Annotated in this window: 48 protein-coding genes (2 of these 48 only partly in view); 29 read left to right on the top strand and 19 right to left on the bottom strand. The window is 62.6% G+C overall.

Going from position 1 to position 57,671, the window contains the following annotated elements; genetic code table 11:
* The 3 genes from ACQ4W0_RS02625 to ACQ4W0_RS02615 form a co-directional block, all read right to left on the bottom strand.
* On the bottom strand, positions 1-535 hold the 5' portion of the coding sequence (locus ACQ4W0_RS02625) for an HDOD domain-containing protein (RefSeq protein ID WP_436575348.1). The gene continues 311 nt to the left of window position 1, outside the view; the window shows 535 of its 846 coding nt (coding positions 1-535); the start codon lies at positions 533-535; its stop codon lies off the left edge, out of view.
* Positions 536-695: 160 nt separating this feature from the next.
* Positions 696-980 carry a hypothetical protein gene (locus ACQ4W0_RS02620; RefSeq protein ID WP_219132418.1) on the bottom strand — a complete coding sequence of 95 codons (285 nt, stop codon included), beginning with the start codon at positions 978-980 and terminating at the stop codon, positions 696-698.
* 45 nt (positions 981-1,025) lie between these two features.
* Positions 1,026-1,460, bottom strand: a complete 435-nt coding sequence (locus ACQ4W0_RS02615; protein ID WP_436575347.1) for a MarR family winged helix-turn-helix transcriptional regulator — start codon at positions 1,458-1,460, stop codon at positions 1,026-1,028.
* A gap of 132 nt (positions 1,461-1,592) precedes the next feature.
* On the opposite strand from ACQ4W0_RS02615, the gene ACQ4W0_RS02610 reads away from it, so the two are divergent.
* The 10 genes from ACQ4W0_RS02610 (at position 1,593) to ACQ4W0_RS02565 (ending at position 16,705) form a co-directional block, all read left to right on the top strand.
* Positions 1,593-2,537, top strand: a complete 945-nt coding sequence (locus ACQ4W0_RS02610) for a GlxA family transcriptional regulator (RefSeq protein ID WP_436575346.1) — start codon at positions 1,593-1,595, stop codon at positions 2,535-2,537.
* Between the two features lie 275 nt (positions 2,538-2,812).
* On the top strand, positions 2,813-4,054 hold the full coding sequence (gene astC / locus ACQ4W0_RS02605; protein ID WP_436575345.1) for an acetylornithine/succinylornithine family transaminase: 1,242 nt from the start codon (positions 2,813-2,815) through the stop codon (positions 4,052-4,054).
* Between the two features lie 105 nt (positions 4,055-4,159).
* Positions 4,160-5,191, top strand: a complete 1,032-nt coding sequence (locus tag ACQ4W0_RS02600; protein WP_436511637.1) for an arginine N-succinyltransferase — start codon at positions 4,160-4,162, stop codon at positions 5,189-5,191.
* Between the two features lie 13 nt (positions 5,192-5,204).
* On the top strand, positions 5,205-6,257 hold the full coding sequence (gene astA, locus ACQ4W0_RS02595; protein WP_436575344.1) for an arginine N-succinyltransferase: 1,053 nt from the start codon (positions 5,205-5,207) through the stop codon (positions 6,255-6,257).
* Positions 6,250-7,731: a succinylglutamate-semialdehyde dehydrogenase gene (gene astD, locus ACQ4W0_RS02590; RefSeq protein WP_436575343.1), complete on the top strand. Its 1,482-nt coding sequence runs from the start codon at positions 6,250-6,252 to the stop codon at positions 7,729-7,731. Before astA ends, astD begins: the two co-directional genes overlap by 8 nt.
* A 9-nt stretch (positions 7,732-7,740) precedes the next feature.
* A complete protein-coding gene (gene astB / locus ACQ4W0_RS02585; RefSeq protein WP_436575342.1) occupies positions 7,741-9,081 on the top strand; it encodes an N-succinylarginine dihydrolase in 1,341 nt (446 codons plus the stop codon).
* A 151-nt stretch (positions 9,082-9,232) separates the two neighbouring features.
* The gene (locus tag ACQ4W0_RS02580; RefSeq protein WP_436575341.1) at positions 9,233-13,948 is read left to right on the top strand and encodes an NAD-glutamate dehydrogenase domain-containing protein; all 4,716 of its coding nucleotides are present in this window, start codon (positions 9,233-9,235) and stop codon (positions 13,946-13,948) included.
* Positions 13,948-14,961: a succinylglutamate desuccinylase gene (locus tag ACQ4W0_RS02575; protein ID WP_436575340.1), complete on the top strand. Its 1,014-nt coding sequence runs from the start codon at positions 13,948-13,950 to the stop codon at positions 14,959-14,961. The genes ACQ4W0_RS02580 and ACQ4W0_RS02575 overlap by 1 nt, the downstream gene beginning before the upstream one ends.
* 148 nt (positions 14,962-15,109) lie before the next feature.
* The gene (locus ACQ4W0_RS02570; protein ID WP_436575339.1) at positions 15,110-16,084 is read left to right on the top strand and encodes a DUF2167 domain-containing protein; all 975 of its coding nucleotides are present in this window, start codon (positions 15,110-15,112) and stop codon (positions 16,082-16,084) included.
* 111 nt (positions 16,085-16,195) lie between these two features.
* A complete protein-coding gene (locus tag ACQ4W0_RS02565) occupies positions 16,196-16,705 on the top strand; it encodes a DUF1993 domain-containing protein (RefSeq protein WP_086138669.1) in 510 nt (169 codons plus the stop codon).
* A gap of 6 nt (positions 16,706-16,711) precedes the next feature.
* Here the strand turns inward: ACQ4W0_RS02565 and ACQ4W0_RS02560 are convergent, their stop codons facing one another.
* Entirely contained in the window at positions 16,712-17,263 is a 552-nt protein-coding gene (locus ACQ4W0_RS02560) for a glycine zipper 2TM domain-containing protein (RefSeq protein ID WP_436575338.1), read from the bottom strand.
* A 163-nt stretch (positions 17,264-17,426) separates the two neighbouring features.
* Between ACQ4W0_RS02560 and ACQ4W0_RS02555 the strand changes: the two genes are divergently transcribed.
* The 7 genes from ACQ4W0_RS02555 to ACQ4W0_RS02525 all read left to right on the top strand — a co-directional run bounded on the left by ACQ4W0_RS02555 (position 17,427) and on the right by ACQ4W0_RS02525 (position 26,613).
* A complete protein-coding gene (locus ACQ4W0_RS02555; protein ID WP_436575337.1) occupies positions 17,427-18,539 on the top strand; it encodes an NADH:flavin oxidoreductase/NADH oxidase in 1,113 nt (370 codons plus the stop codon).
* 313 nt (positions 18,540-18,852) lie between these two features.
* On the top strand, positions 18,853-20,439 hold the full coding sequence (locus ACQ4W0_RS02550; protein WP_436575336.1) for an ABC-F family ATP-binding cassette domain-containing protein: 1,587 nt from the start codon (positions 18,853-18,855) through the stop codon (positions 20,437-20,439).
* 132 nt (positions 20,440-20,571) lie between these two features.
* Complete coding sequence (locus ACQ4W0_RS02545) at positions 20,572-20,700, top strand: hypothetical protein (RefSeq protein ID WP_257561118.1); 129 nt, start codon at positions 20,572-20,574, stop codon at positions 20,698-20,700.
* Position 20,701: 1 nt separating this feature from the next.
* Positions 20,702-21,160, top strand: a complete 459-nt coding sequence (locus ACQ4W0_RS02540; protein WP_096238138.1) for a RidA family protein — start codon at positions 20,702-20,704, stop codon at positions 21,158-21,160.
* Between the two features lie 115 nt (positions 21,161-21,275).
* Positions 21,276-22,706, top strand: a complete 1,431-nt coding sequence (locus ACQ4W0_RS02535; protein ID WP_436575335.1) for an amino acid permease — start codon at positions 21,276-21,278, stop codon at positions 22,704-22,706.
* A gap of 417 nt (positions 22,707-23,123) precedes the next feature.
* The gene (locus tag ACQ4W0_RS02530; protein ID WP_436575334.1) at positions 23,124-24,596 is read left to right on the top strand and encodes an amino acid permease; all 1,473 of its coding nucleotides are present in this window, start codon (positions 23,124-23,126) and stop codon (positions 24,594-24,596) included.
* Between the two features lie 67 nt (positions 24,597-24,663).
* Positions 24,664-26,613: a S9 family peptidase gene (locus ACQ4W0_RS02525; RefSeq protein ID WP_436575333.1), complete on the top strand. Its 1,950-nt coding sequence runs from the start codon at positions 24,664-24,666 to the stop codon at positions 26,611-26,613.
* Positions 26,614-26,704: 91 nt separating this feature from the next.
* On the opposite strand, the gene ACQ4W0_RS02520 is transcribed toward ACQ4W0_RS02525, so the two are convergent.
* The 3 genes from ACQ4W0_RS02520 to ACQ4W0_RS02510 form a co-directional block, all read right to left on the bottom strand.
* On the bottom strand, positions 26,705-28,657 hold the full coding sequence (locus ACQ4W0_RS02520) for an acid phosphatase (RefSeq protein WP_436575332.1): 1,953 nt from the start codon (positions 28,655-28,657) through the stop codon (positions 26,705-26,707).
* Positions 28,658-28,751: 94 nt separating this feature from the next.
* Entirely contained in the window at positions 28,752-30,902 is a 2,151-nt protein-coding gene (locus ACQ4W0_RS02515) for an FUSC family protein (RefSeq protein ID WP_436575331.1), read from the bottom strand.
* Positions 30,903-30,992: 90 nt separating this feature from the next.
* Complete coding sequence (locus ACQ4W0_RS02510; protein ID WP_436575330.1) at positions 30,993-32,681, bottom strand: M14 family zinc carboxypeptidase; 1,689 nt, start codon at positions 32,679-32,681, stop codon at positions 30,993-30,995.
* A 150-nt stretch (positions 32,682-32,831) separates the two neighbouring features.
* Here ACQ4W0_RS02510 and ACQ4W0_RS02505 point away from each other — a divergent pair, with 150 nt between their 5' ends.
* The gene (locus tag ACQ4W0_RS02505) at positions 32,832-33,407 is read left to right on the top strand and encodes a hypothetical protein (protein ID WP_436575329.1); all 576 of its coding nucleotides are present in this window, start codon (positions 32,832-32,834) and stop codon (positions 33,405-33,407) included.
* A gap of 69 nt (positions 33,408-33,476) precedes the next feature.
* On the opposite strand, the gene ACQ4W0_RS02500 is transcribed toward ACQ4W0_RS02505, so the two are convergent.
* The 6 genes from ACQ4W0_RS02500 to purB all read right to left on the bottom strand — a co-directional run bounded on the left by ACQ4W0_RS02500 (position 33,477) and on the right by purB (position 39,783).
* Complete coding sequence (locus tag ACQ4W0_RS02500; protein WP_436575328.1) at positions 33,477-35,630, bottom strand: S46 family peptidase; 2,154 nt, start codon at positions 35,628-35,630, stop codon at positions 33,477-33,479.
* 307 nt (positions 35,631-35,937) lie between these two features.
* Positions 35,938-36,207 carry a GlsB/YeaQ/YmgE family stress response membrane protein gene (locus ACQ4W0_RS02495; protein ID WP_096238131.1) on the bottom strand — a complete coding sequence of 90 codons (270 nt, stop codon included), beginning with the start codon at positions 36,205-36,207 and terminating at the stop codon, positions 35,938-35,940.
* Positions 36,208-36,372: 165 nt separating this feature from the next.
* On the bottom strand, positions 36,373-36,948 hold the full coding sequence (locus ACQ4W0_RS02490; protein WP_100874750.1) for a YceI family protein: 576 nt from the start codon (positions 36,946-36,948) through the stop codon (positions 36,373-36,375).
* A 148-nt stretch (positions 36,949-37,096) separates the two neighbouring features.
* Complete coding sequence (locus ACQ4W0_RS02485; protein WP_436550699.1) at positions 37,097-37,651, bottom strand: YceI family protein; 555 nt, start codon at positions 37,649-37,651, stop codon at positions 37,097-37,099.
* Positions 37,652-37,692: 41 nt separating this feature from the next.
* Positions 37,693-38,217 carry a cytochrome b gene (locus ACQ4W0_RS02480; RefSeq protein ID WP_436575327.1) on the bottom strand — a complete coding sequence of 175 codons (525 nt, stop codon included), beginning with the start codon at positions 38,215-38,217 and terminating at the stop codon, positions 37,693-37,695.
* Between the two features lie 186 nt (positions 38,218-38,403).
* The gene (purB, locus tag ACQ4W0_RS02475) at positions 38,404-39,783 is read right to left on the bottom strand and encodes an adenylosuccinate lyase (protein ID WP_436575326.1); all 1,380 of its coding nucleotides are present in this window, start codon (positions 39,781-39,783) and stop codon (positions 38,404-38,406) included.
* Positions 39,784-40,060: 277 nt separating this feature from the next.
* Between purB and ACQ4W0_RS02470 the strand changes: the two genes are divergently transcribed.
* The 5 genes from ACQ4W0_RS02470 to ACQ4W0_RS02450 all read left to right on the top strand — a co-directional run bounded on the left by ACQ4W0_RS02470 (position 40,061) and on the right by ACQ4W0_RS02450 (position 47,521).
* Positions 40,061-40,675 (top strand): glutathione S-transferase N-terminal domain-containing protein, encoded by a 615-nt coding sequence (locus ACQ4W0_RS02470; protein ID WP_101483050.1) that lies wholly within the window; start codon positions 40,061-40,063, stop codon positions 40,673-40,675.
* A 7-nt stretch (positions 40,676-40,682) separates the two neighbouring features.
* Positions 40,683-41,711, top strand: a complete 1,029-nt coding sequence (locus tag ACQ4W0_RS02465; RefSeq protein ID WP_436575325.1) for a LacI family DNA-binding transcriptional regulator — start codon at positions 40,683-40,685, stop codon at positions 41,709-41,711.
* 312 nt (positions 41,712-42,023) lie between these two features.
* The gene (locus tag ACQ4W0_RS02460) at positions 42,024-44,318 is read left to right on the top strand and encodes a TonB-dependent receptor (RefSeq protein WP_436575324.1); all 2,295 of its coding nucleotides are present in this window, start codon (positions 42,024-42,026) and stop codon (positions 44,316-44,318) included.
* Positions 44,319-44,333: 15 nt separating this feature from the next.
* Positions 44,334-46,196: an alpha-amylase family glycosyl hydrolase gene (locus ACQ4W0_RS02455; RefSeq protein WP_436575323.1), complete on the top strand. Its 1,863-nt coding sequence runs from the start codon at positions 44,334-44,336 to the stop codon at positions 46,194-46,196.
* Positions 46,193-47,521 (top strand): MFS transporter, encoded by a 1,329-nt coding sequence (locus ACQ4W0_RS02450; protein ID WP_436575322.1) that lies wholly within the window; start codon positions 46,193-46,195, stop codon positions 47,519-47,521. The genes ACQ4W0_RS02455 and ACQ4W0_RS02450 overlap by 4 nt, the downstream gene beginning before the upstream one ends.
* A 58-nt stretch (positions 47,522-47,579) precedes the next feature.
* On the opposite strand, the gene bfr is transcribed toward ACQ4W0_RS02450, so the two are convergent.
* A complete protein-coding gene (gene bfr, locus ACQ4W0_RS02445; RefSeq protein WP_034745609.1) occupies positions 47,580-48,056 on the bottom strand; it encodes a bacterioferritin in 477 nt (158 codons plus the stop codon).
* Positions 48,057-48,475: 419 nt separating this feature from the next.
* On the opposite strand from bfr, the gene ACQ4W0_RS02440 reads away from it, so the two are divergent.
* The gene (locus ACQ4W0_RS02440; RefSeq protein ID WP_436534288.1) at positions 48,476-49,156 is read left to right on the top strand and encodes a Fe2+-dependent dioxygenase; all 681 of its coding nucleotides are present in this window, start codon (positions 48,476-48,478) and stop codon (positions 49,154-49,156) included.
* Between the two features lie 154 nt (positions 49,157-49,310).
* Here ACQ4W0_RS02440 and ACQ4W0_RS02435 read toward each other — a convergent pair whose 3' ends face one another.
* Together ACQ4W0_RS02435 and ACQ4W0_RS02430 are read right to left on the bottom strand one after the other, a co-directional pair.
* Positions 49,311-50,012 carry an energy transducer TonB gene (locus ACQ4W0_RS02435; RefSeq protein WP_077409313.1) on the bottom strand — a complete coding sequence of 234 codons (702 nt, stop codon included), beginning with the start codon at positions 50,010-50,012 and terminating at the stop codon, positions 49,311-49,313.
* Positions 50,013-50,029: 17 nt separating this feature from the next.
* On the bottom strand, positions 50,030-50,245 hold the full coding sequence (locus ACQ4W0_RS02430; RefSeq protein ID WP_131387646.1) for a (2Fe-2S)-binding protein: 216 nt from the start codon (positions 50,243-50,245) through the stop codon (positions 50,030-50,032).
* Positions 50,246-50,650: 405 nt separating this feature from the next.
* Here ACQ4W0_RS02430 and ACQ4W0_RS02425 point away from each other — a divergent pair, with 405 nt between their 5' ends.
* The 4 genes from ACQ4W0_RS02425 to ACQ4W0_RS02410 all read left to right on the top strand — a co-directional run bounded on the left by ACQ4W0_RS02425 (position 50,651) and on the right by ACQ4W0_RS02410 (position 53,356).
* A complete protein-coding gene (locus tag ACQ4W0_RS02425; RefSeq protein WP_436575321.1) occupies positions 50,651-50,935 on the top strand; it encodes a FeoA family protein in 285 nt (94 codons plus the stop codon).
* Positions 50,936-50,937: 2 nt separating this feature from the next.
* On the top strand, positions 50,938-52,839 hold the full coding sequence (gene feoB / locus ACQ4W0_RS02420; protein WP_436575320.1) for a ferrous iron transporter B: 1,902 nt from the start codon (positions 50,938-50,940) through the stop codon (positions 52,837-52,839).
* Between the two features lie 9 nt (positions 52,840-52,848).
* On the top strand, positions 52,849-53,130 hold the full coding sequence (locus ACQ4W0_RS02415; RefSeq protein ID WP_436575319.1) for a DUF6587 family protein: 282 nt from the start codon (positions 52,849-52,851) through the stop codon (positions 53,128-53,130).
* 64 nt (positions 53,131-53,194) lie between these two features.
* A complete protein-coding gene (locus ACQ4W0_RS02410; RefSeq protein ID WP_436550706.1) occupies positions 53,195-53,356 on the top strand; it encodes a hypothetical protein in 162 nt (53 codons plus the stop codon).
* Between the two features lie 30 nt (positions 53,357-53,386).
* Here ACQ4W0_RS02410 and ACQ4W0_RS02405 read toward each other — a convergent pair whose 3' ends face one another.
* A complete protein-coding gene (locus tag ACQ4W0_RS02405) occupies positions 53,387-54,307 on the bottom strand; it encodes an AraC family transcriptional regulator (RefSeq protein ID WP_436575318.1) in 921 nt (306 codons plus the stop codon).
* 130 nt (positions 54,308-54,437) lie between these two features.
* Between ACQ4W0_RS02405 and ACQ4W0_RS02400 the strand changes: the two genes are divergently transcribed.
* Positions 54,438-55,427 carry an oxidoreductase gene (locus ACQ4W0_RS02400; RefSeq protein WP_436575317.1) on the top strand — a complete coding sequence of 330 codons (990 nt, stop codon included), beginning with the start codon at positions 54,438-54,440 and terminating at the stop codon, positions 55,425-55,427.
* 45 nt (positions 55,428-55,472) lie between these two features.
* Here ACQ4W0_RS02400 and nagZ read toward each other — a convergent pair whose 3' ends face one another.
* Both nagZ and ACQ4W0_RS02390 read right to left on the bottom strand, forming a co-directional pair.
* On the bottom strand, positions 55,473-57,014 hold the full coding sequence (gene nagZ, locus ACQ4W0_RS02395; protein ID WP_436575316.1) for a beta-N-acetylhexosaminidase: 1,542 nt from the start codon (positions 57,012-57,014) through the stop codon (positions 55,473-55,475).
* A 181-nt stretch (positions 57,015-57,195) separates the two neighbouring features.
* On the bottom strand, positions 57,196-57,671 hold the final stretch of the coding sequence (locus ACQ4W0_RS02390; protein WP_436575315.1) for an FMN-binding glutamate synthase family protein. It continues 1,135 nt past the right edge of the window; only the last 476 of its 1,611 coding nucleotides appear in the window; its start codon lies beyond the right edge, outside the window; its stop codon occupies positions 57,196-57,198.

The raw sequence follows: 57,671 nt of genomic DNA, 5'->3' as shown, positions 1-57,671 counted from the left end.
GTTCGACCCAGTCCTGCGGTTCGCCGTCGAGGATGCCAGGGAATTCGGCCGCGCGCGACAGCAGATAAAAGCCGCCCACTTCATGCATGATGCCGGCAAACAGGGCCGTATCGGGGTCCACCTTGGTGACGCGTCGGGCCAGTACCTGCGACAGGGCCGCCACATGGGCCGTATGTTCCCACAGCTGGTTGGCCTTCGCTTGCAGCACGGGGTCGGTGATGGTGCTGCCCAGCTGGCGCACGATCAGCGATGCTACCACCGACTGCAGGGTACGCACGCCGAGGCGTTGCACGGCATTGCGCACGCTGGTAATTTCGTTGCCGGAACGGTTGAACGCCACCGAATTGGCGATGGCCACCGTGCGCGCCGCCAGCAGCGGGTCGGCTTGCACCAGCTTGGCAGCGGCCTCGATATGGCAGTCGGGATCGGCCAGCGCCTCTTGCAGCTTGAGCGAAGCGTCCACATTGGCAGGAAAGGTCAGCTCGCCACGAGCGGCTTGTGCGGCGATGCTTTTAAAGGCGTCGAGTCTGTTCATTGAAAAAATTATACTCGCAATATTTCCGTACGGAACTTTTTAACCGTGATCTTTTCGCAAACAAGCGAGTAAAAGGCAAGCAAAGCCCCGTAAACGGAAAAAGGCATGCCGCTATATCTGCGGCATGCCTTTTTTTAACGACAGCGATCGTCAGGCGTTACTACAGCGATTCACTAAATATCGCGTCGCAGCCTTCAACCAACTCGTCGCTGTCTTCCAGCTCATCGGTCAGGCCCAGGTCGAACAATTCCTCGACGGCATTCATGAAGCTGTTGTGCTTGGTGGCGCCGATCAGGCGGTAGATTTCGCCGTCTTCGTTGCGCACGCCGATGATCAGTTTTTCCTGGCGTACCAGTTCTGGCGTGCTGGCGTTGAGCAGCAGGTTGCCGATGATGTGTTTATCGAAATGAGCGGGCTTTTTGCCGTCGAGCAGTGTGGTTTTCAACTTGGTTTCCTTTGTCTTGTTTGAATGTCTGTGCTTGGTGAATTGTCAGCTGTGACCATGGGCGATGGCGTGTTTCAAGCCTGCCAGGGTGGTTTCCAACCGCATGAAATCGTCGTCGGTATAGCCGTCAAACAAGCGCTGGCCCTGCTTTGTCAGCTTGGGGAACACGTCATGGAACACCTGTTCGCCCTCGCAGCTCAAGCGCACGAAGTAGGAGCGCTTGTCTTTCGTGCAACGTTCTCGGACCACCAGCCCCTTTTGCTCCAGCCGGTCCACCACGCCCGTCAAGGTACCCTTGGTAATCAGGGTTTTCTGTCCCAGTTCCTTGTAGGACATGCCGCAGGTGTTGCCGAGCGTGGCAATGATGTCGAACTGCGCATGCGTCAAGCCGTACTGGCGCACGAAGTCGCTAGAAAACCGCTCGAAGCCTTGCATGCATTCGGCCAGCAGCCGGATACTTTTTAAATATCGTTCACCCATGGGGTGTGATTATATCCTTCCATCCCGCTTTTTTCCGCCGCGTCAGGCCCCGCTGTTGCATGCGGGTCTGGATGGGGCTGAACTCCGGTATCATGTGGGCAACTCAGCCCTTGTCCCTGGTCCGCCTCGCCGATGTCTTTCGCTAATCTTTCCCGTATCGGCCTCGACAAACCGCTGCGCCTGCTGCTGGTCCATGCCGGCGATGCCGAGTCGATTACCTGGGCGGGCCTGGTGCAGCCGCTGCGCCTGTGCGCGCGGGCGCTGGGGCCCGATGCCCTGCAACTGGACGTGCGCACGCCCGAGCAAGTCGCCCAGCAGGGCGGCAACTGGCATATCGCGCTGCTGGTGGCCGATGAAACGGAGGCGCCGCTGCGCGCCGAGCTTTGTCGGGCCGTGATCGAGCGCTGCCGTTCGGCGCCATTCTGGGGTGGCGTGGGCGCGGCCGTGCTGTGGCTGGCCGACGCGGGCGTCATGGATGGCGTGCGCATAGCCTTGCCGTGGGCCCTGTACGCCGACGCGGAAGCGAAGGCCGAGCGGGCCATCCTGACGCCGCACCTGTTCGATATCGACGGCCCCCACATTACCTGCTGCGGCGGCGCGGCCAGCATCGATTTTTCGCTGACCCTGATCGAGACCGTGTTTGGCGCCGACGTACAGGCGCTCGTCAAGGAAGCGTTGTGCGTTGACAAGGTGCGCGGCAAGGAAGAACGCCAGCGCGTGGCCTTGCAGGCGCGTTTCGGCGTGCTGCAGCCTAAGCTTTCTGAAGCGGTCACCTTGATGGAGGCCAATATCGAGGAGCCGCTGTCGACCGATGACATCGCCAGCCTGGTGGGCCTGTCGCGGCGCCAGCTCGAGCGGCTGTTCAAGCAATACCTGGGCAGCTTGCCGTCGCGCTACTACCTGGAGCTGCGCCTGCAGCGCTCACGGCAACTATTGCTCGACACACATTATTCCATCGTGCAAGTTGGCCTGATGTGCGGCTTTTCCTCCGGCTCGCACTTTTCCACGGCGTTTGGCACCCTGTTTGGCAATACCCCCCGCGAAGAGCGGCAGCGCAAGCTGATGCCGCCGATCTAACGTCTGGTGAAATCTACTGCGCGTCGCGATTTGCGGCCTCCGATGCTCACTGTGCCTTCGCACAGCTCCGCTTCTCTGCCACAACTCACTGCCGCTCGCTACGATTTCGCCAGGCGTTATATATTTCGCACTATCGTGCGATAAGCACAGCTGTGATGAATTGTGAAAATCCTTGTCGCAGATTCAAAAGAGTTTTAGCATCCCGCTTTTTATAATGCAGTACACACGTAGCTGTCGTAGCTGCGGAGTACCTAACATATTGATGGGGAAATGCTATGAATGCCAAGCTTGATTCGACCGTAACGGCTCGTCCAGTCACCCGGGAAACCTTTGACCAGGTCCTCGTTCCTACCTACGCCCCTGCCGCCATGGTGCCCGTGCGCGGTTCCGGACTGGATCTGTGGGACCAGTCAGGCAAGCATTACCTCGATTTCACCTCCGGCATCGCCGTCAACAGCCTGGGTCACTGCCATCCGGTCCTGGTCGACGTGCTGACCAAGCAAATCAATAATTTGTGGCATTTGGGCAACGGCTACACCAACGAGCCCGTGCTGCGTCTGGCCCTGGCCCTGACGGAAGCGACCTTCGCCGACCGCGCCTTCTTCTGCAACTCGGGCGCGGAAGCCAACGAAGCGGCCCTGAAACTGGCGCGCAAGTACGCGCACACCAAGTTCGGCGCGCACAAGTCGCGCATCATCTCGTGCTTCAGCTCCTTCCATGGCCGTACCCTGTTTACCGTCTCCGTCGGCGGCCAGGCCAAGTACACGGAAGGCTTCGAACCGCTGCCACCGTCGATCGACCACATCGCCTACAACGACATCGAAGCGGCGCGTGCCGCCATCGGCGATGACGTGTGCGCCGTGATCGTCGAACCGGTACAAGGCGAAGGCGGCGTGGTGCCGGGCAATCCGGAGTTCCTCAAGGAACTGCGCGCCCTGTGCGACAAGACCGGCGCCCTGTTGATTTTCGACGAAGTCCAGTGCGGCATGGGCCGCACTGGCGCGTTGTTCGCCTATATGGGCTACGGCGTCACGCCGGACATCCTGACGGCCGCCAAGGCGCTGGGCAACGGCTACCCGATCGGCGCCATGCTGACCACCAATGAACTGGCGCAAACCCTGGCCGTCGGCACCCATGGCACCACCTACGGCGGCAACCCGTTGGCTGCCACCGTGGCCCTGAGCGTGCTCGAAACGATCAACACGCCAGCGTTCCTCGCCCGCGTGAAAGAAGCGAGCGTCAACACCATCGCCATGCTGCAAGGCTTGATCACGGATTACCCGCAAGTGTTCTCCGTGGTGCGCGGCAGCGGTTTGCTGCTGGGCCTGGTAGTCAGCGATGCCTACAAAGGCCGCGCCAAAGACATCCAGAAAGCGGCCGAAGCGCAAGGCTTGATGGTGCTGATCGCCGGCATGGACGTGGTGCGCCTGGCACCGGCCCTGATCGTCTCGGACGAGCAGATCGCTGAAGCGGGCCGTTTGCTGCGCGTGGCCATTGACGGCCTGCTGAAAGCCTGAGGCTAGTCTTACCCCCGCACTATCACCGGCCCGCCGCTTTGCTGCGGGCCGGCTTGGTTCTACCCGGGTACCAGCCCAAGTATTGTCTGCATTGAAGGAGTACCCATGTATGTTGTCCGTCCGGTAGAAATTGCGGATATTGCAGCCCTCGAAGCGCTGGCCGCGGTAACCATGCCGGGTGTCCATACCCTGCCGAAGACGCGCGAAAAAATCGCCGCCTCCGTCGAGCGCTCCATCGCCTCGTTTGCCGCCCATGTCGACATCCCCAGCGAAGAGTCATATCTCTTCGTGCTTGAATCCCTGCTCGACAAGAGCATTGCCGGCACGGCCGCCATCTTCGCCTCGGCCGGCTCGAACGGCACCTACTTTTCCTTTCGCAACGACGTCATCCAGCAAGTCTCGCGTGACCTGAACATCAGCCATAGCGTGCATGCGCTGACCTTGTGCTCGGAGCTGACGGCGTATTCGCAGCTGTCCGGCTTCTACGTGCGCAACATGGAACAGGCTGGCCTGGAAGCGGCCCTGCTGTCGCGCGCGCGGCTGCTGTTTGCCGTGCTGGCGCCGCACCGTTTCGGCGACCGCTTCTTTGTGCCGCTGGCCGGCATCACGGACGCCAACGGCCAGTCGCCGTTCTGGGATGCGCTGGGCCGCAAGTTCTTCCAGATGGATTTTCTCGATGCCGAAAAAGTCATCGGCGGCGCGCGCAACCGCACCCTGATCGTCGAACTGATGCCGCACTACCCCGTGTACGTACCACTGTTGCCCGGCGATGCGCAGGCGGCCATGGGCCAGATCCACCCGAGCGGCGAACTGGCGTTCAATTTGCTGACGGAAGAAGGTTTCGAGGCAGACGACTACATCGATATCTTCGATGGCGGCCCGATCCTGCAGGCGCACAAGCATGCGCTGCGCTCGTTTACGGGGTCGCTCACGCGCCGCGTCGTCGCAGGCGTCACGCCCAGCCGAACGGGCCTGAAAGTGCATTACGCGGTCGCTTCGGGCGCGGAGCGCAACTTCCGCGCCGTCACCTTTACCTGCGATGCGCTCGAAGCGCAGGACACCGTCGGCTTGCCGGCCGAGCTGCTTGAAGCGCTGGCCGTGGCCGAAGGCGACAGCGTCATCTGCGTGCGCATCTAACCGAGAGAACATTATGCTAGTAGTACGCGCCATCAACGCTTCTGACCTGGACGCCCTGTACGGCTTGGCCAGCCAAGTCGGCACCGGCATGACCACCCTCAAGCCGGATATGAAAATGCTGGGCGACCGCCTGGCCATCGCCTGCGCCTCGTTCGCTGAAACCATTCCGCCCGAAAAGCGCGACTACATGTTCGTCATGGAGGATACCGACACGGGCCGCCTGGCCGGCGTGTGCGCCATCAAGGGCGCCGTGGGCCTGGACGAACCGTTCTATAACTACCGTATCGGCACCCTGGTCCATTCCAGCCGCGAACTCGACGTGTTTACACGCATGGAGACGCTGTACCTGTCGAACGACCTGACGGGCAGCACGGAACTGTGTTCGCTGTTTTTGCACCCCGATTACCGCAGCGGCAACAACGGCAAGCTGCTGTCGAAAAGCCGTTTTCTCTTCATCGCCCAATTCCCGCAGCTGTTCACGGAAAAGCTGATCGCCGAAATGCGCGGCTACCAGGCGCCGGACGGCAGTTCGCCGTTCTACGAGGGCCTGGGCCGTCACTTCTTCAAGATGGATTTCCACCACGTCGACGACTTGACGAGCCTGGGGAAAAAATCCTTCATCGCCGAGCTGATGCCGCGCCAGCCCATGTACGTGGCCTATCTGCCCGACGAGGCGCAGGAAGTCATCGGCAAGGTGCATCTGAGCACGGCGCCCGCGCGCCGCCTGCTGGAACAGGAAGGCTTGCACTTTGAAGGCTATGTCGACATTTTCGATGCCGGTCCCGTGCTGCAAGCGCGCGTGTCCGAACTGCGCGCCATGCGCGACAGCATGCCGGCCGTGCTCGACGCCGAGGCGGCACTGGAAGTGTGCGGCGACCTTGGCCAGGCCGAGCCTTACCTGGTGTCGAACACCGACTTGAAAGATTTCCGCATGATCGTCACCAGCGCCAATCCGCACAGCGGCAAGATTGCGCTGGACGACGATGAACTGCACCTGCTGCGTTGCCATCACGGCGACACCGTGCGCACCTTGTCACTCAACCCGAGGAAGCATTCCCATGTCTAATTCGAATACAACGCAATCGAACTTCATCAACGGCGCCTGGCTGCCGGGCACCGGCCGCGAACTGCTCACCATCGACCCATCGAACGGCAAGCAAACCTGGGCCAGCCTGGAAGCGACGGAGAGCGAAGTCGAGCAAGCTTGCCAGGCCGCCCGCGCCGCCTTTGAAGCGTGGGCCGATACGCCCGTCGAAGAGCGCATCGCCATCTGTGTGCGCTTCCGCGACCTGTTGAAGGAACATGCGGAAGCGCTGGCGTTGCTGATTTCGGAAGAAGTGGGCAAACCTTTGTGGGAGTCGCGCACGGAAGTGGCCACCATGGCCAACAAGATCGATATCTCGGTGCAGTCGTATAACGCGCGCACGGGCATTACGCAAAGCAGGATCGCCGATGGCGACGCCGTGCTGCGCCACCGTCCGCACGGTGTATTCGGCGTCTTTGGCCCGTACAATTTCCCCGGCCACCTGCCCAACGGCCACATCGTGCCGGCCCTGATCGCCGGTAACACCATCGTTTTCAAACCCAGCGAATATGCGCCGCGCACGGCCGTCAAAACCGTGCAGCTGTGGCAGCAGGCGGGCTTGCCGAATGGCGTCGTCAACCTCGTCAACGGCGGACGCGACACGGGCGTGGCCCTGGGCGCGAATGGACACCTCGACGGCGTGCTGTTTACCGGTTCCTGCCAGACGGGCATCAGCCTGCACCGCCAGTTCGGCGGCCAGCCGGGCAAGATGCTGGCGCTGGAAATGGGCGGCAACAACGCCCTGGTGGTGTGGGATGTGAAGGACGTGGACGCCGCCGTGCACCACGCGATCTTCTCCGCGTTCGTCTCGGCCGGCCAGCGCTGCACCTGCGCGCGCCGCCTGGTGGTACAAGATAATGCCGCCGGTGTCGCTTTTGTGGCGCGTCTGGTGGAAGTGGCAGCGAAACTGGGTATCGGCGCGTCCGACGCGCAGCCGCAGCCCTTCATGGGCCCAGTGGTCTCCAGCGCCGTGGCCGCGCGCCTGGTGCAGGCGCAGGCGGACATGGTCGCCAAGGGCGGCACCACCCTGCTGCAGATGCGCCAGTTGAATCCCGAGGCAGGCTTTGTCACGGCCGGCATCGTCGACGTCTCCAACGCTGCCGGCATTCCCGACGAAGAATGGTTTGGTCCATTGTTGCAAGTGATTCGCGTAGCCGATTTCAACGCGGCCCTGAAGGTTGCCAACGCCACCGAATTCGGCCTGGCCGCAGCGCTCCTGTCGGACGATCCGGCCCTGTGGCAAACGTTCCAGACGCGCGCGCGCGCAGGCATCATCAACTGGAACCGTCCCACCACGGGCGCGGCCAGCACGGCGCCGTTCGGCGGTATTGGCAAATCGGGCAACCACCGTCCGAGCGCCTATTACGCGGCCGATTACTGCGCCTACCCGGTCGCTTCGATCGAGAACAGCGTATTGGAAATGCCGGCCAAGCTGTCGCCCGGCCTGAATTTTTAAGGAGTACCCATGCACAGCACGCGCGAATACAACTTTGACGGCCTGGTTGGCCCATCGCATAACTACGCTGGGCTCTCGTTCGGCAACGTGGCCTCGTTCAGCAATGTGAAAAGCGCTTCGAATCCGAAGCAGGCCGCCTTGCAGGGCCTGGCCAAGATGCGCGCACTGGCCGCGCGCGGCTTTGCGCAAGCCTTGCTGCCGCCGCAGGACCGGCCCAATTTCCGCCTGCTGCGCGCTATCGGTTTCACGGGCACGGACGCCGAAGTGCTGGCGCGCGCCTACAAGGAGTCGCCCGTCATCCTGGCCTGCGCCTATTCCGCATCGCCCATGTGGACGGCGAATGCCGCCACGGTCAGCCCGTCGGCGGACACGCAGGATGACCGCGTGCATTTCACTGCCGCCAACCTGAATAACAAGCTGCATCGCGCCTTCGAGCACGCGCAGTCGGCGCGCAGCCTGCGCGCCATTTTCAGCGACGACCAGCACTTCGCCGTGCATGACGCGCTGCCGTCGACGCCCGCCTTTGGCGACGAGGGCGCGGCCAACCACACGCGTTTGGGTGCGGACCACGGCGCGCCATCGGTTGAGTTGTTCGTGTATGGTCGGGTGGAGTTCGATCCTTCCACGCCGTCGCCGAAGCGCTACCCGGCGCGCCAGACCCTGGAAGCGTCGCAAGCCGTGGCGCGCCTGCATGGCCTGGACGCCAAGCGCACTGTGTACGTGCAGCAGAATCCTGACGTGATCGACCAGGGTGTGTTCCATAACGACGTCATCGCCGTCGGCAATGGCAATGTGCTGTTCTATCACGAGCAGGCGTTTGCCGATGAAGAGGAAAGCCTGTCGCAGCTGCGCCGCGCCGTCGCCGCTACGGGTGCCGACTTGCAGGCGCTGCGCGTGGACACGGGCCAGGTGCCAATTGTGGACGCCGTCAGCAGCTATCTGTTCAACAGCCAGTTGCTGACAAAAGAGGGCGGCAAGATGGCGCTGGTGATACCGCAGGAGTGCCAGGAAAACCGCGCCGTGTCGCGTTATCTGGAAGGCATGGTGGCCAGCGGTGGACCCATCGATGAACTGATTCATTTCGACCTGCGTCAGAGCATGCGCAACGGCGGCGGGCCAGCCTGCCTGCGTTTGCGCGTGGCCCTGACGGAAATTGAGGCGCGCGCCATGCACCAGGGCGTGATCATGACGGAAGCGTTGTACCATCGGCTGGTGCAATGGGTGGAGAAGCACTACCGCGACCATCTGGAGCCGGGCGATCTGGCCGACCCGCAGCTCGCGCTGGAAGTGCATGCGGCGCTTGAAGAATTGACGATCATCCTCAACTTACCTGGATTGTACGACTTGTAGGCGATAGAAAAAACACAGAAAAAAAATTCGAGACAGACTATCCGCAACACAGAATTGGACGGGCGACCCCCGTCTCTTGACACCGCTGCCGCCCAGCCACAAGCCCGAACGACAGCGTTGGACATTCACATTACCGTAATGGAGATGCAAGATGAATCACACGCCACAAGATTTGCGCACACAAACGCTGGAGCTGATTAACGCGGCTGGCAGTGCGAACAAGGCAGCAGCGCCTGTCGTGCAGCTGGTGCAGGCATGGCTGGACTCGCTCGACGCCGAAGACCTGGCCGATATCGCGCCCGATAGCCTGGCGCCCGTGCTGATCGACGGTTTCACGCAAGCGGCCAAGCGCACCGGCAGCGGCTGCCAGATCGCCACCCTGCGTTATGCGGATGGCCGTGGCGGCATGGCGAGCGCCTTGCTGATCCTGAACGAAGACATGCCGTACCTGGTCGACTCCATCGTCATGGCCATGCGCCGCCAGCACCTGGCCGTGCGCGGCGTGATGAATACCGTGCTGCCGGTGCGCCGCGCCGCTGACGGCAGCGTGGAAGCGGTGCGCCAGCCGGGCGACCCGCTCGAATCGTATGTGCTGGTGTTGCTCGACGAAGAGCTGGCGCCGGAAGCCCTGGCCGCGCTGGTCGCCGCCATCGACATGGTGGCGCGTGACGCCGCCGTCGTGCGCCGCGACGCCGCCGCCATGAGCGAGCGCCTGGCCGCCGTCGCCACGACCGCTTCCCGGCATGGCGAAGAAGGCGCGGAAGTTGCCGCCTTTTTGGAGTGGGCCCGCAGCGGCGGCTTTGAAGTGTTCGGCTACGCCTATTACCGCGTCAAGCCGGGCGTGCGCGAACTGGAACGCGATATTCCCAGCCGCGTCGGCGTGCTGCAGGATACGGCACACCCAGTCTACGGCACCTGCCTGGCGAATATTCCCGGCGACTTCGACACCCTGGCCAAGCGCGAATCGGCGCTGTCCATCGTCAAGGCCGACGTGGCGGGTACTTTGCACCGCGACCAGCAGCTCGATTTCATCGGCGTGCGCGACATGGATGCGCAAGGCGCGATCCTGGGCGAGCATTGCTTTGTCGGCCTGTTTACCCGTGCCGGCAACTCCACGCCGCTGGCAGCGCTGCCATTTGCGCGTGGCCGCGTGGCCAAGGTATTGAGCCTGGCCGGTGTGCGCCAGCAAGGCTTCCGCGCCGAGAAATTCCGTGAAATTCTCGAATCCCTGCCGCGCACCGAAGCGCTGGAAGCGGACCTCGACTGGCTGGCGCAAGTATGCGGTGCCGTCGTCTCGCTGTACAAGCAGCCGCGCACCAAGGTCTTCGCGCGCCGCGACGTGTATGCGCGCCACCTGAACGTGCTGGTGTACCTGCCGCGCGAGCGCTACAGCGCCAGCGTGGCATCGAGCCTGGCAAAGGCCCTGCAAGCCAGTTCCGGCGCCACGCATGTGAGCACGCAAACCCTGGTGGCCGACGGCCCCCTGGCGCGCGTCTACCTGATCGCCCACGCCGCCCGTTACCCGCTGGACCTGGAAACGGATATCGAACAGCCGTTGCTGGGCGTGCTCGATGGCTGGCATAACGGCTTTGCCGCCGTGGCCGACGCCGTGCCCGACGTGGCCCTGCGCACCAGCCTGCGCAAGTTGTGCGCCACACTGCCGCTCGATTACGTGGCCGCCACGGCGCCCGCCGTCGCCTTCCGCGACCTCGACACCATCCTGCGCAACACCGATCCATCGCATGTTGCCGTGCGCATCGAGACGGGTGCCGTCACCACCATCCGCCTGTATTCGGCCAACAAAGTGCCGCCGCTGTCGGCCATCCTGCCGGCGCTGCATAACGCGGGCGTGGCCATCGATCGCGAGCAAGCCTTTTCGATTTCGCCGCCGGACGGCACGCGCTATTTCGTTACCAGCCTGACGGTCGATGCCGCCAGCGCGGCGAAACTGGCGCAGCCATCCGTCGTCGCCGTGGCGCAGGAACTGTTTGCCGCGCTGTTCAACGATGAAGCTGAAGATGGCCGCCTGAATGGCCTGGTCATCGAAGGCGGCCTGTCGACGCGCGAAGTGCAACTGGTGCGCGCTTACACCAGCTACTGGCGCCAGACGGGCAGCCGCTTCTCGGTGCGCTACATTGCCGAAAGCCTGCGCAAGCAGCCGGCCCACGTGAAAGCCCTGGTCGACGCCTTCCTGCAGCGCTTCGATCCGTCGCTGTCCGACGCGCAGCACGCTGCTGCCCTGGAGGCGATCGCCACCATCAAGGCCGGCCTGCCGTCCGTGAACCACGCAGACACCGAGGAAATCCTCGGCGCGCTGGCCGACCTGATGGCCGCCACCCTGCGCACCAGCTACTTCCAGAACAATCAGGAAGGCGACAAAATCATCTTCAAGTTCGATACCAGCAGCCTGGCGCTGGTGCCGGAACCGCGTCCTTACCGCGAGATTTTCGTGTTCTCGCGCCGCTTCGAAGGCGTGCACCTGCGCGGCGGCCCCGTTGCCCGTGGCGGCTTGCGCTGGTCCGACCGCATGGAAGACTACCGCACTGAAGTCCTGGGCCTCGTCAAGGCCCAGATGGTGAAGAATGCCGTCATCGTGCCGGCCGGCGCGAAGGGTGGTTTTGTCTGCAAGATGATGCCGAAGGACGCCGTGCGCGAAACCATCGCGGCCGAAGGCGAAGCCGTGTACCGCCTGTTCATTTCCAGCCTGCTGGAAGTGACGGACAACCGTTCCCTGGGCAATATCGTCCCGCCAGTCGACACCGTGTGTTTTGACGATGCCGATCCATACCTGGTGGTGGCTGCCGACAAGGGCACGGCCACGTTCTCGGACATCGCCAACGGCATCGCCGTGCAGCGCGGCTTCTGGCTCGGTGACGCGTTCGCCTCGGGCGGCTCGAACGGCTACGACCACAAGAAACTGGGCATCACCGCCAAGGGCGCGTTCGAAGCCGTGAAGCGCCACTTCTATGAAATGGACCATGACTTGAACACCACGCCCATCACCATGGTCGGCGTGGGTGACATGTCGGGCGACGTGTTCGGCAACGGCGTATTGCTGTCGCGCCAGCTGAAACTCGTGGCCGCATTCGACCACCGCCACATCTTCCTCGACCCGACACCGGACGTCGCCGTCTCGTTCGACGAGCGCGCGCGCCTGTTCGCCTTGCCGCGCTCTTCGTGGGACGACTACAACAAGGAACTGATCTCGGCTGGCGGCGGCGTGTATCCACGCTCCGCGCGCACGATCGAGCTGTCGCCGCAAATCCGCGCCGCCCTCGATATTGCCGAAACCTCGCTGGCGCCGGAAGAACTGATGCACCGCATCCTGAAGTCGCCCGTGGACCTGTTCTACAACGGCGGCATCGGTACCTACATCAAGGCATCGACCGAGACGCACGCGCAAGTGAAGGACCGCGCCAACGACCATATCCGCGTCAGCGGCAATGAACTGCGCGTGAAGGTCGTGGCCGAAGGGGGGAACCTGGGTGCGACGCAGGCAGGCCGCATCGAGTTCGCGCTGGCGGGCGGACGCATCTTCACCGATGCGATCGACAATTCGGCCGGCGTGGATTGCTCGGACCATGAAGTGAATGTGAAAATCTGGCTGGACGTGGAAGTCAATGCCGGCAAGCTGACGGAAGAAGAACGCAACCGCGAGCTGTATGCGATGACGGACGACGTTGAGCGCCTGGTCTTGCGCGACAACACGCAGCAGACGCATTTGCTGGTGCGCGAGTTGCAGGCGCAAGGCGAAAGCGCCGTGCAGGATGGCTATGCCGCCCTGATCGCCAGCCTGGAAGAAGAGGGCGCCCTGTCGCGCGAACTGGAACAATTGCCGTCGGTGGCCGAACTGGCACGCCGCAAGCTGGACAACCGTGGCTTGACCACGCCGGAACTGGCGGTGGTGATTGCCAACGTGAAGAACCGCTTCAAGCGCATCCTCTCCGCGCTGCCGTTGACGGATGAAACGTGGGCCGAGCCGGTGCTGAAACCGTATTTCCCATCCTTGCTGGTGGAAACGCGTTCGGCGCTCGACCATCCGCTGGCCAACGCTATCCTGGCCACCGTGCTGGCCAATGAAGTGATCAACCGCTGCGGCCCGCTGATGATCCGCAACCTGGCGGCAGAACATGGCGTGGACGAATCGGCAGTGATCCTGGCCTGGGGCCAGGCCTGGGTGGCACTGAATCTGGCGCCTGTGTTTGACGCGCTCGATGCCGATGCGCTGACGGTGCCGCGTGACGTGTCGATCAGGGTCGACGCGCAGACGCGCGTGCTGCAGCAAACCATGATCGCCGGCGTCTTGTCCGTGCCGGCCGAGCAATTGCGCGGCGCGGGCTTGGCTGAGTTGACCCGTTTGTTTGGCGCGGAATCGAAGCGCGAGCTGCTGCAAGCCGTCGGCATCAAGTCCGAAGCGGCGCTGGTGCCTGGCCTGAAACCGGCCTTCGTGCAGGCGTGGGATGCGGTCGATGCGCTGGAAGTCGTCGCCGGCTTCCTGTTCCCGGCCCTGTCCGTGCCGCGTCCGGCTTCGATGGACCTGGCCGCCTTCCTGCAAGTGGGCCTGGCCCTGCGCAGCCAGGCGGGCATCGATACGCTGGAGCGTGGCCTGAAGCTGGCCGCGCAAGGCAAGTCGCAGGAACAGTTGCGCAACTACGCGCAGCAAGCCCTGCGCCGCACGCAACAGCGATTGCTGACGCAGGTGCTGGCGCGTGCCGAGCAAGGCAATGCGGGCCAAGCGGTCGATGCGGTGACGGGCGCGCTGGGCCTGTCGGCCTACGTGGCGGCGACGGAACTGGAGCAAGCCATGCTGGACGTGTGGACGCTCTCCGAGGCTGTGAATAAAGTGACAGTGGAAGCGGCGGTGTAATGACGCAAGCAGCAACACAAGTAGTGCAGGGCGCTGGCGGCTTGCCGCCAGCCGTGCAGGCGCTGGCGCAGGCCGATTTCAGCGCCGTGGCGCAGCTGTTTGCCAACGCCGGTTTCACGGTGGCCTTGCCGGCGCCCGGCATGCTGCAAGTGGTCAAACCTGGCGCGGGCGGCGCCAGCGTGGCCGTCTCGGTGGGCGTGCATGGCGACGAAACGGGGCCCATCGAAGTGCTGGCGCATCTGCTCGACGCGCTGTCGTGCGATGCGTCGAAGCTGGCCGTCGACTTGCTCGTTTGCGTGGGTAATGTCGATGCGATACGGGCCGGCAAGCGTTTTATCGACGCCGACCTGAATCGCATGTTCCGCCCCGTGCGGGGGAGCTTGGCGCAAGCGGCGGAAAGCGCGCGCGCCGATGAAATGATCGCTGCGACAAAAGCGTTCTTTGAAGTGGCGGGGCCCGTGCGCTGGCACCTGGATTTGCACACGGCCATCCGGCCTTCCGTGTACCCCACGTTTGCCATCGTGCCGGACCTGGTGGCCGACGACGCCAAGGCGCAGCTGATCGATTGGCTGGGCCAGGCGGCCATCGGCGCCATCATCATGAACCCGCAGTCGGCCGGCACGTATAGTTATTATTCGGCCGAGCATTTCGGCGCGGCCGCCAGCACGGTGGAGCTGGGCCGCGTGGGCACCCTGGGGCAGAACGATTTGTCCCTGTTCGACGACGTGTCGCGGGCGCTCGATGGCTTGCTGCGTGGGCTGCCTGCGCAGCCCGTCAAGGCCGCGCCGCATGTGTTCAAGGTGGCGCAGGAAATCATCAAGCACAGCGACGAATTCCGCATGGCTTTTGATCGCAGCACGCAAAATTTCACCTCCCTGCCGCAGCACGCCGTGATCGCCAGCGATGGCGATCATGTGTACACGGTGCAGCACGTGGAAGAGTTGGTGGTGTTTCCGAACCCGGACGTGCGCGTGGGCTTGCGCGCGGGACTGATGGTGGTGCGTACCTCCTGATCGTCCAGCCATCACGCAGTATCAGGCGCCAGCCGGGGAAACCCGATTGGCGCTTTTTTCATGGGAAAAATGCTGCATGGAAATAATTATCCATTAAGCAATCAATTGATTTAAAATATTTACCCTTTGCAATTTTTTTGGACCGATCATGTTGAAATGCCTGCTGACAGCCTTGCTGTGCCTGACCCTCTCCGGCCTGACGGCTGCCGCCCCTGCCGATGACAAGGCAGCCGCACCGGAAATGACCGCCGAGCAATTCCTCGCCCAGTTGCACCTGCAGCGCGGCAAGATCACTTTGCCGGGCGGCATCGCCACCCTGGATTTGCCGGCCAATTTCCGTTATTTGTCTCCGACGGACGCCGAACGCGTGCTGGTCGATGCCTGGGGTAATCCACCTGGCATGGTCTCGCTGGGCATGATCGTGCCCGCCAAGACCAGCGTGCTCGAGCGCGATAGCTGGGGTGTCATCGTCACGTATGAAAAGGAAGGCCATATCAAGGATGACGATGCGGACAGCATCAAATATGACGAATTGCTCAAGGATATGCAGGCGTCCGTGCTGGACAATAACGCGGAGCGCAAGAAGCAGGGTTATCCCGGCATCCATTTGATGGGCTGGGCGGAAAAACCCAGCTATGCCAAGGATACGCACAAGCTGTACTGGGCCAAGGATCTGATGGTCGATGGCGGCGAGCATTCGCTGAACTACAACGTGCGTGTGCTGGGCCGCGAAGGCGTGCTGAACCTGAACGCGATCGCCGGCATGCAGCAGATCGAGGCGATCAAGAAAGAGATGCAGCAAGTGACGGCATTCACGGAATTTACCGAGGGTAACCGCTACACGGATTTCGACAGCAAGACGGACAAGGTGGCCGAATATGGCCTGGCGGCGCTGGTTGCCGGTGGCGTGGCCAGCAAGCTGGGCCTGTTTGGCAAGTTGCTGGCGCTGCTGCTGGCTTTCAAGAAAGTGCTGATCCTGGCCGTGGTGGGCGGCGGCGCGGCCATCGTCAAATTCTTCGGCGGCAAGCGCAAGGACAAGCAGGCGCCGCAACCACTGCCGCAGGTAGAACCGGTGGCACAGCCGGAGCGTGCGCCCGATGGCAAGGTGAACCTGGACAAGTAAGGGCAACTGTGCTGATTGGTGCGCTGGCGCACAGGAGTGGCATTGCGCGCGCTGCCGGAAAACAGCGCCTCGGGTACACTGGCTCATCGTTTAATTTACCAGGAGTCCGCCATGTCCGTGTCCATGTATCAGGCAACCATCCCCGTCTTCATCCGCGGCTTGCGGGTCGTCTCGGCCCTGCTGGAAAAAGCGCAAGCCCATGTGGAGGAAGATGGCATCGTGCCCGAGATTTTACTGGGCGCGCAGCTGGCGCCCGACATGCTGGACTTGACGGCGCAGGTGCAGCGCGCCAGCGATACGTCGAAGATGTCGGTCGAGCGCCTGAGCGGCGTGCCGGCGCCGAAGTTCGAGGATAACGAAGCGTCGTTCGAGCAGTTGCAAGAGCGTATCGCCAACACCATCGCCTACATCGACAGCGTCAACGCGGGCCAGATGGCCGGCAGCGCGCAGAAGGAAGTCGTGCTGAACTGGACTGACGAGGGGAAAAAATTCTCGGGTGACAATTACCTGCTCAGCTTTGCCTTGCCGAACTTTTATTTTCATGTCTCCATGGTCCACGCCATTTTGAGAAACAATGGCGTGGCCGTGGGCAAACTCGATTATCTGGGACCGTACGACTGATACTGATTATCGTTGCGGCTGCTGCACCTGGTTCTGTACCGCATTGCCCAGCATGCCGCCGCCGATTACGCCGGCCACGGTCGCCAGCGCCTTGCCGCGGCCGCCACCCACCTGATTGCCGATCAAGCCGCCGATGACGGCGCCCGTGCCGATGCCCACATAGTTGGGCTGGGCGGGTGCTGGCGCCGGCTGCTGCTGGCGTACGGGTTCGCGGTAGGCGGTGTCGCGGTAGCTATCATTGTTGTCATTGTAGGCAGGACGCGCCTGCGCCACTTGCGTGTGGTGCACGACGCGCTTGTGCACGACAGGTGCAGGGGCCGGAGCGGGGGCAGCCTGTGCCATGACTGGTGCGGCCACCGGCGCTGTCAGGGCTGCCGCGTTCGCTGGCGCCAGTGCCGCCACATCGGCAGGTACGGCCGCTGCGGCAGGCACATTCGCCCGCGAATTGGGCAGGATGCCGGCGATGGACGCCGCGCCCACCAGGCACAGCACCGTCACGGAAATGGCGGCGCCGGCCATCAAGGGGTGGATGCGGCTGGCGGTGGTCGTCGTGTTCATGTGTTCTCCTGGGTGGCAAGGTGTTGCGCTGTTATTGATGTGTCCAGATTAACGGTGTGCTGCCCGCAAGGCTAGACGGTGCGCTGTATCAAACGTAAGCAGGTGTAAGCCGCGCTTTTCAAAGCACAGTAGAATCGGGGTTTCCCCTAGTCCGGAGTTCGCCATGAGCCAGCTATTCACGCAGTATGCACTGGGGCCGCTGCACGTGGCCAACCGTATCGCCATCGCGCCCATGTGCCAGTACTCTGCCGACAACGGCAACGCCACCGACTGGCACATGATCCACCTGGGCCACCTAGCCCTGTCCGGCGCGGGCTTGCTGATGACGGAAGCGACGGCCGTCTCGCCCGAGGGACGCATCTCGGCCGATGACCTGGGCCTGTGGTCGGATGCCAACCAGGCCGCGCTGGACAAGGTGGTGCAGGCGATCCGCCGCCACGCGCCGATTCCGCTGGTGGTGCAGCTGGGCCACGCGGGACGCAAGGCGTCGAGCCGCGCGCCCTGGCAGGGCGGCTCCTGCGTGCACCTGGCCGAGGGCGGCTGGCAAACGGTGGCCCCATCCGCCATCGCCCATGCACCCGGCGAAACGGTGCCGATCGCCCTGGACGAGATGGGCTTGCTGCAAATCAAGGGCGCCTTTGTCGCGGCCGCGCAACGCGTGCATGCGCTGGGCATCGAAGGCATCGAGTTGCATGCGGCGCACGGCTACTTGCTGCACCAGTTCCTGTCGCCCCTGTCCAACCAGCGCACCGATGCGTATGGCGGCAGCCTGGAAAACCGCATGCGTTTTCCGCTGGAAGTCTATGAAGCCGTGCGCGCCGCCGTGCCCGACAGCGTGGCCGTGGGCGTGCGCATTTCCGCTACCGACTGGGTCGATGGGGGCTGGGAAATCGAGCAAAGCGTGCGTTTCGCGCAGGAACTCAAGCAGCTGGGTGCCGATTTCATCCACGTCTCAAGCGGCGGGATTTCGCCGCAGCAGCAAATTCCCGTGGGACCCGGCTACCAGGTGGCATTTGCCGAACGCATCAAGCGCGACAGCGGCTTGCCCACCATCAGCGTGGGTTTGATCACGGAGGCGCAGCAGGCCGAAGACATCATTGCCAACGGCCAGTCCGACATGGTGGCGCTGGCGCGCGCCATCCTGTTCGACCCCCGCTGGCCCTGGCATGCGGCGGCCCAGCTGGGCGCGCAAGTGCAGGCGCCGCCGCAGTACTGGCGTTCGCAGCCGCGCGAGTACAAGAACCTGTTCGGCGACACGACCCTGGGCCAGCGCTAAGAGCCTATCCCAGTAGATGAATACATCTCTTGCAAGCGCCCCTCAGAAGCGGGGACTGCGTTGTTCGTCGTCGCGTGGCTCGCCACGCGTCCTCCTCGCGCCTTGTCCGCGCTCCTGATGTGCTGCTTGTAAAAGACGCTCCCTACTGGGATAGGCTCTAACGGCCCTGCTCTGCTACACTGACGTTTCTTTCCCATCTTCCAGGACGCTTCGACATGCGCCATTGATACTGCCGTGCTGTGCACGGCCTCGCCCATTCCGCCAGCGCATCATTGCGCCGCGCGGGTTCGCCAGCCTTGCTCAAGGAGTATCCATGCCTGCATTACTACAACTCGACCGTCTTTCCTTTGTGCTGCCCGATGGCCGCGCCCTGTTTTCCGATTTGCAATTGACCTTTGCCCCGCAACGTATCGGCCTCGTCGGCGATAACGGCGTGGGCAAGAGCGTGCTGGCGCGCCTGCTGGCGGGCCAGGCGCAGCCGTCTTCTGGCACCGTGCGCTGTGATGGCCGCCTGCATTACGTGGCGCAGGAACTCGATCCGCAACACTATCCCAGCGTGGCGGCGCTTGCCGGCATGGAGGACTTGCTGGCCGCGCTGGATCGCATTGCGGAAGGCAGCGTCGATGAGGCCGACTACGCACTGGTGGGCGAACGCTGGGATGCCCACGCCCGTTTGCGCCAGGCGCTCGATGCGCTTGATTTAGGCCATGTCGATGCCGACACGCCGACGAGTAGCCTGAGCGGTGGCGAGCGCCAGCGCATCGCCCTGCAAGGTGCCTGGCTGTCGCAGGCGGACTGGCTGGTGCTCGATGAACCGAGCAACCATCTCGATGCGCAGCAGCGCGCCCGCCTGGTGGCGCAGATGGCGCGCTGGCCGGGCGGCTTGCTGCTGATCAGCCATGACCGCGCCCTGCTGGAGCACGTCGATGAAATCGCCGAGTTGTCGTCGCAGGGCTTGCGCAGCTATGGCGGTAATTACCTTTTGTATGCGCAGCAGCGCGCGCTGGAGCAGGCCGGCTACGCCGCTGCCCTGCAGGCGGAAAAGGCCGGGGCCAGGCGCGAACAGCGCGAGGCGCAGCAGCAAGCCGAGCGCCAGCAGCGCAGGATCGGACGCGGTGAGCGCGAGGGACGCGAAGGCAATCAAAGCAAGCTCCTGCTGGATGCGAAAAAGGAGAAAAGCCAGGATAGCCAGGGCAAGCTGCGCCTGCGCGCGCAAGAGGCGCAGCAGGCGCGCCAGCAACGCGTGATGGAGGCCAGCGCCCGCTGTGCGCCCGAGACCGAACGGCTGCTGCTGGCGCCCGAGAGCCTGGTGCCCAACGGGAAACTGATCCTGGAGCTGCGCGGGCTGGTCTTGCCGCATGGACAGGCGCACGCCATCAACCTGGTACTGAGCGGCCCGCGCCGGCTGGCCGTGACGGGTGACAATGGCAGCGGCAAGTCGACGCTGCTGCGCGTGATCGCCGGGCAGCTGGCGCCCGCCAGCGGCGAACTGCGCTGCCATGCGCAGGTGGCGTGGTTGGACCAGCATGCTGGACTGCAAGACGGCGAGTGGAGCGCCGTGCAACGCTTGCAAGCACGCAATAGCACTGTGGCGGAAGGGGCCTTGCGCACGCGGCTGGCGCTGCTGGGCATCGCCGGCGCGCGCGCCACCATGCCCAGCCGTTTGCTCAGCGGGGGCGAGCGCATGAAGGTGGCGCTGGCGGCCGAATTGTATGCGCAGGCGCCGCCGCAACTGCTGTTGCTCGATGAACCCGACAATCATCTGGACCTGGCCAGCCTGCAGGCGCTGGAGCAGATGCTGCTGCAATATCAGGGGGCGTTACTTGTGGTATCGCACGACCGCGCATTTCTGGATGGCCTGAAGCTTGACCCAGAGGGCTTGACAATGCATAAAAGATAATCAAGTGAAAAAAGTCACGCTCGATGCCTGTAGAGCATGCTTCATGAAGCGATGCTGAATTTTGTTTGATTGTCGGTATAATCCACTGAATAACCGGGCCTATTTGTGAACTAAAACTGCTGGTTCACCAATATGATGACGTTTAATCTGGCGCTGTTGTCGGTCACTGCCGCGCTGCCAGGGCGCCGTCATCCCGCCATCATCCTTTTTCTGCTGCTGATGAATTTCGGTTTCGTTTATATTGTTTTCTTGGAGAAATAGCATGTCGTTTTACGAAAAACTCAAGGCCCTCGACATCGAATTGCCAGTCGTTGCTGCGCCAGCTGCCGCTTACGTGATGCATGCCCGCACGGGCAACACCGTCTTCCTGTCCGGCCACCTGGCCAAGAAGGATGGCAAGGTCTGGGTCGGTCAACTGGGCAAGGACGTCACCACGGAAGAAGGCAAGATTGCAGCGCGGGGCATCGCCATCGAACTGATCGCCACCCTGCAAGACGCGTGCGGCGGCGATTTGAACAAGGTCAAACGCATCGTCAAGGTCATGAGCCTGGTCAATTCCACCTCCACATTCACGGAACAGCACCTGGTGACCAATGGCGCCTCGGAACTGTTCGTCGAAGTCTTCGGCGACAGCGGCAAGCATGCCCGCTCCGCTTTCGGCGTGGCGCAAATCCCGCTGGGTGCTTGCGTCGAGATCGAACTGATCGCCGAACTGGCCTGATCATCTGAGCATGCCGGCGCTTGCCGCCGGCTCGCCGTTTCCTCCTTTCCAGCAAGAGCGGAACCGCCATTGGGGGGAGGGATCGGTGTATTCAAGAAAAAAACGGAGACACGTAATGAAAACGAGTGAACAAGGCTTGCACCGCGGCCTGGGCGAGCGGCAGATACGCCTGATGGCGCTGGGCGCAGCGATTGGCGTGGGCCTGTTTTTGGGTTCCGGCAACGCCATCAAGATGGCCGGTCCTGGCATCATGCTGTCGTACATCATCGGTGGAGCGGTCATCTTCATGATCATGCGCGCCCTGGGCGAAATGGCCGTGCACAATCCGGTGGCCGGCTCCTTCAGCCGCTATGCCCAGGATTATCTGGGCCCCCTGCAAGGCTATCTGACGGGCTGGAACTACTGGTTCCTGTGGCTGGTCACGTGCGTGGCTGAAATTACCGCCGTCGCCATCTACATGGGCATCTGGTTCCCCGACGTACCGCGCTGGATCTGGGCCCTGGCGGCTCTGGGTTCCATGGGCGCCATCAACTTGCTGGCCGTGAAAGCTTACGGCGAGTTCGAGTTCTGGTTTGCCCTGATCAAGGTGGTCACCATCATCCTGATGATCGTCGGCGGCACGGGCATGATCATCTTCGGTCTCGGCAACAACGGCGTGGCCATCGGCATCTCGAATCTGTGGACGCATGGCGGTTTCTTCCCGAATGGCGCGCAGGGCGTGCTGATGTCGCTGCAGATGGTGATGTTTGCCTATCTGGGCGTGGAAATGATCGGCCTGACGGCCGGCGAAGCGGCCAACCCGAAGAAATCGATTCCCGACGCCATCAATTCGGTGTTCTGGCGCATCCTGATTTTCTATGTCGGCGCGCTGTTCGTCATCCTGTCGATTTACCCATGGAATGAAATCGGCACCACCGGCAGTCCGTTCGTGATGACGTTTGAACGCCTGGGCATCAAGACGGCTGCGGGCATCATCAACTTCGTCGTGCTGACGGCAGCTTTGTCGTCGTGCAATGGCGGTATCTTCAGCACGGGCCGCATGCTGTACAACCTGGCGCTGCAAGGCCAGGCACCGAAGGCGTTTGCGGAAACCACGGCCAGCGGCGTGCCGCGCCGCGCCATTCTGGTGTCCGTGTTTGCCCTGCTGCTGGGCGTGTTGCTGAACTACCTGGTGCCGGAAAAAGTGTTTATCTGGGTCACCTCGATTTCCACCTTCGGCGCCGTCTGGACCTGGGGCGTGATCCTGGTCACGCAGATTCAGTTCCGCAAGACCTTGAGCCCGCAGGAAATCAAGAACCTGGCCTTCCGCATGCCGTTCGCGCCGTACGGCTCCTGGATTTCGCTGGCTTTCCTGGCGCTGGTGATCGGCCTGATGGCGTATTTCCCTGATACGCGCATCGCCCTGATGGTGGGACCAGCCTGGCTGATCCTGCTGACGGTGCTGTACTACGTGCTGGGCCTGGCGCCTAAAGAGCGGCGCGATGACGTGCCGCAAGGCTACGAGGCAGGCTGGCCGGCGGCCGATGCGCCACACGTCAAGAAGTAAACCAGCGTAGTTGAGCTGAGCCAGAAGCGCGCCCCTGCCACTGCAGCGGCGCGCTTTTTATTTCATAAAAGCAATTTCTTCTCGGCCAGCACGCTGGCGGGTTTGCCGGCGCACGCCTGGCGTTGTTTCCTTGCATCAAAGTTCTGTTTAGCTGAGCCGATGAAAGCCCTATAATCGCTTAGTTTTGAAAATGGACGCGATCTTTCCGGTTTTTTGCCAGGTAGGGCCGGAGCGCCGTTTTTTCTTGTTTTTACCCGTCATGTTCCTAACAACATCTGACAAAACCGTAGCGAGCGGAATGAGTTGTGGCTAAGAAGCGCAGCTGTGCGAATGCACAGTGAGCATCGCAGGCCGCGAATCGCGACACGCAGCAGGTTTTGACAGGTGTTCAAGTGCATGCCTCATAAAGGAATGCTAGTGAGCCAAACCCTGGTCCAGAAACTTTGCCGCACCAAGCCGATCGATACCACGGTCGACTATGGTGAAGGCCTCAGCAGCAGTGGCTTGAGCCGGTCCATCGGCCTGTTTTCCCTCACCATGATCGGCGTCGGCGCCACCATCGGCACGGGCATTTTCTTTACCATGGTCGAAGCCGTGCCCAAGGCGGGCCCATCGGTCGTCCTGTCTTTCCTGATCGCCGCCATCACGGCCGGCTTGACGGCCTTGTGTTATGCGGAATTATCGTTCCGCATTCCCGCCTCCGGCTCCTCGTATTCGTTTGCTTACGCCACCGTGGGCGAGTTTCTTGCCTTCATCATGGCCGCCTGTTTGCTGCTGGAATACGGCTTGGCGGGCAGTGCCGTGGCCATCGGCTGGTCGTCCTACCTGAATAATTTCCTGGAAAATGCCTTCGGCTGGCATATTCCCGAGATGCTGCGCACGCCGATGATCGTTTCCGGTCCGCACGGCATGGAGTTTCATGCCGGCCACATCAACCTGCCGCCCATCTTTTTGATTTGCATGTGCGGCTTTTTGCTGTTGCGCGGCGCCAAGGAATCGGCCCTGATGAACGCCATCATGGTCATCATCAAGCTGGCGATCCTCGTGTTTTTTGTCGTCATCGCGTTTTCCGGATTCAATGCCGACAATTTCTTTCCCTTCTTTAATACTGACAATAGCAAGGGTTTTGCCGGCATGACGGGCGTGACGGCCGCGGCCGGCACCGTCTTCTTCTCCTTCATCGGCCTCGATACGGTGGCGACGGCCGGCGACGAAGTGAAAAATCCCACACGCAATGTGCCACGCGGCATCCTCGGCGCCTTGCTCATCGTCACCGTGTTTTACCTGCTGGTGGCCGTGGCCGCCCTGGGCGCGCAACAGGCCAAGCTGTTCGAAGGCCAGGAAGCGGGCCTGGCGGTGATCCTGCAAAATGTCACGGGCAAGACCTGGCCCGCGCTGGTGCTGTCGGCTGGCGCCGTCATTTCCGTCTTCAGCGTGACCCTGGTGACGATTTACGGCCAGACGCGCATCCTGTTTGCCGTCAGCCGCGACGGCCTGATCCCGAAGTCGTTCCAGAAGATACACCCGCGCACCCTGGTGCCGGTCAGCAATACCATCATCGTTTGCCTGGTGGTCGCCGTGGTGGCGGGCTCCGTCGATGCGACTTATTTGTGGGACATGGTCAGCATCGGCACCCTGACCGCCTTCATGGTGGTCTCGGTTGCCGTGCCCGTGCTGCGCCACAAACAGGGCGCCAACCGCATCGAAGGCTTCAGCGTGCCGTTCGGGCCGTATGTAATTCCAGGCCTGAGCATACTGGCTTGCCTGTATATCATGCGCGATTTGCCGCATACGACGTTTGTCGTGTTCAGCGTGTGGATGGCGGTGACCGTGGCTATTTATTTCTTGTACAGCATACGGCATTCGCACCTGGGCAAGAAGGCCCGCTAATGCAGTCTGCTCCATCCAAAACCGCCGCGCTTGCCGGCGGTTTTTTTTATTCTTAACTGGAATTTACATGATGAAAATAACTGATTTGGCCGCATGCGGCTTGCTGGCAAGCAGCCTTCTGGGGAGCACGGCGCAGGCAGCGCCTGCCAGCAGTATGCTGCTGCGCGATTACCGCGCCGTCGCCCTGTCGGCCAATGGCCAGCGCATTGCCGCCATCGAATCGAGCAAGGCCGACGAACAGCCGCAGCGTCCGCATGCAGCCATCATCGTGCGCGACGCCGCCAACGGCGCCATCGTGCAGCAATTTGACCCGTGTGCCGTGTGTTCCTACGACAAGCCCAGCTGGTCGCCCGATGGCAGGCAGCTGGCCTTTGTCGGCTACGACGGCAAGGCGGGCATGGCGCATCTGTACCTGGCCACGATGACACAGGCGCAGGCGCGCGTGTTGACCAGTATCAAAGGCGTGGCCAGCACGGCGCGCTGGTCGCCTGACGGCAAGCAGCTGGCCCTGCTGGCGACGGTGGGCGCGCGCAAGCTGGCCGGTGCCGTGGAAGCAGGGGTACGCCAGGTGGGCGAAGTGGGCAGCGAAGACGATGCACAGCGCATTGCCGTCGTGCCTGCCAGCGGCGGCGAAGCGCGTTTGCTGTCACCAAGCGACACCTATGTGTATGAATACAGCTGGACGCCCGATGGCCGCGGCTTCGTCGCCACCAGCGCGCAAGGCAATGGCGACAGCAACTGGTGGGTTGCCAAGCTCAGCCATATTGATGCGGCCACGGGCGCCCTGCGCGTGATCGCCGCGCCCGCCATGCAGCTGAACTTGCCTTCTGTCTCGCCGGATGGCAAGACGGTGGTCTTCATCGGCGGCCTGATGAGCGACTTCGGCTCCATCGGCGGCGATATTTATACCGTACCGCTGGCCGGCGGCACGCCGCGCAATCTCACACAAGACTATCGCGGCACCTTCAATGGCGTCGTTTGGCGCGGCACCGGCTTGCTGGCGACGGCCCTGATCGATTCGCAGCTGGCGCTGGTGCCTGTCGACGCGCAGACCGGTCCGGCTCAACCCGTAATGCTCGGTGAGCTCAGCAGCAGCGGCAGCGATGGCCGTCTGTCGTTCAGCACCGATGGCTTGCAGGCAGCTGCCGCGCAGGAGGATTTTACGCACGCCAGCTACCTGGTGGCGGGACCGGTGGGCCAGCTGAAAAAGATCACGCGCGACAATGATGGCTTTGCGCCGCAGTTGACGGTGCAGAACGTGGGCTGGAGCAACGAGCAATACAAGGTGCAAGGCTGGCTGCTGGGACCGTTGAAGGTGGAGGCCGGCAAGCGCTACCCGATGATCGTCAACGTGCATGGCGGCCCGGGCGCTGCCGCCTCGCCCCGTTATGTGGCAGCGAACACCGTGATCGAGGAATTGACGCAAAAAGGCTATTTCGTCTTCCTGCCCAATCCGCGCGGCAGCTTTGGCCAGGGCCAGGCATTTACGCGTGCCAACATGGCTGACTTCGGTGGCGGCGACTGGCGCGACATCCTGGCAGGCATCGATGCGGTGGAAAAAGTGGCCCCCGTCGACGACCAGCGCCTGGGCCTGATCGGCCATTCGTATGGCGGCTTCATGACCATGTGGGGCGTCACGCACAGCGACCGCTTCAAGGCGGCCGTGGCGGGCGCGGGCGTGTCGAACTGGATCAGTTACTACGGCCAGAACGGCATCAATCAGTGGATGATCCCGTTCTTTGGCGCCTCCGCGTATGACAATCCGGCCGTCTACCGCAAGGCTTCGCCCATCGAATCGATCAAGGCGGCCAAGACGCCGACCCTGATCTACGTGGGCGAGCGCGACGTGGAAACGCCGGCCGCCCAGTCGCTGGAATTCTGGCACGGCTTGCGCGCCATGGGCGTGCCGTCCAGCTTGTTCATTTACGATGGCGAAGGCCATTCCTTCCGCAAGCCCGAGCACCAGCGCGACTTGCAGCAGCGCATCGTCGGCTGGTTCGAACGATACCTGAAGTAAGTATAAAGAATGCCGCTCGAATGAACTGAAGCCGTCCAGCTAGTCGGGTTCAGTTCACGAAGGCGGCTTTTTGCATGCTGGCTGATGCGGATCAAGTATCGAGACGCAATTGCAAACCCGTTGCCGTGTAGGTTGGCGTCACTTTAAAGCCGTCGACGCTGATCGTGTCGAACTTGCCTTTCAAGCTCGCAGCATTGATGACGTTCAAGGTATCGCCTGCGGCCGGCTTGTAGCCATTCTGGAACGTCACGTTCAGGCTGCCGCCCGCGACCGTCATCTGGCCCACCACGCTCAATCGGCCACCCTGGCCGTTACCCAGTTTCAGCTCCAGCTTGCCTGTTGCCAGCTGCGTGTACCGGCCGGCCAGTGCCAGACCCGACTGGGCGTTGCTGACTACGGTTCCGCCGCTGACATACACATCGCCCTTGCCGAAGGCGGTGGCGGAGTTGGCTTCAAGGCGTCCCGCTTCCACATGCGTTCCACCGCTCCAGCTATTGTTACCGCCCAGTTTCAGGGTGCCCGAGCCTTGCTTGTTCAGTTTGCCAGTGCCACTGATGTCGTTGCGCCAGCGGTCGACGGCATAAAAGCCACCCTTGGCCGCGTCCATGGCCACCACTACATTGCCGGTGAACACGGCATAGCCATCGGCAGCGGCAAACAGGTTCAGGCGGCCCCAGCCTTCAGCATCGTCCATCACCGGGTAGCCCGATGGCAAGGCCGTGGTTTTCAGCACCACGCGGCGCTGCGCGTCGGACAGATACGGCAAACGCGTTTCCAACAGCACTTCCGCACCCTTCGGCACGACGGCCTGGGCATTGGCGGCGCCCGTCTGCGCGAAGCCGAAGGTCAGGCGACGGATATAGGCGGCCTTGGTGCTGGCGTAGTCCGAAAAACGGTCGTTGGCGATGGTGCCCGAATGGGCGTAGTCATAAAAGGTGTCGGCCGTGGTGCCCGTCCTGGCCATCAGGGTCGTGTGCGCCTGCGTCACGGCAGCAGCCTTGGTGGCGGCCGTGGCAGGGTCGAGCAGGTTGGCGGCGACGATGGCTTGCGCCTGAACGCGGCCGCTGATCACGTCGAGCGGCGAATGCATGCCGGCGATGATGCGGTTTTCACCCAGTTCCAGGCCCCGCGCCACCATTTCCTGGTAGCGCTCGGGCAAGGCATAGGCCATGCCTAGCGCGCCGCGTACGGCTTCGGCCGAATGGCCGCTGGTAAAGCCGCCATCGGTGGCCGGCGTGGCGCTCTTGGCCGGCACCAGGGCGGGAATCAGCACCACATTGCTGCTCCAGCGAAATGGCCGCGCATATTTGTAGAAGCGCTTGGCCGGTTCTGTGGAACCATTGTTGCCCATGGCATTGACGAGGCCAACCACATTGCCGAATTCGGCATTGCTGCTGCCCGTCACGCCCGTGTTGGTGCCGCTGTCGTTGTAGAGCTTGCTTGTCGCGTCCGGCGCGATGTCGGTGATGCTGGTGGTCTGGCGCGCCGCGCTGCGCCAGGCGTCTGTCAGCGGACCCATGCCATCGGTGATGCTGTAGCCCTTGCCGCGGCGGTCGTCCAGGTAGGCGGCCAGTTCCTGCGCCGGCGTGCGGCTGGTGGTGGCTTTGATGACGAAATCGATGTTCGCGTTGTGCACGCTGGCATTGACGATGGTGCCTCCTTGCGTGCCATCGTTGGGCACGCCCGTCCAGGTGGAGGGCACGACGGCGGGGAAGCCGTCCACGGCCGGCGCCGAAACGCCGGCATCGACGATTTCCGTCAACGGTTTCCAGATGTCGAGCATGCCGATCAGCACGCGCACGCCAGCATTCGTGGCGGCCGTGGCATAACGGGCGTCGCCGCGCTGGTTGCTGGCGATATTGTCGACAAAGGGGATGGCCGTGGCCGATGGTGGCGCCGTATCGGGAGCGCCCTGGTCGGCTGGCGCTGCTGGAATGACGAGCGCCGCTTCCCGGTGATCGGAACCGCCGCAAGCGGCAAGGGCGAGGGCGGCGCTGATGGCCAGCGCCAGTGGCAGGCGCCGGGTCAGGGGAGATGCGTGCATGATTACCTTGGCTGTAAGTGGAAAAACCATCGCAGCATAAAGAGCTCAGATGACCTCCTGATGACACCACTTGCGCCTGGGCGGCCGAAAAATATTATCTGGGCGCCACGATATGCACGATCGCCGCGCTATGTATCACGATCTTGTCGGCATCTGCCTGCAACAATCGGATGCGTCTTTTGACCAGCGGCCAGCCCGACCAGGCCACGTCGCTGACGGGCGGTGCGGCAGGGGTGGCCAGCGGGGCGCTGATGGTGGCCTTGTTGTCGAGCTGCTCCAGCGCGCGCGACAGGGTCAAACACACTTGCGTATGGCTGTGGCTGAGCAAGGCGTTGACGGGCGCGACGGGCAGCTGGCTGGTGTGGCGTCCCAGGATCGAGCGCAGCGCCGCCACGTGGGCCACCAATAAGTAATTTTGCACGATGAACAGGTTGATGTCTTCCACGGCGCGCTGCTTGCTGGCCGGTTCGTCGAGCATGCGCACCAGTGCCGAGCTGAGCGCGGCCAGGCTGTCCATCAATCGCTTGCGCTCGATGCGGTAGGCGAAATCATCGAAGCATTTTCCCTGCAGCAACTCGAAGCTGGCTTGCATATAGCTGAGGTTCACATTCAGTACCTGGCGCACCAGCCGTGGCAGGCTCTGGTATTCCCAGTTGGCCAGGACAAAGCTGAAGATGGTCGCCACCGCCGCGCCGATCAGGGTATCGATCAGGCGCTCACTGACCAGGTTCGGGTTGCTGGGCGCCACCAGGTGCATTTGCAGCAAGATCATCAGGCTCACGGCGATGGCCGTGTAGCGGTAGCGCAGATAGATGAAGGTGGGCGTGGCCACGATGGAGAGAAATAAAATGGCCATCAGCACGATATTGCTGTGCACGAAGCGAATCACGATGGCCGTGATGACGCAGCCGATGATGGTGCCGATGATGCGGTCGGCGCGGCGCTGGCGCGTCATGCTGAACGTGGGGCGCAGGATGATGACGATGGTGAGCACGATCCAGTAGCTGTGTGCTGCGTACGGCAGCCAGTGGCCTACAGCCAAGCCCACCGAGATGGCCATCGATACGCGCAGGGCGAAGCGGAACACGGGCGAGTCCAGGCGCAAATTCGACAGCAGGGTTTTGAGTTCGTATTTCTGCTGCGACAAGAACGGCGCCATGTCCGCGCCGCTCCAGAATGGCACGTCGGCATAGACTTTTTGCGTGGCCAAATGCAGTTCACCGATCATTTTCAAGATGGCACGGATCTTGTTGCGTTGCGCGCGCAGGGTCGCCAGCGCTTCTTGCGCACCGTCGCCTTTTGCGTGCAAGCGGGCAATTTCTGCTTCGATCTCGGACCATTCCTTGTCGTAGTTGATCTGCACATACGAGGCGCGCTTGCGCGTGACGGCGTAGGCGACGGATTCGATGTCGCGCGCCGCCTTGTAAGCGAGGTCGTGCAAGGATTTGAGCACGTCGGAGTCGGCCAGGTGCTGGCGCAGCAGCGCGTAATCGGTGTGCGTGGAAAGGATCAGTTCATATAAATCCAGCATGCACACATGCACCTGCACGACGATGGCATCCTTGCTGTTCTTGTGGCTGCGCAAAATCAGATCGCGCGATGCTTGCTGACGGTCGGCCAGGATGCTTTGGTGGCGCACCAGCTTGTTGAACTGCTCCGTCAAATTAAAACGCGTGTCGTAGAAATCGGCCTTGATGTCGATATAGGCGGCCAGCTCGAACAGGGCTTCGGCCAGCACTTGCTGTTTGATGCGGTGGCGCAAGACCCAGGCGATGGCCATGGCATAGGCCAGATAGATCAATCCCCCCAGCATGAACAGGCCCGCATGGTGAAATGATTGCTGCCACGTCATCTGATGCTCCATCGACATGGTCATGATGAACAGCGCGGCCAGTTGCAGGGGCATGGATTTCTTGCCGTACACCACCATCATGCTGGCGAGGAAACTGACCAGCACGAGCACCGTCAGCAGCAGCCAGTGCACGGGGCCGCACAGGCTGATCAGCAGGGTGACGGCGCTGCACAGCAGCACGGAGGCCAGCATTTCGTTGAACTTGTGGCGTAGCGGGCTGGGCATGTCCATCAGGGTCGTGCACAGGGCACCGATGCACACCGTCATGGCGGTGGTGCTGTCGCTGATTTCCAGGGTCAGCAAGGTCAGGCTGACCAGGCCGATGGCCACGCGCAAGCCCAGGTAAAAATAATGACTGTAAATGAAGGTGCGCAGGTTCAGTGCGTAGTGCATGGGATTACCTTGTGGGTAGGGCACAGAAAGAGGCGCCGCAGCGGGGTCTCCGATGCGGCGCCAGGATATTGCATTCGCTACAGCCCGGATTTACATCAGGGCAATGACGGGATAACGCCGCCATTCGGGCTCGGCAAAGCGCTGGCAATGTTCAAAAATGAAATCGAGCACGGCTTCCTGATTGCTCAGCAGGGTCGGGTTGGCTGCTTTCCAGTCGGCAAACTTGGCCGCCAGCGCCGGTTCATCGCGCAGCAATTCGGATGCCATGTCTTCGAACACATAATCGGAAAACGCTTCTTTCTTCTCCAGCACGCTGTTGAAGAAGCCCCAGCGGAAGAAACTGTCGTGCGCCTGCGGTTCCAGCGTTTCCACGGCGTAGCGCGCGTTGTCCTGGTCCAGGCTGATCACATAGTCGCCCGCTTGCAAGGTAAATTGTCCCGTGCGCGCTTCAAGTTCTACATTGTCATGGAACATGTGGCCTTCGTAGGCCATGGCGCGCGTGCCGATGTTGGTGATGTGATAGTAGCGCGCCGTTAGCGTCTGTTCGGCGGTGATGCGGCTCATTTCGACGCCGTTCCAGCGCAGGCGCTCGATCACTTCGCGCCAGGCTTGTGGCACCACATAGGCTTTCGGCGCGTCCACGGTGACATCCGCATCGAAGCGGTTGTAATACTTGATATCGCGTTCCCACGGCTGCGAGCGGTCATACGACAGGCGCTGGTAGTCGCCCAGGATACTTGGCGTGTATTGCGCCGCATAGCCCTTGAAAGGGAAGGTCGACGGCTGTTCTTCGTTCATGGCCCAGTGGATCGGCCATTCTGCCTGCGTGCGGCCGGCCGCTTTTGCTTGTGCGCGCAGCTGTTTGATCTGCTCGCCATGCTGCACGGTAAACGTCATGGTGATGTCGAGCAGGGCGCGCATGGAAGCGTAGCGGTCGGCAAAGGGTTTGAGCATATGCGTTTCCGGCATGAAACCGATGACGTGATGCAAGGCTGCAAAGCCGGTCGAGAAACGCGGTACTTCGAGAAATTCTGCGATGCCGTGGTCCGGGCTATCCTTGACGGGATTGACGTACGGGCAGGTGGGCCAGCCGGCGCTTTCCATGGCCGCAAAGATGTGCGGCAGCATGGTGTCTTGCAGGAAGGGACCGAGGCCGTTGCCCAGCTTATCCGTTTGCGTGTGGATCAGGGTCATCGTGTACGGGTAGTCGGCGCCGTTCGACGTATGCGTGTCGACCATCACGTCCGGGTCCCAGCTGGCCAGCAAGCGGTTGAACACTTGCGCGTTCAGGCTGTCGCACTTGATGAAGTCGCGGTTCAGGTCCAGGTGGCGGCTGTTGCCGCGGAAACCGAATTGCTCCGGGCCATCCTGGTTCACGCGTGACGTATTGGCGCGGTTCAGGCTGCCATCGACGTTGTAGATCGGAATGAACAGCAGCACGGTGCTGCCCAGCGCCGCCAGGCGCTCGGGCTGCGTGCAGAGGTCGCGCACGATGGCCATGCAGGCGTCGATGCCTTCCGGTTCGCCCGGGTGGATGCCGTTATTGTTGAAGAAAACGGTGCGGCCTGCGCGCTTGATTTGCTCGCGGTCAAACACGCCATCCGCGCTGACGACGCCAGCGTGGATGGGCACGCCCGAGTCGGACAGGCCGATCTGTTCGAAGTGCAGCACGTGCGGATAGCGTGCGGCGAGATCCTTGTAGAAGGTGATGCATTCCAGCCAGGTCGTGGTCTGGTTGTGGTTACCGAGTTCGTAGGTCGTGCGCAAGTCTGGTGGCATAGCGGTCTGAGTCTGGGAGGGGGAAGGCGCGCTGGGTAAGTACGCCCGCTAGGGACCAATTGTAGCACCGGCGCTTCGGCCTTGATGTGCAGCAGCAGGCGAGTGCCGGACTTGTGTTATGAATACGTTTCACGCGCAAGGGGAGGCAGCATGGGCAACGCAGTGATGGCAGCGATGGCGGCGCTTGTGTGGTGGGCTTGCTTGGCGGCACAAGCGGCGCCGTTGCGCTTGCCAGTGAGTAAGGAACCCGTGGCGCAGGGCGGCTCCGTCATGGCCACCGCGCAAGGCGCGCTGATACGTTACCGAGGCTGGCTGCTGGCTGTCGATGGGGCCGTGTCGGAGGCGCGGCCCGATGTCTTGCTGGCTTCGGCGGATATAGGTCAGGCGCCGCAACTGCAGATCGGTTCCACGCGGCGTACCTTACCCCCGTGGTCAGCCTTCGAGCTCGTCAAGGGAAGCACGCGCCTGCGCATCACGGCGCTGCCAGGGCCGGAGGCCCCCGCGCTGCTGCTGGACTTTGGCGAGGCCGATTACCGCATCGTGATTCTTGCTGCCGCCATCGAGCGGCAAGCGTATAGGCTGCTGGCGCAGCGCTTTCCCGGCGCCGACCTTGCCTTGCTGCTGCAGGAGGGGCGGCGCGTGTTGTTGCCCTTGGGAAGCAGTCGAGCGCAAGTGTTTGGCGCGGAGCAAGCTGCGCCTTACCGTTTTACCAAAGTAAAGCGCTAGGCGAAAAAAAGCCACTCCCGCAGGAGTGGCTCAGCTGACAAGCGCCCGTTGCCGGGTTATTGTTTCTTGTTATTCAGCGCCCATTTCTTTCAACAGGTTGTCTGCGTGGTCGATGTGTTTCATGTTCCACAGCATGTAGCGCAGGTCGACCTGGATCGAACGGGTGTTGGCCTTGTTGTAGTCCCAATCGGAAATGATCGAGTCCAAGGTGCCATCGAAGGCCAGGCCGATGAATTCACCTTTGGCATTCAAGGCTGCCGAACCGGAGTTGCCGCCGGTGATGTCCAGGGTGGCCAGGTAGTCGACCGGTACGGTTTTCAGCTTGGGATCGACAAATTTGCCGAAGTCCTTGGCTTTGATCGCGGCCAGTTGATTCGCTGGTGCATTGAACTCGCCCTGGCCCGTGGCTTTCGCAACGACGCCATTGACGGTGGTGAACGCGGTCCAGGTGGTGCCGTCGGCACCGTGGTCACGGCCGGCCACTCTGCCGAACGTCACGCGCAGGGTGCTGTTGGCGTCAGGATACACGGCTTGGCCCTTGCTCTTCATGAAGGCGATCTTGGCCTTCATGTAGTTGGCGTAGGCTTGCTGGATCTTGCCTGCCAGTTCTTCGTCTTCCGCTTCGTTTTTCAGCGAATCCGGATACATGGCGACGGCTGCCTGGATGAAGCTGTCCTTGCTGGCCTGGAATTCGGCAGGCGTGCGTTTCAGCCATGCTGCGCGTTCTTCCTTGTCGGCCAGCTTGCTGCCCGCATACAGTTTGTCCAGGGCGGCGGACAGGTCGGCTTGCGACATGCCATCCTTGATGCCGATGGCGGCATCGAAGCTGGCGCGGCGTTGTGCTGCCGGTTGCGCGGCGTATTTGGTCAGGCTGTTCAGTACCAGCGCCTTGTCGACTTTTTCATCGTAGGTGCGCTCGACCGACGTGATGCCCGAGGTCAGGCGTGGCAAATCGCGCGTCTGGTAGCCGGACTTGCGTTCCGTATCGGCCTTGGTGCCTTCGTTGGACAGGCGGTACAGGCTGCGTGCCGTGTTCAGCAGGCGTGGCTGTGCGTAACCGAGGAAGAAATCGCGCTTGGTGTCGGCATCGCGTTCGGCGATCAGCTTTTCCACTTGCTCGATATCGCCGGCAAATTCCGCCTTGCGTGCAGGATTGGCGTTGACCCAGGTTTTCAGGGCATCGTGTTCCGTCGTCTTGCGCGCCAGGAAATCGCTGCCGGCGTAGGAATCGAGCATGCCTTGGCGGTTCTTGTAGTAATTGTTGACGCCAGCGACTTGACCCGCGTATTTCAGGGCAACATCCTTGTTGTCCTTGGTTTCGCGCGCGATGATGGCCAGGGTTTCGCCTGACGCTTTCACGAAGGCCGGGTAGTTCCAGTCAAACGTGAACGCCACTTCCGATGGCAGGCGGTGACGGTTGGTGCGGCCAGGGTAGCCCAGCGCCATCACGAAATCGCCTTCTTTCAAGCCATCCTTGGCCAGTTTCAGTACGTGTTTTGGCTGGTAAGGCACGTTGTCCTTGCTGAAGTCGGCAGCTTTGCCGTCCTTGCTGACATAGGCACGGTAGAAACCGTAGTCGCCCGTGTGGCGTGGCCACATCCAGTTGTCGGTGTCGCCACCGAACTTGCCCACGCCCGCTGGAGGCGCGTGTACCAGGCGCACGTCGCGGATTTCCAGTTGTTTGATCAGGTAGAACTCCAGGCCGCCGTAGTAGCTCGACACGGTGCAGCGGAAACCGGCTTCTTTTTCGCACTCGGCGACCAGTTTTTTCTGGTTTTTCTCGATCGCGTCGATGCGTGCCTTGCCTTGCAGCTTGGCTACGTCGGCGGTGATGATTTTGTCGCTGACATTGGTCACGGCCGAGGTGACGAAGATACGGCTGCCTGGGGCGGCCGGCAATTCTTCAGCAAAAGTCTTGGCCAGGAAGCCGTTGGCCAGCAAATCGCGCTCCTTGGTCGAATTGACCGCCACGCTGTTGTAGACGCAATGGTGGTTGGTGGCAACCAGGCCTTGCGGCGAGACGAACGAGGCCGAGCAACCGCCCAGGCTGACGATGGCGCCCATCGGGAACTCGGTCAGTTTGGTCAGGGTGGTCGGATCGAGTTTCAGTCCGGCCGCTTTCAGTTCCTTGGCTACTTGTGGCAGCTGTTGGGGCATCCACATGCCTTCGTCGGCGTGTGCGAAGTTGCTCAGGATGGCGAGCGCGATTAAAGATTTTTTCATTCGAGTTCTAGTCTTTTTACATGGTGGGAAGTCGGAACCAACGTGTACCCAGTGTTTTTTCTCAGCGGGCGACCTAGAGTATCCGTATCGAACTCGCACTAGTCAATCACATTTTCCGGACGGCATGTGTGCATTGAATTGTCTAAATGCATTGTTTTGAGTGGCATAGAGGCAGGAACCGGCCGCCAGCGCGCATTTTTCCGTGTGGCGGCTGTGGTATTGTCCATACAATTGGTATGGCAGCAATGAAAAATGGCCGGGCGCTTGCGCGGCCCGGCCACTTCGTGAGACACGGCGTGTTGCCGCGCTAGCGTATTTTGCCGCGGCGCAAAAGATTCACGATACCCAGCAGGATCACGGCGCCCAGGAACGAGACCAGTAGCGAAGACACGCTGAAATTGTCGCTATTGATGGTGCCCGTGCCGAACAGGGGCGCCAGCAGCCAGCCGCCCAGGAAGGCGCCCACGATGCCGACGACGATATTGAGGAAGATGCCCTGTTGCGCATCCGTTTTCATGACCATGCTGGCCAGCCAGCCGATGACGCCGCCAATAACGATCCAGATAATGAAATTCATGTAGTCCTCCGCGCAATGGGTGAGTTGGGTGTCATGTCAGAACAACATCATGCCAACGGATAGTGATGCAGCACGATAGAAAAGTCCAGCGGATTCGCGTCGTGCATGCAAAAGCCCGCCTGGCTGCGGGCAGCGAGGCGGGCTTGTCATGCGGCAAGGTCGTGTTTAATCGGCCTTGATCGCTTCGACCTGGATGGCCAGCTTGACTTCCGGCGAGAACGCCGGCATGCCGTAGTTCAGGCCAAAATCGCTGCGCTTGAATTCCGCGCTGGCATCGGCGCCGCACACTTCGCGCTTGTAGCGCGGGTGCATGATGCACTTGAATTTGCTCACATTCAATTTGACGGGCTTGGTCACGCCCAGCAGGGTCAGTTCGCCATCGACTTCCACCAGCTGATCGCCGTTGAACTTGAACGACTTGCTCTTGTAGGTGATTGCCGGGAATTTTTCCACATTGAACATGTCCGCTTTTTTCGCGTGCGTGTTCATGGCGTCGAGGCCGAAATCGATCGAATCGGCATCGATGACCAGGTCCAGGCTGCCCGTCTTGGCGGCACGGTCCAGGGTCACGGTTCCCTTGGTCTTGTTGAACTTGCCGCGCCAGACGGACATGCCCATGTGATCGGCTTCAAAGCTGGGGAAGGTGTGCGTCGGGTCGAGGTTGTAGGTGTCGGTAGCGGCCATGGCCGAACCCGCGCCGGCGGCTGCCAGCACGGCGATCATCAAGTGCTTCAATTTCATTGAGTTCCTAACTAAGTTAAACAACAGATTTTGGACGTTGACCTGATATGTAACGCCTGAAAAACGTTCAGGGCAAGGCGCCTTGCCGCAGGCAGTACGAACGTACGGCCAGGCAAGAGCAACGCCGCCATGGACGTTTTCTCAGGTGTTACTGGGCGGCAACGTGGAATTTAATCGTGACCTCGTCCGCAACCATGCTCGTGTCTTTCCACTCGCCTTCGCCGATGTTGTAGGTCAGGCGTTTGATCGGCAGGGCGCCGTCGAAGGCATATTTTCCGCCGTCGGCTTTCACCGTCAGGGGGAAGGTCACGTCGGTGGTCTTGCCTTTGATGCTCAGCTTGCCGCTTACCGTCAGCTTGCCCGCGCCTGCGGCCTTGATGCTGCTCGAGACAAAGGTGGCTTTCGGGAACTGTGCCGCGTTGAACCATTCTTTCTTGGCCACTTCCTTGTTGTACTCGGGGTCGCCGATATCGATGCTGGCCGTGTCGATTTCCACCGACGCTTTCGAGGCGTCCGGCGTAGCCGGGTTGTAATCGATGGCGATATTGAATTTCTTGAACTTCGCTTCCACGGGCACGTTCATTTGCTTGAACACGGCCGACACGCTGGTCTTGGCGGGATCGACTTTCAGCAGGGTGGCGGCGGTGGCGGCCACGGACAGGCCCAGCAGGGAAGCGAGGACGATGCGTTGGGTGGTTTTCATCTTATTTTTCCTGGAGTTTCAGTGAGCAAGGGAAGTCGGTGTTACGGCAACATGCGCTTGAGGACGCCGTCGCGGTCGATAAACTGGTGCTTCAGCGCCGCCAGCACATGGGCGGCCACGGCGGCGGCCATCGTCATGTTCAGAACATAATGAATCTCTTTTAAAAGTGGCTTAAGTTCCGGGTTCGGCGCCATGATGACCGGCAGCTGGAACAGGCCCAGATAGACCACCGGCACGCCGGCGGCCAGGGTGTACAGGTAGCCGGAGACGGGCACGGCGAAGATCAGGATGTACAGCAGCACGTGCATGGCGTCGGCGGCCTTCTTTTGCCAGACCACCATGCTGGCCGGGTGCGGCGGCGGCACGTTGGCCTTGCGCCACAGCAGGCGGATGGCGGCGATGGCCAGCACGGTCACACCGAGCCACTTGTGCCAGGAGAAATATTTGAGCTTGGTGGGCGTCAGGCCGGGAATGTCCGTCATGACCAGGCCCATGACAAAGGCGCTGATGATCAGCAGGGCGGTCAGCCAGTGCAGGATGATGGCGGTGGTGGTGTAGCGTTGCATCGGCGGCTTTCTTGAAAATAGTACGTATTAGGACTAATTCGGCCTAATATACCAAAGAAAAGCAAATTGCGCTGTGTGCTGCAGATTCTACAAGAAAGATTGCCGGAAAAACCGCGGGGCGGGCAGCATTTGGGTGCCGGCCGCCCCGCGGGAGTGGATCTGCTTGATCCAGGTACAGATTGTGGCTTAGATTGCCTTGGCCAGTTGCGCCGCGATACCGATGTAGTTACCCGGCGTCATGCTCAGCAGTACTTCTTTCGCGTCTTGCGGAATGGCCAGGCCATTGACGAAGGTTTGCAGCGCCTCTTTCGAGATACCCTTGCCGCGCGTCAATTCTTTCAGTTGCTCGTACGGATTCTCGATGCCATAGCGGCGCATCACGGTTTGTACGGGCTCGGCCAGCACTTCCCAGGTGGCGTCCAGGTCTTGCGCCAGGCGCGCGTGGTTTACTTCCAGCTTGTTCAAGCCGCGCAGGCAGCTGTCATAGGCCAGCAGGGTGTAGCCCAGGCCCACGCCGATGTTGCGCAGCACGGTCGAATCGGTCAGGTCGCGCTGCATGCGCGAGACGGGCAGTTTTTCCGACAGGTGTTTCAGGATGGCGTTGGCCAGGCCCAGGTTGCCTTCCGAGTTTTCAAAGTCGATCGGGTTGACCTTGTGCGGCATGGTCGACGAGCCGATTTCGCCCGCTTTCAGTTTCTGCTTGAAGTAGCCCAGCGAGACATACGTCCAGATGTCGCGGTTCAAGTCCAGCAGGATCGTGTTGGCGCGCGCGAAGGCATCGAACAGTTCGGCCATGTAGTCATGCGGCTCGATCTGGATGGTGTACGGGTTGAATACCAGGCCCAGGCGCTGTTCGATCACGGCCTGCGAGAATGCCGGCCAGTCGAAGCCGGGGTAGGCGGACAGGTGGGCGTTGTAGTTGCCGACGGCGCCATTCATCTTGCCGAGGATTTCCACTTGTTCGATGCGCTTGACGGCGCGCTGCAAGCGGGCCACGACGTTGGCCATTTCCTTGCCCAGGGTGGTCGGGCTGGCCGTCTGGCCGTGCGTGCGCGACAGCATCGGCACGTCGGCATTGTCGTGCGCGATCTGCGTCAGCTTGGCTACCAGGCCGTTCAAGGCCGGCAGCATCACGCCATCGCGCGCGGCTTTCAGCATCATGCCGTGCGAGGTGTTGTTGATGTCTTCCGAGGTACAGGCGAAATGGATGAATTCCGACGCCGCCACCAGTTCCGGCACGTCCGCCACTTGTTCCTTCAGCCAGTATTCGACAGCCTTGACGTCATGGTTGGTGACCGCTTCGATGGCCTTGATGCGGGCCGCGTCGGCTTCCGAGAAATCCGCCGCCATCTTGTCGAGCAGGGCGCTCGCTTCTGCCGAGAACGGCTTGATTTCAGCGAAACCGGCTTGCGACAGCGCTTGCAGCCAGGAGATTTCCACTTTCACGCGGTGGTGCATGAAACCGGCTTCGGACAGGATCGGGCGCAGCAGATCGGTCTTGCTGGCGTAGCGGCCATCGAGCGGAGACAGGGCCGACAGCGTGGAATACGGAGTAGTAGAAGTCATGAGAGCGGACGCAAGTTAAAGAAACGGTTGGCGTGTGGCGCGCGGGGAGGGCAGGGCTATTGCAATACAGCAACACTGACGGCGCCACAGTAAAGGGCGATTTTACCACCGCTGGCCGCTGGCCAGCCGTCCGTTGGGCGCCGGCACGCCGCATTTTGACCGAATCCGGCCCCGATGCGGCGTGCCTGCCACACCCCGGAGACCGCTGGGCGCGTACTGCCAAACGCCGCTGCCGCCGATGCTATACTGCTTGCTGCTCCTTTACCTTAAAGTACCTATGAAACTGATCGGTTCCCTCGCCAGCCCGTATGTCCGCAAAGCCCGTATCGTGCTGGCGGAAAAAAAGCTCGACTATGTCTTTGAGCTGGAAAACGTGTGGGTGCCGGAAACCCGCATCGCCCAGGCCAATCCGCTGGGCAAGGTGCCCTGCCTGGTGATGGAGGATGGCAGCACGCTGATCGATTCGAAAGTCATCGTCGAATACCTCGACACGCTCACGCCCGTGTGCAAGCTGCTGCCCGCTGGCGGCAATGGCCGCGAGCGGGCCGATATCAAGAACTGGGAAGCGCTGGCCGACGGCATTCTCGACGCAGGCGTGCTGGTGCGCCTGGAGCGCACGCAGCGCCCGCCCGAGCAGCAAAGCGCGGCCTGGATCGCGCGCCAGCTCGACAAGATCACGCTGGGCCTGGCGGCGCTGGAGGCGCGCTTGGGCGAGAGCGCATATTGCGCCGGCAAGAACTACACGCTGGCCGACGTGGCCGTGGGCTGCACCCTGGGCTGGCTCAGCTTCCGCTTCCCGGAAATCGACTGGCGCGCGGATCATCCCGCGCTGGCGCGCCTGTTCGACAAACTGTCCGAGCGGCCATCGTTCAAGGATACCGTGCCGCAGTGAGCGTACGATGACCGGCAAAGATTCAAAGGCGCAGCAACGCCTGCAAATGGCCGATATCGCGCGCCTGGCCGGCGTGTCCACGTCCACCGTGTCGCGCGCGCTGAGCGGCAGTTCGCTGGTCAATGAAGAGACGCGCGCGCGCGTCATCGCGCTGGCCCGTTCGCTCAAGTACTCGATCAATATCGGCGCGCAAAACCTGCGCCTGAAACAGAACCGCACGGTCGGCGTGGTGGTGCCGTATGACGCGGCCACGCGCCAGCACCTGTCCGATCCTTTTTTCCTGAGCATGCTGGGCAGCCTGGCCGATGCGCTGACGGAGCAGGGCTTCGACATGCTCATTTCGCGCGTGGATGCCGAAACGCTCGATGCGGCCGCCCAGTCCTTCGATAGCGGCCGCGTGATCGGCATCATCCTGATCGGCCAGTGGCGCCACCATGAACAACTGAACCAGCTGGCCGCGCGCCAGGTGCCCATCGTCGTGTGGGGCGCGCAATTGCCGCAGCAGCTGTATTGCACCGTCGGCGGCGACAACGTCGCCGGCGGCAGGCTGGCCACGGAACACTTGCTGGCGGCGGGGCGCACGCGCATCGCCTTCTTTGGCGACGCCAAGCTGCCCGAAGTGGCGCAGCGCCACCAGGGCTATGCGCAGGCGCTGGCCGCGCAGGGACTGGCGCCCGACCCGCAACTGTACGTGGCCGGTTCTTTCCTGCCACAGGGCGGCGCGACGGACGTGCAGGAATTGCTGGACCGCCACCTGCCGTTCGATGCCATCTTTGCTTGCAGCGACTTGCTGGCCATGAGCGCCATCAGCGCCCTGCGCGCGCGCGGCGTGGCCGTGCCGGAACAGGTGGCCGTGGTCGGCTACGACGATATCGAACTGGCCGCGTATTTCCACCCGCCGCTGACCACCGTGCGCCAGCCTATCCGCGCCGCCGGGCGCGCGCTGGTGACCTCGTTGCTGGCGCTGGTCGACGGCGCGCCAGCGCCATCCCAGCAATTGCCAACCGAGCTGATCGTACGCGCATCGGGCCGCTGAGGCACGCATGCTCCAGCAATTACAACCGATTGCAATAATTTAAAATTATTCCCTATATTTTCATGCTGCAGTGCCGCATGAAAAGCCCTGTGTGCTCAGTATGTAAGCGCATTTCCCCTCTGTAGTTTCCATATTAATCTCTTAAAAACAACATAAATTCCATGTTGCAGTGCTCGATTGCAATCGATTGCAATAAATTCTTATCCGTTGAATAATGACGTACCGGCTCAGCCAGCGCGCCACGGCATGCAGCGGCCAGGACTCATAACAAGCGGATACCTCGATGTATCGGCATACAACACTGGAGACAAGATGAAAACACGTACTGCTCAACGCGGCTGCATGGCCGCAGCCGTCGCCCTGGCCATGCTGCAACTGGGCGCCGCCCAGGCGCAATCGGCCAGCGACACCGCCAGCGCCGCCCCCGCCGATGGCTTGAACCTGGAGCGCATCGTGGTCACGGGTACCACCGGCGGCACGTCGAAAATGAAATCGAGCAATTCTGTCAGCAGCATGGAACTTGACACCATCCTGCACAACGCGCCGACCAGCGCCGCCGAAGTCCTGCGCTCGGTGCCGGGCTTGCGGGCTGAGTCCTCGGGCGGCGAAGGAAATGCCAACATCACCGTGCGCGGCCTGCCCATTTCCGCTGGCGGCGCACGCTATGTGCAGATCCAGGAAGACGGCTTGCCGGTGCTGCAGTTCGGCGATTTCAACTTCACCACGCCCGACAGCTTCGTCAAGATCGATTCCACGCTGGACCACCTGGAAGTGGTGCGCGGCGGTTCGGCGTCCACCCTGGCCACCAACTCGCCGGGCGGCATCATCAATTTCATCAGCAAGAACGGCAAGGAGAAGGGCGGCAGCGTGGCCATCAGCCGCGGCCTGGGCTACGACCAGACGCGCGTGGACTTCGACTATGGCGCGCCGATTTCGGAGCACACGCGCTTCTTCATCGGCGGCTCCTGGCGCACGGGCGAAGGCATCCGCCACAGTGGCGTCAACAGCGAAAAGGGCGGCCAGATTCGTGGCAATGTCACGCATGAATTCGACAGCGGCTTCGTGCGCCTGTCGTTCAAGCACCTCGACGACCAGTCGCCCACGGCCCTGCCGGTGCCGGTCAGCGTGCGCAATGGCCGCATTACGGAAATCGCCGGCATCGACCCGCGCAAGGCCAGCTTCTATTCGCCGTACTGGGTGCCCGACATGGTGCTGAACAAGGATAACCAGCGCGTGGCCACCCGCGTCAACGACGGCTTGCACGTCAAAAGCGATACCGTGGGCCTGGAAGCGTCGTTCAAGCTGGGACAGGGCTGGAACGTGAGCGAAAACTTCCGCTACGCCGACAATTCCGGCCGCTTCACGGGCGTGTTCCCGTCGAATAACGGCAGCGACGGCAGCTATGTATTTGCGAGCGGCCCGAATCAGGGCAAGCCTTACACCGGCCGCGCGTTTTCCGCCGTGGTGTTCAATACCTCGATCGACGACGCCAGCAATACCTTGAGCGACACCAAGCTGGCCAAGACCTTCATGCTAGCCAGCGGCAAGCTGACCACCACGGCCGGCCTGTATCTGTCGCAGCAAAAGCTGGGCCTGACCTGGAACTTCAATGAATACCTGATGCAGGCCACGGGCGATCAGCCGGCGCTGCTGCAGACGGCCAGCAGCACGCCGGGCTACATCGGCCCCGCCTTCGGCGCCTGCTGTTCGCGCGCCGTCGACATGGAATACCGCACGACCTCGCCGTACCTGAACCTGGCCTGGGAAAGCGGCGCACTGAACCTCGATGGCGGCCTGCGGCGCGACCGCCAGCATGCCAGCGGCACGGCCAATCAGGCCACCGGCGCGCAAGCCTATCTGCCGTCGACGGTGCAGCGGGTCGATTACACTCTGGGCCACACTTCGTACTCGCTGGGTGCGAACTACAAGCTGCAAGCCAACCTGGCCGTGTTTGCCCGCGTCAGCGAAGGCGTGGCCTTCAATGCCGACCGCATCCTGTTCGGCACGCCGTTGGATGGCAGCGTGCCGGTGGCCATCAACACCGTGCGCCAGCTCGAAGGCGGCGTGAAATGGCGCCAGGGCCCCCTGAGCACATTCGTCACCGTGTTCCAGGCCAAGACGAAGGAAAGCAATTACGAAGCGACCACACAGCTGCGCACGGCCAACAGCTATGAAGCCAAGGGCGTGGAACTGGAAGCGGCCTACAGCGCCGGCGACTTCCGCATCAATGGCGGCCTGACGTTCACGGATGCCGAGATCACGGGCACGGCGGCGGCCGACGTGGCGCTGATCGGCAATACGCCGCGGCGCCAGGCGCGTGTCGTCTACCAGCTTGCGCCCACCTATGAATGGGGACCGGCCACCTTCGGCGCCAGCTTGGTCGGCACGGGCAAGTCGTGGGGCGACGATGCGCATACGATCACCTTGCCCGCGTACCAGGTGCTCAATGCCTTCGTCAATTACCAGCTGACGCCGCAAATGCAGGTGGCGCTGACGGCAAACAATCTGCTCAACAAGATCGGCTACACGGAAGTCGAGGGCGATGGCCATGCGGCCCGCTCGATCACGGGGCGCGCCGTCAAGGTCAGCCTGAAATACGCATTTTAAGCAAGGATAGGATTCATGATGTCGATACGCAGCCCTCTGGCGCGCCTGCTGGCGCCGCTCCCCACGCACTTGCGCGACGATGCGGCGCGCCGCTACGCGCGCCAGGAGGCGGTCTTGCTGGACCGCCTGGGCAGCCTGTATGGCCAGCGGCCGGACTTCCTGCCCTGGCTGGGCGACCTGATGGAAAGCGTGGGGCGGCTGTACGCGGCGCGCGCGCCAGCGCTGCTGCGGCAAGATGCGCAGCGCGAAGCGCAGCCGGACTGGTTTGCCAGCCAGTCCATGCTGGGCTACAGCGCCTATGTGCAGCGCTTCGGCGGCAGCCTGCAGGGCGTGGCCGAGCGCATTGCCCACCTGCGCGAACTGGGCGTGACGTATCTGCATTTGCTGCCGTTTTTGCGCCCGCGCGCCGGTGAAAGCGATGGCGGCTTTGCCGTGGCCAGCTTCGAGGAAGTCGACCCCGCACTGGGCAGCAATGCCGACTTGCTGGCGTTGACGGCGCAGCTGCGCGCGGCCGGCATCAGCCTGTGCTCGGACCTGATCCTCAATCACGTGGCCGACGACCATGCGTGGGCGTTGGGCGCCAAGGCGGGCGATCCGCTGCTGCGCGATTTTTTCCACACCTATCCCGACCGCGTGCAGCCGGACCGCTATGAGCGCACCGTGGGCCAGGTCTTCCCGCAGGCGGCGCCGGGCAATTTCACCTTCGTGCCAGAACTCCGGCGCTGGGTCTGGACGACGTTTTACCCGTATCAGTGGGATTTGAACTATGCTAATCCGGCCGTCTTCGCGGCCATGGCCGGCGCCATGCTGGGCCTGGCCAACAAGGGAATCGAGGTGTTCCGCCTCGATTCGACGGCCTTCCTGTGGAAACGCGAAGGCACGGACTGCATGAACCAGCCCGAAGCCCACAGCCTGCTGCAAGCGTTGCGGGCGATTGCCGCCATCGTCGCGCCGGGCGTGCTGCTCAAGGCCGAAGCCATCGTGCCCACGCCCAAGCTGCCCGCCTACTTTGGCAGCGATGCCGCGCCCGAATGCCATATCGCCTATCACAGCAGTCTGATGGCCGCCGGCTGGGGCGCGCTGGCGGAGGAAAGCACGGACTTGCTGCAGCAGGTGATCGCCGCTACGCCACCGCTGCCGCCGGCCGCCTGCTGGCTCAGTTATGTGCGCTGCCACGACGACATCGGCTGGAACGTGCTGCTCAATGAAGCGGGCGCGGACGGGCCGGCGCGCCTGGCGCGCATCGCGCAGTTCTTTGCGGGGGCTCCCGGCAGCTATGCGCGCGGCGCGGCCTTCCAGAGCAGCAGCGCCGACAAGGCGCATGGCAGCAACGGCATGGCCGCCTCGCTGGCCGGCCTGGAAAGCGCCACCACGGTGCAGGAGCAGGAATACGCCTTGCGGCGCTTGCTGCTGCTGCATGGCCTGGCCTTGAGCTTTGGCGCCTTGCCGGTGCTGTACATGGGCGATGAATTGGGCATGACCAACGATCACAGCTACACGCAGCGCGCCGACCGGGCGATGGACAGCCGCTGGCTGCAGCGCCCCGCATTCGACGACAGCCTGCTGGCATGGCGCCACGATGGCGTGAGTGCCAGCGGCCGGCTGTACCTGGCGCTGCGCCAGCTGATCGATGTGCGCAGGCGCTTGCCGGCCTTGGCCGCCGATGCGCCGCGCAGCCTGCTGCCCGCCGACACGCCGGCCGTGCTGGCGCTGTTGCGCGGCGCCGCGTTTCTCAACCTGAGCAATTTCAGCGGCGCCAGCCAGCGCTATACTTTGCCTGCAGGCGAATGGCGCAACTGCTTCGATGGCAGCGTGCTGGCCGGTTCGGTAGGCCTGCAGCCATGGCATATGCTGTGGCTGGAAAGGGAGCCAGCATGAGCGACGCCACCACGCACCGTCCGCATCTGTCGTTCTGGCAGATCGTCAACATGAATGTCGGTTTTTTCGGTATCCAGTTCAGCTTTGGGCTGCAGCAAAGCAGCATGAGCCCCATCTACAAATACCTGGGCGCCGACGAAGCGAGCCTGCCGTACCTGTGGCTGGCTGGCCCCATGACGGGGCTGCTCGTGCAGCCCCTGATCGGCGCCATGAGCGACCGCACGGTGACGCGCTGGGGCCGCCGCACGCCGTACTTCCTGATCGGCGCCATCCTGTGCAGCCTGGGCTTGCTGGCCATGCCGTTCAGTCCCACCCTGTGGATGGCTGCCAGCCTGCTGTGGATACTCGACGCGGCCAACAATGTGACGATGGAGCCGTACCGCGCCTTTGTCAGCGATAAGCTCGACAAGAAGCAGCACTCGCTGGGTTTTCTCACGCAAAGCGCGTTTACGGGGCTGGGGCAAACGCTGGCCTACCTGACGCCATCGCTGCTGGTCATGCTGGGCATGAACAAGGATGCCGTCAATGGCAGCCATATTCCGCACATTGTCATCGCCGCCTTCCTGATCGGCGCCGTGTTTTCCCTCGCCTCGGTGCTGTGGACCCTGAAGACGACGCCGGAAAACCCGCTCACGGCCAGCGAGCTGGCCGCGATCCGCAGCCGCCCGCCGGGCTGGCGCCACACGCTGGCCGATATCGGCGCGGCCCTGCGCGACATGCCGCCGACGATGAAGCAGCTGGCCCTCGTCAACCTGTTCCAGTGGTACGCAATGTTCTGCTACTGGCAGTACATTGCGCTGTCGCTGGCGGCCACCCTGTTTCACACGACCGACCCCGCGTCACAAGGCTTTCGCGACGCGGGCCTGCTGAACGGGCAGGTGGGCGCCTTCTACAATTTCATCGCCTTTGTCGCTGCCTTTGCGCTGGTGCCGTTCACGCGCCGTTTCGGCCCCAAGCGCATGCACAGCCTGTGCCTGTGCGCGGCCGGCGCGGGCATGCTGGGCATTCCGCTGATCCACAGCCCGGCGCTGCTGTTGCTGCCCATGTTGGGCGTGGGCCTGGCCTGGGCCAGCATCATGGGCAATCCCTACATCATGCTGGCCGGCTGCATTCCGCCCGAGCGCACGGGCGTGTACATGGGCATCTTCAACATGTTCATCGTCATCCCGATGATCATCCAGATATTCACCCTGCCCCTGTATTACCGCAGCTGGCTGGGCGGCCATCCGGAGAACGTCATCCGGCTGGCCGGCGCCCTGTTGCTGTGCGCGGCGGTGGCGGTGCTGTTCGTCAAGCTGCGCCCGCAGGAGGCCAGCAAGCCTTGATGGCAGGCGTAAAAAAAACCGGCAATTGCCGGTTTTTTTTATCTGCCTCGAAGAGAAATTACTCTTCAATCGCCATCTGGCTTTGCAGGTAGTTCTGGATGCCGACTTTGGCGATCAGGTCGATCTGCGTTTCGAGCCAGTCAATATGTTCTTCCGTGTCTTCCAGGATCATCAGGAACAGGTCGCGCGAGACGTAGTCGCCCGCTTTTTCGCTGATGGCGATGCCTTCCTTGACGGTGGCGTGCGCGGCGCGTTCCAGCTTCAAGTCGCATTCCAGCATTTCCGGCGTGTTCTCGCCGATCAGCAGCTTGTGCAGCGCTTGCAGGTTAGGCAGGCCGTCGAGCATCAGGATGCGGTCGATCAGTTTGTCGGCGTGTTTCATTTCGCCGATCGATTCTTCGTATTCTTTCTTGCCCAGCTTTTCCAGGCCCCAGTGCTTGTACATGCGCGCATGCAAGAAGTACTGGTTGATGGCCGACAGTTCGTTGGTGAGCTGTGCGTTGAGCATGCGGATGACTTCTTTATCGCCCTTCATGGGATGTCCTTTGTTCTGTGTCGCGTTCGATGATGAAACCGGAGGCTGCTGGCGTTCACTGCCGGGTGGCGTTGGCTGCCTGGTGGCGCGCAGGTTGCCGGTTTCGTTATGCCCGCATGATAGCGCAAAATATGGGCGGTTTTTGCTGCGAAACGGTGTTTTTCCGTCTTTTTAACGTAAATATCGTGCGAATAAAACCCATTCTCAAATGGATTGTCACACTTTTCCGTTTTTTATTTGTTAAGGAAAATGCAGGCCATTCTCATTCGCGTTCATGCAGTCTGTCGCGCATGTTCAGCGGGCCTGGGCTGTCGTGTGGAAACGGCGCAAAATGTTTGCGTCATTCTTGCCTTTACGTATTCTTGGCCGCTGGCGGCGATGCGATAATCAGTGGGGAACTCTCTACAAAGGATAGCAAGATGATGCTGCATATACCCGGCGTGCTGACGCCGGAACAGGTGACGCAGTTTCGCCAGCGCCTGGCGCAGACGGACTGGGTCGACGGGCGCGCCAGCGTCGGCGCGCAAGGGGCGCAAGTCAAGCGCAACCGCCAACTGGCCGAGGGTTCGCCGCTGGCGCTGGAGCTGGGCGAGATCGTCAGCCGCGCGCTGATGGCCAACCCGCTGTTCTTTGCCGCCGTGCTGCCGCTGCGCATCCTGCCGCCATTTTTCAACAGCTATGCGGGCGGCGAGCACTATGGTCTGCATATCGACGGCGCCATCCGTACGCCGAAAAACGGCATGCAGTCGATGCGCGCCGACGTCTCGTCGACCGTCTTCCTGAGCGAGCCGGACGAGTACGAAGGCGGCGAGCTGGTGGTGGTCGATTCTTACGGCACGCATGAAGTGAAACTGCCGGCCGGCGACGTGATCGTGTATCCGTCGAGCAGCGTGCATCAGGTGCTGCCCGTCACCAGCGGCGAGCGCATCTGCTCTTTCCTGTGGACGCAAAGCATGGTGCGCGAGGACTGGAAGCGCAGCATGCTGTTCGAGCTCGATCAGAACATCCAGAGCGTGCGCGGCGAGCACGGCGATTCGCCCGCGACGGTGGGCTTGACGGGCCACTATCACAACCTGCTGCGGATGTGGGCGGAGATGTAGGGCGCAAAAAAAAAGTCTGCCTGGCCCGGGGATGTAGGCTGGCAGACTGAAACAAGCAGTTGCTTGACTGGTACAGAAAACAGGGCGCAAAAAAGCAAGCAGGGCATTGCTGCGGTGCTTGCGGGCTGGCAGCGGCGCCGTGGCCGCCGGAAGGCTAGCTCAGTTGGAAGGTCAGCGGTACTAAAACGTAGACGGGGACAGGCTTGCCGTTTTCGATCATGGGCTTGAACAGCGCGCGCTGCGCTGCCTGGCGGCCCGCTTCATCGAGGTTGCCGTAGCCGGTCGATTTATGGATCAGGATTTGCTCGGGCAAACCCTTTTCATTGATCAGGATGCGCAGCACCACGGTGCCGCTTTCGCCCAGGCGGCGCGACAAATTCGGATAGATCAGTTGCGGTGCCTTGATGTATTCGACGCTGCTGACGGTGCGCGGCGTTGACGGCGCCGGTGGCGTCGGCGACGGTGTCGATGGCGCCGTCGGCGCGGCAGTGGCCACGGGTGCCGCTTCGGCGCGCGTCGGCTGCGGCGGCGTGATGGTCGGTTCGCTCGGCGCCACGGCGATCAGCGGCAGCGGCGGGATCACGGCGCGCGGCACGGGGGCGCTCAATTCCACGGTTTTTGGCACCGACGGTGCCGGTGGCTTGGGCGGCGCCGGCGGGGCGATGATGCTGATGGTGGTGATGGTCGGCATGGCCGCCGTGACGACGCGGCTCAGCAAGCCGCTCTGGATGGCGTAAAAGCCGGCGATATGCAGGACAACGATGGCCATCAGCGGCGCGAACTTGTTGCGCTTCTTGTCGAAGTCGGCAAATTGTTGCACGGCCTGCACCGTTACGGGCGGGGGCATCATCGTCATGGCGTTCATCGCTTTCTTTAGTTTGTCAGTACAGCTCGCATCAATACGGTTTCTTGCAGCACTACCGTGGCGTTCAGGTGATCGTTCAGCACTTCCCGCGCGCAGGTATGGCATTTGCCGCAGCAGGTGGCCACGCCCAAGTCGCGGCGCAGTTCGGCCATGCTGGACAGGCCAAGATCGACGGCTTGACGGATTTCACGATCAGATATGTTGTTGCAGACACATACAATCATTGATGCACCTTCTGGCTGGAGGATGGACAGACACTAGTGCTGAGAAGCATTGTTGCTAGTGTTTTAATGAGAATCATTATCATTACGTTTCATTGTCGCGCAAAGCGGGGGACAATGCAAGCGATTTTGATCAAGTGTGCGGCGCTTGGCGGCCTGGTGTGGCGTGTTGATATGCCCTTCACGCGAATGGCGTAGCCCTTGACAGGGGCCACTCTCCGGGCTAAATAAAAACAATTCGCATTCATGTTTATAATGCTGGTATTGTCTCGGACGGTCGCCGTCTGGACAGTTTGAAAGGCCGCTTGTCGGTAATGCGCAACAGTTGCGTTTTACCTCACAACACCCAGGGCATGCGCCACGCGCAGCAGTTTGTCCCGGTGTTCTTAATTTGAACGGAATTTGCTCATGACTCTAGTTCCACCCTTGATGACGCTCGACGCGCTGGCAGTCGGCCAGAGCGGCACGGTGTTGCATATCACGCCCCACACGGCAGGACAGGCGGAAGACGGCGTCGACCTCGCTCGCCGCTTGATGGAGCTGGGATTCGTTCCCGGCGAACGACTCCGCATGCTCAAGCGCGGCATTCCCGGCGGCGATCCGCTGGCCATCAAGGTCGGCAATGCCACGTTCGCACTGCGCCGCTTCGAAGCGGCGCTGATCACGATTCAACCGCTGCTTCAACCGGTATAACCATGGGTGCTGTCGAAACTATCGTCGATGCGGGCGTGCACAAACCGCCGCATCAGCCACAAATTGCCTTGCTGGGCAATCCGAACTGCGGCAAGACCGCCCTGTTCAACCGTCTGACGGGCGCGCGCCAGAAAGTGGCGAACTACGCCGGCGTGACCATCGAGCGCAAGGAAGGCCATTTCACCTCGCCCGCCGGCAAACCCGTGCGCCTGCTCGATTTGCCGGGGGCCTACAGCCTGTCCGCCACCACGCCCGACGAAGCCATCACGCGCGATGTGGTGGGGGGATTGCGCAAGGGCGACCCGCGCCCGGACGCCATCATCTGCGTGGTCGATGCCACCAACTTGCGCCTGAACTTGCGCCTGGTGCTGGAAGTCAAGCGCCTGGGCTTGCCCATGCTGCTGGCGCTGAACATGACGGACGTGGCGCGCAAGCGCGGCATGCTGATCGACACGTTCAGGCTGTCGCAGGAACTGGGCATGCCCGTGGTGGAAACCGTCGCGGTGCAGCACGATGGTGAAAAAGCTTTGTTGGGCGCCATCGACGCCATGCTGCCGCTGCCGGCAGTGGAAGCGAAACCGCTGGCGGCCATCGATGCCGTCAGCGTCGAAGAAACCCAGCGCGAAGTGCGCCGCATCCTGGCCGCCGTCAGCAATGACACCAGTGACACGGGCAACCTGACGGAAAAAATCGACGACGTGGTGCTGCACCCCGTGTTCGGCCCCATCATCCTGGCCGTGCTGATGTTCCTGATCTTCCAGGCCGTGTTTGCCTGGGCCGCCACGCCGATGGAAATGATCACCGATGGCGTGGGCCGCCTGGGCGCCCTGCTGACGGCGAACATGCCCGATGGCCACCTGAAGAGCTTGCTGGTGGAGGGCATCATCGGCGGCGTCGGCAGCGTGCTGGTATTCCTGCCGCAAATCCTGATTCTGTTCTTCTTTATCCTGAGCCTGGAAGACTGCGGCTACCTGCCGCGCGCGGCCTTCTTGCTGGACCGCCTGATGGGCGGCGTGGGCCTGTCGGGTCGCGCCTTCATTCCGCTGCTGTCGAGCTTTGCCTGCGCCATTCCCGGCGTGATGGCGGCGCGCACCATCCAGAACCCGCGCGACCGCCTGGTCACTATCATGATCGCGCCGCTGATGACGTGTTCGGCGCGTTTGCCCGTGTATGCGCTGATCATCGCCGCCTTCATCCCGCAGCGCGAAGTGTGGGGCTATCTGAGCCTGCAAGGCCTGGTGCTGTTTGTCCTGTACTTCGCCGGCATCATCTCGGCCATGGCCGTGGCCTGGGTCATGAAGCGCGGCATGGGCGTGCGCGGCAACCAGCCGCTGATGCTGGAACTGCCGGCCTACCACTGGCCGCACCTGCGCAACCTGGCCGTCAGCCTGTGGGAGCGCGCGAAGATCTTCCTGACGCGCGTTGGTACCATCATCCTGAGCCTGATGATCATCCTGTGGTTCCTCAGCACCTTCCCCGGCGCGCCGGACAACGCGATCCATCCGCCGATCTATTACAGCCTGGCCGGCATCCTGGGCCGCGGCCTGGAAGTGATCTTCGCGCCCATCGGTTTTAACTGGCAGATCTGCATCGCGCTGGTGCCGGGCATGGCGGCGCGCGAAGTGGCCGTCGGCGCGCTGGGTACCGTGTATGCGCTGTCGCAAACGGGCGACGCGCTGGCCTCGACCCTGGAGCCGCTGATCGCTCATTCGTGGTCGATGGCCACCGCGCTCTCCTTGCTGGCCTGGTATGTGTTCGCGCCGCAGTGCCTGTCGACCCTCTCCGTGGTGAAACGGGAAACGGGCGGCTGGCGCTATCCGCTGCTGATGGCTGGCTACATGTTCGCGCTGGCTTACGCCGCTTCGTTCATCACGTATCGCGTCGCCCTGATGCTGGGCGCCTAGGAGCACACCATGTGGCAAACCATTATCGTCGCCCTGATCGTCGCAGCCGCGCTGCTGCATTTTTCGACCAAATACCTGCCGGCGGGCGTGCGCCGCGCCATCGTGCGTGGCCTGGTGCGCTGCGGCCTCGATGAGGCGAAGATGTCAGCCTTGTTCAAGGTGGCGCCGGGCTGCGGCAGCGGTTGCGGCTCCTGCGGTTCCTGCGACAGCCCGCCGCCGCCGTCCGCCACGCCGCCGGCCGATGGCAGCAGCAAGCGCGTGATCCTGATGCAGGTGCAGCGCCAGGATTGATGTACGTCTGGCCACGGGCGCGCCGGTGGGCTACACTGGGCTTTCCGCATGGCAAGGAGTGGCAATGGCGATACTGTTGATCTTCATGTTTTTGTTTGCGATTGCGTCCTGGCTGCTGGCCAGCCGGCGCGGCCGCCACGGTGGACTCTGGTTCGGCATCGGCCTGTTCCTCGGGCCGTTTGCCTTGCTGGCAGTGGCAGCCTTGCCGCCCGTCACGCAGCCCTGAATGTCAAAAAACCCGCTGCTGCGGGTTTTTTTACGCCTGCGCGCCCGTGTGGCGCAGCCGGTACTGGCGCGGCGAGCATGCCATGACGCGCTTGAAGGCGTGGCTGAAGGCGCTGTCGGAATCATAGCCCAGCGCCTGCGCGATCGAGGCGACGGGCGCGCTGCTGTCCTTCAGGCGCCGCACGGCCAGGCGCATGCGCCAGCGCAGCAGGTAATCGAGCGGCGCCACCCCCACCTTGCTCTTGAAGTGCAGGGCAAAGGCGGAGCGCGACTGTCCCGCGACGGCGGCCAGTTGCAGCAAGGTCCAGCGGTGGGCCGGCTGCGCATGCATGGCTTCGATGGCGGCGCGCAGCCTGCCATCTGCCAGCGCAAACAGCCAGCCTGCCGGGTGCGAGTCCTGCTCGGCCAGATACTGGCGCAGTACCTGCAGCAGCATCATGTGGCCCAGGTGGCGCGTCATCAGCGCCGCGCCGGGTGCCGTCGCCTGCAATTCCTGCGCCAGCCGCTGCAAGGTCCAGTGCAGCACGCTGGCCTGGTCCGTATCGCCGCGCAGGTGCAGCAGCGGCGGCAGGCAGTCGAGCAGGATGGCCGCCTCGTCGCCAAAGCTGAAACGTCCGCCGATGAGGAAAAAATCGTGCTGCGGTGCGCCGTGGCGGGCCACGCCCTGCTGTGCGTCCTGGTACACCTGCAGCGCCGGGACCGCCGGCAAGCCTGGTCTGCTGGCCAGGGTAAACGCGCGCCCCGGCGCCAGCAGGAAGCAGTCGCCAGTCTGCAGCTGCACGGGAGCGTCGATGCCTGCGACTGTCAGCCAGCAGCCGCCCTCGAGCACGGCGTTGAATTTGATGCCGTCCGGCGGCGGAAAGTCGACGGCCCAGTCGCCGCCCGCCTTCAGGCCGGCAAAATGCGAGCTGCGCGTGTCGAGCAGCGACAGTACATCGGAGAGCAAATCCATGGTGTGGTTCCAGTTCTGGACGATTGCGACAGTATTAGAGATTTTACGCCATTCACAGTCCAGGAAAGCCCACGCAAAATAGCCATGTCGCCAGCCGCCCCGCGCTGGCCACCCACATGCAGAGGCAGACATGACATACAGCGATCACAGGCAAATTCCCCTTCACTCCGGTTTTGGCGCGGCGACCACCGCCACCGAAGCGCTGGCCGGGCGCGACCTGTCCGGCGTGCAGGCCATCGTCACGGGTGGCTATTCGGGCCTGGGGCTGGAAACGGTACGCGTGCTGGCCGGCGCCGGTGCCACGGTGCTGGTACCGGCGCGCGATCCGCATCAGGCGCAAGCGGCCTTGCATGGCATGGCAGGCGTGGAGATCGCCACGCTCGACCTGCTCGATCCGCAGACCATCGACAGCTTTGCCGACGCCTATCTTGCCTCCGGCCGCGCCCTGCACGTGCTGGTGAATGGCGCCGGCATCATGGCCACGCCCCTGCTGCGCGATGCGCGTGGCTACGAGGCGCAGTTCGCGACGAATCACCTGGGGCATTTCCAGCTGACGGCGCGTTTGTGGCCGGCCTTGCGGCGGGCGCAGGGTGCGCGCGTGGTGTACGTGTCTTCGCTGGGACACCGGCAGGCAGGCGTCGACCTGTACGACCCGCATTTCCTGCATCAGCCGTACGACAAGTGGCGCGCATATGCGCAGTCGAAAAGCGCTAACGCCCTGTTTGCCGTGGAGCTGGACCGGCGCGCTGCTGCGCACGGCGTACGCGCCTTCTCGCTGCATCCGGGCGCCATCCTGACGCCGCTGCTGCGCCACCTGGACCCGGATGACATGCGCCGCGTGGGTGCGCTTGATGAACAGGGCCAGGTGAATCCGCCGCCGCAGTCGGGTTTCAAGAATGTGGCGCAGGGCGCGGCCACGGCCGTCTGGTGCGCCACCAGCGCGCAGCTTGAGGGCATGGGCGGCGTGTATTGCGAGGATTGCGATATCGCTGCCCTGGTGGCGGACGACAGCACGGGGCCGGGCGTGCGGCGCTGGGCCGTTGATCCCGCGCAGGCGCGCCGGCTATGGATGCTGAGCGAGCAGATGACGGGCGTGCGCTTCGATTGCGACGCGGCATAAAAAATGCCGGGCAATGCCCGGCAGGTGCAGGAGGGCGGCGTGGCTTTACGCCTTGCCTGCCAGCTTGTCGACGACCGGCACCAGCGCGGCCGGGCGGCAGCCGAAGGCTGCCAGGCGGCCTTGCGCGTGCGGCGCCAAGTCCAGGTCATAGGGCAGGCGGCCCGCCACCAGCCACAGTTTATCTTGCGGCAGGGCCTCGACCAGGCGGCGCTGGCCGTCGACGAACATGGCGTTATACGTTTGCAGCACGATTTGCTGCGCGCCTTGCGCAAAGGCGATCGCCTCGTTGACCTCTTCGTCCAGCGCTTCGGCCGACAAGGCGTATTCGCGCACGTCCAGGCCCGCTTCGAGCAGCGCCGGCAGCATCGAGCTGCGGGCTTCCTTGTTGCGGCCCAGCGCCACTTCATCGATTTCGCTGCGCGAACGCACTTCCACCGTCAGCAGGGTCACGGGCAGGCTGGCGTCCAGCGCGCGGTACTCGCCCTGCACGCGCAAGGCGGTCTTTTGCAGCAGCTGCGACAGGGCCATGGCGGCCGGCTGCATCAGCGCCGGCGGGGCGACGGGGCGGTTGCGCCAGTCGCGCACGGCGCGGTTGCGCTTGAGTTCAGCCACGCGCGCACAAGCCGCGTCGATGCGGGAGATCGCAATGTCACCGCGCTCCACGGCGGCGATGACGGCGTCGATGGCCGCCGTCTGCTGCGCTTCGCGGTGCGAGATGAGGACGATGTCGGCGCCTGCCTGCAGGGTGGCGATGGCGCCCTGGGCGATGCCGATGCCGTCGGCGATGGCCGCCATTTCCAGGCAGTCGGTGATGACCACGCCCTTGTAACCCATCTCGCCGCGCAGCAGGTCCGTCAGCACGCCTTTCGACAGGGTGGCCGGCACGCTGGTATCGGCCTCAAAAGCGGGAAAGACCACGTGCGCCGTCATGATGGCATCCACGCCGCCGGCGATGGCTGCGCGGAACGGCGCCAGTTCCACGGCGCGCAGGCGTTCCTTGTCGTGCGGCACCAGCGCCATGGCGTAATGCGTGTCGATGGCCGTGTCGCCGTGGCCGGGGAAGTGCTTGGCTGTCACCGCCACGCCGCTGGCGCGCTGGCCGCGCATGGCCGCCATGCCGTAGTCGATGACGGTGGCGGCATCCTCGCCATATGCGCGCACGCCGATGACGGGGTTGTTGCGGTTGTTGTTCACGTCCAGCACGGGCGCGAGCAGCAGGTTGATGCCCACCTGGCGCATTTCATCGCCGCTGATCTGGTTCATGCGTTCGCAATCTTCCACGGAACCGGCCGCCTGGAAGGCCATCGCGGCGGGAATCGGCGTGACGCCCTGCTCGATGCGCATCACCATGCCGCCTTCCTGGTCGATGGCGATGAGCAGCGGCGCGTCGGATACTTCCGCGTTGATTTCCTGCAGCTCGCGGCACAGGGCTGACACTTGCGCGGGCGTGTGCACGTTGCGGCGGAACAGGATCACGCCACCCACCTTCTTTTGGCGTATCAAGGTCTTGATATGCTCGTCCGCCTGCAGGGCATCGAAGCCCACCATGAACAACTGTCCTACTTTCTCGCGCAAACCCTGCTCCATGCTGCAACTCCTCCGGTCTTCATGTTGATGATGGCATACGTATTGTGGCACCGTGATGATGCACCGTGGCGATCACCGGAAAAGCTGCCTGCGTTTTGTATTTGTTTTGGTATTGTATTGGATTCAGGTTTTTGCGCAAGTGGTTATTAAGTGGTATTGCTCCACTTGCGCAATGCAGGGCTCAGTCCAGGCGCTGGAACGATACCGCCTGGGCTTTGGGCCAGTACAGGCCGAACACGGGCGGCAGCTGCGGCAGCTGGCTCGGGTCAAGTAGCTGGCCCGCGTCCAGGAAGGGCAGCAGGGCCGACGCCAGTTTCACCTGATTCGGCGAGATGCGCCGCACCAGGTGGTGCGGACGCAGTTCCTGCGGGTGTGCCAGGCCGGCGGCGGCGATCAGTTCTGCCAGCGCCTTCATGGTGTTCTGGTGGAAGTGCGCCACGCGGGCGATCTTGTCCGGCACCACCAGCGCGCGCTGGCGCTGCGGGTCTTGCGTGGCCACGCCCGTGGGACAGCGGTCCGTGTGGCAGCTTTGCGACTGGATGCAGCCCAGCGCGAACATGAAGCCGCGCGCAGAATTGCACCAGTCGGCGCCCAGCGCCAGCAAGCGGGCGATGTCGAAGGCCGTGATGATCTTGCCCGAGCAGCCGATCTTGATCC

The sequence above is a fragment of the Janthinobacterium breve genome (genome assembly GCF_051380895.1).
Taxonomy (GTDB): domain Bacteria; phylum Pseudomonadota; class Gammaproteobacteria; order Burkholderiales; family Burkholderiaceae_D; genus Janthinobacterium.
The sequence above is the reverse complement of the archived record's forward strand: the minus strand, read 5'-3'. Positions and strand labels throughout refer to the sequence as shown.

Coding starts and splice junctions, on each gene's coding strand:
- ACQ4W0_RS02400 (WP_436575317.1), top strand. CDS start 54,438: ATGACATACAGCGATCACAGGCAAATTCCCCTTCACTCCGGTTTTGGC.
- ACQ4W0_RS02480 (WP_436575327.1), bottom strand. CDS start 38,217: ATGCAACGCTACACCACCACCGCCATCATCCTGCACTGGCTGACCGCC.
- ACQ4W0_RS02560 (WP_436575338.1), bottom strand. CDS start 17,263: ATGAACACGACGACCACCGCCAGCCGCATCCACCCCTTGATGGCCGGC.
- ACQ4W0_RS02415 (WP_436575319.1), top strand. CDS start 52,849: ATGTGGCAAACCATTATCGTCGCCCTGATCGTCGCAGCCGCGCTGCTG.
- ACQ4W0_RS02575 (WP_436575340.1), top strand. CDS start 13,948: ATGACGCAAGCAGCAACACAAGTAGTGCAGGGCGCTGGCGGCTTGCCG.
- ACQ4W0_RS02515 (WP_436575331.1), bottom strand. CDS start 30,902: ATGCACTACGCACTGAACCTGCGCACCTTCATTTACAGTCATTATTTT.
- astA (WP_436575344.1), top strand. CDS start 5,205: ATGCTAGTAGTACGCGCCATCAACGCTTCTGACCTGGACGCCCTGTAC.
- purB (WP_436575326.1), bottom strand. CDS start 39,783: ATGACTTCTACTACTCCGTATTCCACGCTGTCGGCCCTGTCTCCGCTC.
- ACQ4W0_RS02580 (WP_436575341.1), top strand. CDS start 9,233: ATGAATCACACGCCACAAGATTTGCGCACACAAACGCTGGAGCTGATT.
- astB (WP_436575342.1), top strand. CDS start 7,741: ATGCACAGCACGCGCGAATACAACTTTGACGGCCTGGTTGGCCCATCG.
- ACQ4W0_RS02500 (WP_436575328.1), bottom strand. CDS start 35,630: ATGAAAAAATCTTTAATCGCGCTCGCCATCCTGAGCAACTTCGCACAC.
- ACQ4W0_RS02505 (WP_436575329.1), top strand. CDS start 32,832: ATGGGCAACGCAGTGATGGCAGCGATGGCGGCGCTTGTGTGGTGGGCT.
- astD (WP_436575343.1), top strand. CDS start 6,250: ATGTCTAATTCGAATACAACGCAATCGAACTTCATCAACGGCGCCTGG.
- ACQ4W0_RS02405 (WP_436575318.1), bottom strand. CDS start 54,307: ATGGATTTGCTCTCCGATGTACTGTCGCTGCTCGACACGCGCAGCTCG.
- feoB (WP_436575320.1), top strand. CDS start 50,938: ATGGGTGCTGTCGAAACTATCGTCGATGCGGGCGTGCACAAACCGCCG.
- ACQ4W0_RS02455 (WP_436575323.1), top strand. CDS start 44,334: ATGATGTCGATACGCAGCCCTCTGGCGCGCCTGCTGGCGCCGCTCCCC.
- ACQ4W0_RS02485 (WP_436550699.1), bottom strand. CDS start 37,651: ATGAAAACCACCCAACGCATCGTCCTCGCTTCCCTGCTGGGCCTGTCC.
- ACQ4W0_RS02565 (WP_086138669.1), top strand. CDS start 16,196: ATGTCCGTGTCCATGTATCAGGCAACCATCCCCGTCTTCATCCGCGGC.
- ACQ4W0_RS02520 (WP_436575332.1), bottom strand. CDS start 28,657: ATGCACGCATCTCCCCTGACCCGGCGCCTGCCACTGGCGCTGGCCATC.
- ACQ4W0_RS02435 (WP_077409313.1), bottom strand. CDS start 50,012: ATGACGATGATGCCCCCGCCCGTAACGGTGCAGGCCGTGCAACAATTT.
- ACQ4W0_RS02550 (WP_436575336.1), top strand. CDS start 18,853: ATGCCTGCATTACTACAACTCGACCGTCTTTCCTTTGTGCTGCCCGAT.
- ACQ4W0_RS02600 (WP_436511637.1), top strand. CDS start 4,160: ATGTATGTTGTCCGTCCGGTAGAAATTGCGGATATTGCAGCCCTCGAA.
- ACQ4W0_RS02440 (WP_436534288.1), top strand. CDS start 48,476: ATGATGCTGCATATACCCGGCGTGCTGACGCCGGAACAGGTGACGCAG.
- ACQ4W0_RS02555 (WP_436575337.1), top strand. CDS start 17,427: ATGAGCCAGCTATTCACGCAGTATGCACTGGGGCCGCTGCACGTGGCC.
- ACQ4W0_RS02570 (WP_436575339.1), top strand. CDS start 15,110: ATGTTGAAATGCCTGCTGACAGCCTTGCTGTGCCTGACCCTCTCCGGC.
- nagZ (WP_436575316.1), bottom strand. CDS start 57,014: ATGGAGCAGGGTTTGCGCGAGAAAGTAGGACAGTTGTTCATGGTGGGC.
- ACQ4W0_RS02540 (WP_096238138.1), top strand. CDS start 20,702: ATGTCGTTTTACGAAAAACTCAAGGCCCTCGACATCGAATTGCCAGTC.
- ACQ4W0_RS02535 (WP_436575335.1), top strand. CDS start 21,276: ATGAAAACGAGTGAACAAGGCTTGCACCGCGGCCTGGGCGAGCGGCAG.
- astC (WP_436575345.1), top strand. CDS start 2,813: ATGAATGCCAAGCTTGATTCGACCGTAACGGCTCGTCCAGTCACCCGG.
- ACQ4W0_RS02490 (WP_100874750.1), bottom strand. CDS start 36,948: ATGAAATTGAAGCACTTGATGATCGCCGTGCTGGCAGCCGCCGGCGCG.
- ACQ4W0_RS02610 (WP_436575346.1), top strand. CDS start 1,593: ATGTCTTTCGCTAATCTTTCCCGTATCGGCCTCGACAAACCGCTGCGC.
- ACQ4W0_RS02430 (WP_131387646.1), bottom strand. CDS start 50,245: ATGATTGTATGTGTCTGCAACAACATATCTGATCGTGAAATCCGTCAA.
- ACQ4W0_RS02410 (WP_436550706.1), top strand. CDS start 53,195: ATGGCGATACTGTTGATCTTCATGTTTTTGTTTGCGATTGCGTCCTGG.
- bfr (WP_034745609.1), bottom strand. CDS start 48,056: ATGAAGGGCGATAAAGAAGTCATCCGCATGCTCAACGCACAGCTCACC.
- ACQ4W0_RS02545 (WP_257561118.1), top strand. CDS start 20,572: ATGATGACGTTTAATCTGGCGCTGTTGTCGGTCACTGCCGCGCTGCCA.
- ACQ4W0_RS02465 (WP_436575325.1), top strand. CDS start 40,683: ATGACCGGCAAAGATTCAAAGGCGCAGCAACGCCTGCAAATGGCCGAT.
- ACQ4W0_RS02495 (WP_096238131.1), bottom strand. CDS start 36,207: ATGAATTTCATTATCTGGATCGTTATTGGCGGCGTCATCGGCTGGCTG.
- ACQ4W0_RS02525 (WP_436575333.1), top strand. CDS start 24,664: ATGATGAAAATAACTGATTTGGCCGCATGCGGCTTGCTGGCAAGCAGC.
- ACQ4W0_RS02425 (WP_436575321.1), top strand. CDS start 50,651: ATGACTCTAGTTCCACCCTTGATGACGCTCGACGCGCTGGCAGTCGGC.
- ACQ4W0_RS02460 (WP_436575324.1), top strand. CDS start 42,024: ATGAAAACACGTACTGCTCAACGCGGCTGCATGGCCGCAGCCGTCGCC.
- ACQ4W0_RS02510 (WP_436575330.1), bottom strand. CDS start 32,681: ATGCCACCAGACTTGCGCACGACCTACGAACTCGGTAACCACAACCAG.
- ACQ4W0_RS02470 (WP_101483050.1), top strand. CDS start 40,061: ATGAAACTGATCGGTTCCCTCGCCAGCCCGTATGTCCGCAAAGCCCGT.
- ACQ4W0_RS02615 (WP_436575347.1), bottom strand. CDS start 1,460: ATGGGTGAACGATATTTAAAAAGTATCCGGCTGCTGGCCGAATGCATG.
- ACQ4W0_RS02450 (WP_436575322.1), top strand. CDS start 46,193: ATGAGCGACGCCACCACGCACCGTCCGCATCTGTCGTTCTGGCAGATC.